Raw genomic sequence first — 55,309 nt, forward strand, 5'->3', positions numbered from 1 at the left:
TGTCGTGCGGTTGCGGTAAAATAGTAGGCAGCTGTGCAGCGTCCAGGCCGATACCGATGGCATAGGGGCGCGGCGTCAGGGCCGCCAGGGTGCGGTCGAAATAGCCGCCGCCATAGCCCAGCCGGTAGCCGCCGCGTGCCCAGCCCACCAGCGGCGCGAGGACGGTGGCGGGGGTCAGCGCCGGTGCTTCGGGCGGCGGAACCGGGATGTTCCAGTTGCCGCGCACCAGCCGGGTTTCCGGCGTCCACTGCCGGAACACCAGCGGCGCGGCCTTGGTCTCGACAATGGGCAGGGCAATCGTGGCGCCCCCGGCGTGCAGTTCGGCCATCAGCGGGCGCAGGTCGGGTTCGCCCTTGATCGGCCAGTAGAAGGAGATGACGTGCCCGTCCGCGCCGCCGGAGCGGGACCGGAGCAGCTGCCGCAGATGCCCGGACAGCGCCTCCCCCGCCGCCTGGCGTTCGGCAACTGTCAGGGCGAGCCGTTCCGCCCGCAGCCTGCTCCGTTCGGACTTGCGCCAGCGGGCAACGTCCGCGGCGTTCCGGGCGGCGGCGGCCTGGGGATCGTAAAGGCCGGATTCCTCCGCCATGCAGGGCGAGGAGGCGTAGCCCTTGGCGGCGGGCGGGGTGCTGGGATTCTTGCTCATCCGGTTGCTCCGCTTCGGGGCGCCAGGGGCCGTCCCAGGATATGCTCTGCACCGCTGATGATGTCCGCGATACGCTCGGCTGCCGGCACGATCCCGCGGATGGCGCCCGCGCCCTGACCTGCAAACAGGGCCATCGCCTCGAGGTCGCCTGTGGTAGTGCGCAGCGGGGAATCGGTGCTGTACCGCAGCCGCGGCTGGTTGCCGTCCCAGGCGATTTCCTCACGCGGGAGGGCGTCGGGATCGTGGCCCATATAGGCGCCGCCGAGCGCCTTGGTGACGCTGTTCTCCAGCACCCGCACCGCCGCGCCTGCGGGCCAGTTGAGCACGAAGACATCGGTCAGCACGGTGTCGGCGCCGGTCGCGGCGGCGACGCGGTCCTTGTGATAGGGGTGGGCAAAGGATTCATCGGTGGCCAGAAAGACGGTGCCGCACTGGATCCCGGCAGCGCCCATAGCGAGATAAACGGCCAGATCGGCGCCGGAGGAGAGGCCGCCCGAGGCCACCACCGGGACGGACACGGTGTCCAGAACCTCCTGGGTGAGGCTGCGCAACGGCTGGCGTCCGTGGACATGGCCGCCGGCCTCTAGCCCCTGGGCGATGATCACATCGGCGCCTGCTGCCTCGGCGGCGCGGGCGGCTTCGGCGGTGCCGACCTGATGCAGAACCAGCCGGCCTGCCGCCTTTACCCGGGCCACGGCCTCGGGCACGACATCCCAGAAGAAGGTGAAGGCGGGAACGCCGAGATCGAGGCAGCAGCCGATCTGGGCGTCCAGCAGGGCCGGTTCGGTTGCCGCGGGGATGACATTGACCGCAAAGGGGCGATCCGTGGCGGCCCGCAGACGGGTGACTTCCTCGGTGATCAGCGCCGGGCTTTCGCGCACCATGCCGAGCATTCCGAAACCGCCGGCATTGGCGACGGCGGCGGCCAGTTCCCAGCGGGAGACGCCGCCCATGCCCGCCAGCAGGACCGGGTAATCGCAGCCCAAGAGGCCGCATAGGGCAGTTGTGCTGCCGGAAGCCGTCATCATGCGGATCTCCTGTGCCGGGGCGAACCTTTCTGCGCCGCTCTGCCAGGCAAGGTGAAGCGTGCAGGGCTGCACGTCAAGCGGGAGGCTGCCGCCCTTGACGCCGCTGGTGCGGCGGCGGGGCGTGCCGGTTCCTCAGCCCGGCGGCGTGAAGAAGGCACCGGCAAAACCGGTGAACGCCTGGATCACCGGCCGTTTCAGCGCGCCGCCGCGGTGGGCCAGCGCAATCTGGTGCCGCGGCGGCTGGCCGGTGAGCGGCACCCGGACAACCGGCATGCCGTCATAGCACATGCCGTCCGGCAGGTCGGTGGCCAGCAGGTCGGCGCCGAACCCGTTGGCCACCATCGACCGCAGCATCTCGATCGAGCCGGTCTCATGGGCCACCCGCACCGGGAAGCGGGCATTCTGCAGCAGCGACAGGAAATAGCCGCGGCTGTGGGGCAGGTTCATCAGGATGATGGGTTCCTGCGCCAGGTCTTCGGCGCTGACGCCGGGCAACCCTGCCAGCCGGTGCCCGGCGGGCAGCAGGGCATAGGGTTCGGCGGCCATCAGCGGGGTGATGGCGAAATCCGACAGAACCCCGAAATCATAAAGCAGCGCGAGGTCGATCCGGCCTTCGCTGAGCCAGTCGAACAGTGTTTGCAGGTCGCCTTCGAGGATGCGGATCTCGGCGCCGGGGCGGGTGTCCATGAAGCGGCGCGCCAGCTGCGGCGCATAGCGGGGGCCGAGGGTGGAAAACACCCCGAGGTTCAGGAACTCCGGCGTGCCTTCGCCGCCGCTCAGCACCCAGCGCGCCTGTTTCTCCAGTTCGCGCAGCTGGGCAATCTTGTGCTGCCCGAACGGCGTCAGCTCCATCCCGCGGCCGGGGATGCGGACAAAGAGCTTCTGGCCGAACACCTCCTCGCAGCGGGCGATGGCTAGCGACACCGAGGGCTGCGACGTGTTCAGCGCGCGGCTGGCCGCCGCGGTGCTGCCGGTGTCGGCCACGGCCAGCAGGACTTCGACCTGGCGGAAGTTCAATGGTATATTCAATTTGGAATACCCTTTATACAGATCCTGTATTTCCTGATATATCCAAGAGGACGCTATCCTGCAGCAAGCAATTGATGGGGGAAGCATGTTCGACAATGACGAGACCGCAGGCCGCAGGCCGCTGGAGGGGGTCCGGGTGCTGGATTTTTCCCGCGTTCTGGCCGGTCCCTACTGCACCGCGCTGATGGCCGACCTGGGGGCGGAAGTGATCAAGGTGGAGCCGCGCGCGGGCGATGACTACCGCCACATCGGCCCGTTCAGGGAGGGCGAAAGCCTGCTGTTCCAATCGGTGAACTGCGGCAAGAAATCCATCGTTCTGGATTTGAAATCCGAGGAGGGCGCGGCAGCAGCGCGGGCGCTGGCGGCGGAGTGCGACGTGCTGATCGAAAACTTCCGTCCCGGCGTGATGGAGCGGTTCGGGCTGGGTGCGGAGAAACTGTGCGCGGCCTGTCCCCGGCTGGTCTATGTGTCTGTGTCCGGGTTCGGCCAGACAGGCCCGAACCGGATGCTGCCGGCCTATGACATCATCATCCAGGCGATGAGCGGGCTGATGGATATGACCGGCGCCGAGGACGGCCCGCCGATGATGGCCGGAGATGCCTTTGCCGACGTTGCAGGCGGCATGTTCGCAGCCTTCGGGGCGATGGTGGCGCTGTTCGACCGCACCCGCAGCGGCAGGGGGCGGCATGTTGATCTGGCGCTTTATGACTCGCTGGTGTCGATGATGCCGGTGGCGGCCTGCCGGGCGTTGATGGCGGGCGAGACGCCAAAGCGGACAGGCAGCAAACACGCGTTGTCCGCGCCTTTCGGCACCTATGCCGCGCGGGACAGCAGTTTCACCGTGGCGGTGCTGAATGACCGGCTGTTTGCCAAGTTCGCGGCAGCCATCGGCGCGCCGGAACTGGCGGACGACCCGCGGTTCGCCAGCGACAGCCTGCGGCGGCAGAACGAGCCGGCGCTGGCGCAACATATCGAAAGCTGGGCGGCGGTCCGGGACGTGCAGAGCGTCGCCGCGCTGCTGTCCGAGGAAGGCATCCCGGCAGCGCCGCTGAGTTCGGTGCCTGAGGCCTGGGCATCGCCGCAGGCGCAGGCGCGCGAACTGGCAACGCCGGTCGCCCACCCCGCGCTCGGCACGCTGAGCGTGCCGGAACAACCGGTGCATTTCAGCGGCGCGCCGCGCGGCGGCCGTCAGGCAGCCCCGGGACTGGGGGCGCATACAGAGGAAATCCTGCATCGGCTGAAGGAAGGAGAGACCAAATGAGCGGTGATCTGAACAGCGAAGAACAGGCCGTCATCGGCCAGATCGAGCGGTTTTCGAACGAGGTGCTGGCGCCTGCCGCTGCGGCGATCGATGCCGAGGGAACATTTGCAACCCTGCACCGCCCGGCGCTGGCGGAGATGGGCATCATGGGGATGAACCTGCCCGAAGCCTATGGCGGCATTGGCCTGTCCGGTCCTGCGCTCTATTGCGCGGTGGAGGCAATAGCCGGCGCCTGCGGCTCAACCGCGTCGATGCTGACGGCGCATTTTCTGGCGACGGATTCTCTGCTGCTGGGCGCGGATGAGGCGCTGAAGCAGCGGCTGCTGCCGGCCGCCGCATCGGGGGAGGCGCTGGGGGCTTTTGCCTTGACCGAGCCGATGGCCGGCTCCAACCCGGCCGACATGCGCACCACCGCCATCCGCGACGGTGACGGCTACCGGCTGAAAGGCTCGAAATGCTTCATCTCGAACGCGGGCGGCGCGGATTTCATCGTGGTCTATGCCAAGACCGACAGCAGCGCAGGCGCGCGCGGGGTCAGCGCCTTTGTGGTGGAATCGGCCAAAACCGCTGGGGTGGAGATCGGCAAACACGAGGAGACCATGGGGCTGCGCGGCGGCCATGTGTTTCCGGTCTCCCTTGACTGCCATGTGCCCGCGGAAAACCGGCTGGGCGACGAGGGCACCGGATTCCGCACCGCGATGAAGGTGCTGGACAACGGCCGGATCGAGGTCGCGGCGCAGGCGACCGGCATTGCCCGCGCGGCACTGGATGCGGCGGTGTCCTATGCCAGGGAACGCGAGGTCGGCGGCCAGCCGATCGGCAGTTTCCAGGGGCTGCAATGGATGCTGGCCGACAGCGCCACCGAACTGGCGGCGGCCCGGGCATTGGGGCTGCAGGCGGCCCGCAAGCGGGGTACCGGTGAGCGGTATTCCTCGGACTCGGCCTTTGCCAAGCTCTATGCAAGCGAGGCGGCCTGGCGCATCGCCGACCGGGCGCTGCAGATCCACGGCGGCTATGGTTACACCCGCGATTTCCCACTGGAACGCTATCTGCGCGATTTGCGGATCTTCCGGATCTACGAGGGCTCCTCAGAAATTCAGCGCACCATCATCGCCCGGGAGATGCTGAAGTAGCGTTTCATGGTTAGATTAGATTTGCTGTGTCACCCCTCATAGAATTGCTTCAACGCAGTAGAATTGAGGGTTTATCGAGAGGGCTGTTTGGGACGCGCCGGCGTTGATCAAGCTCCGCTCCCGCCTTCGATGGTCCGGATCTCTGAGGGGCGCCGGTGCTCCACTGGCGGAGAAACACTCTCACATAGATCCCCAGCGCCTGGTGCAGAACTGAGAGCTATGCATTCAGATGGTAGGTACTGACTGAAAACTAGGGCGAAATGGAGAAGGTCAGGAACACATCTAACTTCGGCCAACATCCGAGGTTCGAGTGAATAAAAAGAGCCCGCACCGTTTTGGTGCGGGCAAGTCGGGGAGGGTCAATTAAGAACTTTACAGGTCTTCGCGGCTTATTTCTTCATCATGAGTTTCTGCAGGTGCCATTCGCCGGAATTGCCCTTTGCCAAGATAAACCCAGCTGACCCCCTCGCTCGTGGCGAGAAACTCATCTGCGTAACCGCTGCTGATCTCAGCCTGCGGATTTCCTGGCAGAACGATAGTCTTCATCAGCAAGACATAGAGCACGAGGCCAATCGGGAACCCGATGATGAAAGCGTACTGCGAGAACCAGGCTGCAATGCCTCCGGCCACGATCCATGCAATCAGGCCTGCTGGGTTGAAACCGCCAGAGTAGCGGAACTGGCCATCAGTTTTGAACAGGTCCGGCACATTGAGGCGGCGCTTCCGCAGAATGTAATAGTCGGCAACCATGATGCCGCCGATGGCAGACAGGAACGCGCCGTAGTAGCCAAGGAAAACGAACAGGTTGTTCAGAATTTCCCATGGGAAGCACAGCGTGCCGACGACCCCTGCAAGCGCAACGCCTACCTTGTAGTTAATCACGCGCGGCGCAAGGTTGATGAAGGTCAGCGCTGAGGGGATGAGGTTGGCGGAGTTGTTAGTGGACCACTGTGCCAGTACCACCAGCGCAAGTAAAATGACTAGCGACAGTCCCTCACCTTCGCCTTGGATGACTTCGATCGGGTTCCAATTGCCGGTAGCAATAAACGAAACGCCTCCGATACCAGCAATGAGTGCCTGGGTGACCGGCAAGGCAACCAACTGTGCAAGAAAGATGTTTTTGTTGCGCGAGACAAAGCCTTTGGCTCCAGCATCGGTCTTCACAAACCGCGTCAGGTTGGGAATGTCGATGGCAAGCGTAGACCAGAAGCCTAGGTTGGCGATAAAAAGCACCAGCAGGGACATTTCGCCTGTCCCTTCAAAGGTCCAGATGTTCACACCTTGGGTCGATGCGACGCCTTCCAGCGTAAAATACATCCAGATCGAAATCGCGATAATGGCAGGCGCCGCCAGAGACGCGAGCCTTTCAACCGACTTGATCCCCATCGCAGTGTTCACGATCTGGATGATGCCGAACACTGCATACCAAACGATCCAGTTGTCGAAGTCCAGAAAGTATTGGCCGATCCCGTTCAGGGCCAGTGCTCCGAGGTAGGTTTGAATGCCGAACCACATTGCGGCAACCAAGCCACGGGAGATTGCCGGAAGATGCGTGCCGTAAATGCCAAACGGCGCGCGCAGGTAGACGGCAAAAGACAGGCCGTGTTCGGTCCCGATATCTGCTGTCAGCACCATGAATGCGCCAATACCGATATTGGCCAGCATGATCACCAGGATAACCGTTGCCAGCGGAACGCCGCCACCAACCCCGGCTGCACCTAAGGAATAGGTTGCGATGATGACCGCAATTCCGACCCATATCCAAGCATAGCCAATCAAACCGAGCGGACGCTGCCCTAGCAGTGTCGGCAAGATCGATTCCTCGAGCAACCCAGTGCGTTCATGTTCCGCTTCGCGGATTTTCTCGGTCATTGTCATTTTTTGATTTCCCTGTTGGTTGAATTGCCGGCACAAGGGGACGTGCCGATCCTCGAAGGCGGTGTTCCGAAACGTTCGGAAAAACACCTCGAAAACTGTGTCCGTGACGAAAAGCCTGCCGCGACTGCCACATCAAGGAGCTGCATATTTGTTTCAGCCAACAGGCTATGCGCAAAATCGAGCCGCAAGTTGCGATAGTATTTCGCCGGTGAAATGCGGAGCAGCTTCTTGAACATCCTCTCAAGCTGGCGCCGCGAACATCCGCACTCCCTGGCGATCTCATCCAAGCACAGCGGGTTTTCCAGATTGCGCTTCATGATTTCGATTGCGGTTGTCACATGCCGGTTCCGCGCATTGTTTGCGAATGCAAAGGACGTCTTTTGTGGAGTTCCAGGTGGACGCGCGACACCATGCAGGCACATATCCCCAACGGCTTGTGCGAACGCCTTGCCATAGTCTCTAGAAATCAGGGCCAGCATCATATCCGTCGCGGCATGTCCGCCGCCGCAGGTCATAAGCGGCCCATCAATCTCGAAGATCTTTTCGCTGCTCTCAGGTCAGGAAATAATTCTCGGAAACTGGTTTGGTTCTCCCAGTGGAGCGTAAAACGCCTGTCCTGAAGCAGGCCTAGCCGCGCTAGGGTGAAGGCACCAGTACACAGAGCCCCAAGTTTTCCGCCCATCCGGGAGAATTTGCGCAGGGCCTGCATAGTCTGTTCGGATGCCGCCTTGTGGGGATCCGTTCCAGAACACACAAGCAGCTGATCGGTTGTATTCAAGTCGTGCAAACAGGATTGCGCATTCAGTTCAACGCCACAGGAACTCGCGACCGCCGAGGTATCTGCCACCGTTTGCCAGCGGTAGAGTTCATGCTGGGAGAGCTGGTTTGCAACACGCAGAGGCTCGATGGCGCTGCTCAGGGCCAGCATCGTGAACCTGGGCAGCAGAAGAAAGTAGATATCGCGCGGAGGCAAGGCATCTTTGACCGCGAAATAGGCTGCGCTCTTCGGTACGAAGCTGCGATAGCTTGTCTTTCTTTCGGTGTTCATGCTTGCCTCCGCATTTGTTAACGCAAGGTGTCCATCGTCTGGCGGAGGGCCTCGGTCGCCGCCACATCGACGGTTTCGGCGTCCAGATCGAGCACCACTCCATAGATGTCCCGGGCGTGCTGCGGTGTGCAGAAACCATCCAGGACATCATCCAGAACCTTTTCCGGAGTGCGTTCCAGCGGGCTGCCATAGCCGCCGCCGCAGGGACTGTAGTACGCCATTACATCGTCCTTCCGGACGTCCTCGCCATGGAACTTGGAATGCATCTGACGCGGAGGTTCGGTACTGGAGAAGTTATAGATCTCGCACTTCCCGGCCGCACCTTCCGTTCCTCCGAAAATCCCCCATGGCACATTGGTATGCCGTTCGCTCTCATGGGTGATGATGCCGTCGGTCAGCATGCGCTGGCTCTTCACAACGCCGATCCCGCCGCGATGCTTGCCGGCACCGGGCATCACATCGTCGCGCAACTCGTACCGCTCGCAGATCATCGGGATATGCATCGCGAGGTCTTCCAGCGGATTGTTGCGGGTGTTGGCCATCAGATTGTCAATGGCGTCAGGGCCATCGGAGTCCGGGCGGCCGCCATAGGCCCCTTCGTTCACTTCCAGGAACACCCAATACTCCCCGTCGTCCCGAACACCTGCGTAAGAGGCAAAGGAAATGCTGGCAGACGACCCGGCAATGATGTCCTCGGGTAGGACCGGCGCCATTGCCTTCAGGATCAGGTCAATCATGAAGTTGCACTGGGTAAAACGGGCCTCGGCGGAAGCCGGCGCAATCGGATTAAAGATCGTGCCTTCCGGAGCGGTCACCTTGATTGGCCGGAAGGATCCCTGGTTTGACGGTACCCTGGTGTCAGAAGTAGCGGTGTCCAGCAGCAGTTTGCGGAAAGCCGCGAATGCAGCCACCTTTGTGGATCCTTCAAATGGCACGTTGTAGGCTGTTGGCGTCTGCGGCGCGGATCCGGTCAGATCAACTTCGATGGTGTCTCCGACAACCCTGACACAGACTTTCACCGGCAGCGTCTGGCCGCGGTTGCGGCCATCGTCATCCAGCCAGCCTTCGGCCCGGTATTCACCATCCGGAATGTCCGAGATCCTCTGCCGCAGCATTTTTTCGGAGTAGTCCATCAACTGGTTGCAGGCGCCGAACACCAGATCCTTGCCGTACCGTTCCATCAATTCCTTGAAGCGCTTCACACCAAGCCTGGCAGAAGCGATCTGTGCTTCGATGTCATCCACAAGCTGGCGGGCGGCACGTGAATTATTGCGGATGAAATTCCACATTGTTTCATTGCGCTCACCCTTCCGGTAGAGCTTGGTGCCGGCAAAGAGCATACCCTCTGCATAGACATCCGGCACATCGATGATCAGGCCCGGTGTGGCGGCGCCGATATCGATATGATGTGCGGTATTGCCCGCGTATCCGACCAGTTCACCTTCGTGAAAAATCGGAATGACAATCGCCAGATCAGGTGTATGCGACGACCCCAGGTAGGGATGGTTGTGGACGACAACATCACCTTCATACCATTCGCCATCGTCCAGAGAATCCGCGATGCCCTGGAGATACCCCGGAATCGATCCGATGTGCATCGGCGTGGATTCAGACTCGCAGAGTGTGTTGAAGTCCGTGTCGAACAGCCCGGCACCCAGATCTTCGGACTCGCGGATAATCGAGGAGAAGGACATGCGGAACAGAACATGTGCCATTTCCTCTGCAATGGTTTCGATGGAACCCCGGATGACCTGAAGGGTGACCGGATCGATCGGTTTATTGATGTCTTTTGGCATTGGTTTTCCTCCCTCAGGACTTGCTCAAGCGCAGGCTTCCGAAGTCCTGAACCTCGGCGGCGTAGCCGGGCGGCAGCAGCGTTGTTGAATTGTGCTGGATGATGATGGCCGGGCCTTCCACACGGGTGCCCGCGCCAAGCTTTCCGCGATCCAGGCGCGGTGTCATATGCACCGATCCATCGTCGAAGATGGTTTCGCGCTCGTACATGAAGGCTGCCTTGATATCGTCCTGGCTGCCTAATGAAAGCGGTGTCAGCTCCAGGTGCCGGACACTTGCCGACGCGATGACCCGCACGTTGTAGAGCTCGACAAGGCTGTCATCGAAGGAGTATCCGTAATCTGCCTTATGCTGCTTATGGAACGCGCTGATCACGTCCGGTACGTTTTCCAGCGCCAAGCCTTCCTTCGGCATGGGCACGCGCAGCTCGAAACCTTGGCCGTGATAGCGCACTTCGGCGATAACGTCGAAATTCTGCTGCACTTCCGGGATGCCGTCATTCTCAAGATCGGCTTTACCGACATTCTTCAATTCAGCAACGGTTGCGTTCACCCTGTCGATGGCGCCCTGGTCGGCATTGAACAGACTGGTGATGACAGAGCGGGTGTGCTCGTACTGAAGGTCAGTGCCCAGCAGGCCCATGGCAGCTGTGATCCCAGGCGCGATCGGAACAAGCACGTCCTTCGCGGAAACAAGCTCGGCCAGGGCAACACCATGGAAGGGGCCTGCGCCGCCAAACGGCATGAGCGAGAACTCACGAGGGTCATAGCCGCGCGCTACTGAGTTGGATCGGATCGTCAGCGCCATATTGTTGTTGACGATCTTGATGATCCCAAGCGCGGCCTCGGTAACCGAAACACCCAGAGGATCAGCGATCTTTTCCTTGATTGCCTTGTGGGACAGCTCCGGATCCAGCGGCAGATCACCGCCAAGAAACTTGTCCGCATCCATGCGGCCCAATACGACTTGCGCGTCGGTCACGGTCGGCTCTGTGCCGCCGCGGTTGTAACAAGCAGGCCCAGGCTCTGAACCAGCTGAGCGGGGTCCGACGTTGAAACCGCCTGCCTCATCGAGATAAGCGATTGACCCGCCGCCCGCGCCGATGGTTTCCAGGTCGATCATCGGGGCCATGACCGCATGTCCCGATACCAGGGTGTCACGCGGGTTCTTGATACGCATTTCACCAGCAGCAATGGTGGAAATGTCAGCCGACGTACCGCCAATATCCACGGTAAGGATGTTATCGGTCCCTGCCAGCCGTGCTTCAGAAAGCGCCCCCAGCACGCCGCCTGCCGGACCGCTCATCAGAATGCTCACGGGCTTTCTGGCACATCCATCGATGGTGGATATTCCGCCATTGGACTGGATGACGCGCAGCTTAGCTGGAATACCGCCATCCTTGACCTTCTGCTCAAGATTGCGAAGGTACCAGGCAGACCGCGGGCCAACAAAAGCGTTCATAGCAACCGTGGAAAACCGCTCGTATTCGCGAATAACGTTTGCCACATCAGAGGACACCGACACATAGGCATCGGGGATTTCTTCCAGCACGATGTCACGGGCGCGCTTTTCATGCGCGTCGTTCAGGAAAGAAAACATGAAACCGATGCAGACGGACTTGATGCCGCGCTTCCGGAATAGAGCGCAGGCACTGCGGATTTCGTCCTCGTTCAGCGGCGTCTCGATCTCACCGGTAGGCGGCAGGATGCGTTCCGTGATAGCGATCCGGTTGCGCCGTTTAACGAGCGGCCGGTTCTGCCAAGGCACTTCGAAATGCAGTGAGAAGTTGTGCGGCCGCTTGTGGCGGCCGATGTGCAAGATGTCGCGGAAGCCTTTCGTCGTCAGCATCCCGACTTCAGCGCCGTTATGCTCGATGGTAATGTTCGTCGCAACAGTCGTGCCGTGATTGATGACTTCGATCGCCTCCTTGTCGATCCCGGCAATTTCGCAAATCTGGTGAATACCCTCGACCACGCCGATAGATTGGTCTTTCAAGGTGCTGGGCACTTTATGGAAAAAAGTACCCTTATTACATTCCAGTACGAGGTCGGTATTTGTACCGCCTACGTCAACGCCGATGCGAGCCATGATGTCCTCCAATTCCTCCCTGTCCGAGAGGGCGCTTGAGCACCCTCCCGGAAATCTTTCCAGCGCTTAACGGTTGTTGACGGTGTTGAGATAATCGACACAGGTGTCGACGGTCTCGACGTCACCAAACTTCGCGTCGATGTCGAACAGGTTCCAGGCGACGGCACCCGGAACCCGGTCACCGATTGCCTCTTTCACTGCAATCGGGCGGAATCCGTCGGCAATACCGTCGCAGATTGTCTGGCGCACGCAGGCGCAGGCGGTCACGCCGGTCACCAGGATTGTGTCAACGCCATTGGCACGCAGAATGCCGGCCAGTTCGGTGCCGTGGAACGAGCTCGCCCGTTTCTTCAGCAGCGTATATTCACCCTCGACCGGCGCAATCCGGCTGTCGATTGCCCACAGGTCCTTGTCAGCCAAATCCACCACATCAACCGGAATTTTGTCGTGCCACAGCCCCATATCAGTGAACGGCGCCTTCCGATCGGTGATCTCATAGGCGGTTGTGACGTGGATCACCGGATGCCCGTTGGCCCGGCAGGCTTCCAACAGGCGCTGCATGCCGGGAATGATCTCGTTGTCCATCTTCTCCTGGTCGCAAGTGAAGGGGTTTCCGGGGCGGGTCCAGGCATTTGCCAGGTCGACACTGACAAGGGCGGGTTTCTTGCCAAAGCCCACACGGCGTTGGAAGCCACGCTCTTTGTACAGTGCGGATGCAGCATCGAATGCCTCGTGCAGCATCTTATCCAGTGCTGCGTGATCAACATTACTCATTTTGTTGTCCTTCGATTTGGTAAGTCGCTATGTCTGCCTCCGTCAGCCCTTGCTGCATTGGCATCTTGATCGCGGGTCAGAGTTCCCACCTACAAAATCGGACACACACAGCTGATAAACAATCGCCGTATCGGCCTCTATTGTTGTTAGTTTTGCATCAATCAAAATCCTCGTGCTATTGCTCAGTAAATGAAGGGAAATTCTGAATGCCAATGACCCACACACCTCAGACGCGCGACTTGGAAGCATTCAATGCAGTCGCGGTCGAACTCAGTTTCAGGCGTGCAGCGGAGCGCCTCTCGATAGACCAAAGCGCGCTCAGCCGACGCATCCGGCAGCTGGAAGAACAGCTTGGATATCAACTCATCCGGCGCACAACGCGCGAAGTTTCACTGACGGCCGCGGGTGAGGTCTTTTACGAACGGACCAGGCTTATCTCCTCTGAAATTTCTGCGGCCGTTCAAGCCGGGCGCATCGCAGCGGAGGGCAAGAAAGGGTTTTTACGCGTCGGATACATGTCCTTCGCAGCGCTTGATCTCATGCCTGGGGTGGTGCGGGAATTTAGCCGCCGCTACCCAGACATAGAACTGGAGCTGAAGTATATTCGCACTCAGGGGCAGAAAATTGAGCTGTCCCGAAACAACATCGATGTTGGCTTTATGCTTGGCCCATTAAAGCACCCCCAGTTCGAAACCCGAAAAGTGGCAAGCGAAAGACTCGTCGCGCTGTTGCCAGTAGACCATCGCTTGTCGACCCGCCCAACTGTCACACTCACTGAAATAGCCCAGTACCCCATGGTCTTGGGGAGCATGGCTGAATGGGATTTTTTCCGCCTGTTTATCGACGATGTGTTCTTGAGAAGCGGCAATTCCATCGATGTCAAATACGAAGCGTCAAATGCATTGGGGATCCTTGGCCTCGTCGGCAGCGGTCTTGGAGTTTCTGTCTATGCGCAGGGGATAACGAGGTTTCAGCCAAGAACGATTATGACGAAACCAATTTCGGATTGCGAAGCCGAGATATCCACTCTCCTGGTTTGGAACCGAGCCTACAAATCGCCTGCACTCATGAACTTTATCGCAGTCGCAGAGGAGTTGATCAAAGGGCAGTGATTTATAGATTTGCCCCTTCGAAGCTCAATCCGTGAGCAGCGAGGTCATTCACGCGGCTTTGCGGATTTTAGTTTGGCAGATGAAAATTGAAATTGCGAACCGTTTAATGACTGACTGCTCTAACGCGGCTTTTCATCGTTTGCGCTATCACTGCGCAAAGGGCTGCTTGCAGGCACTTTTTCAATGCAGCAGGAAAACTAATGTCATTGTGAACCCTATGACCGTCACAAACTGGCGCATCAGATTAGTCTTGATGATGCGTCGGCTCATGCTAGCGCCCAAATATCCACCAATAGCCGAACTTGCGGCCATAACGAGTGCTTGCTCCCATGCAATCAATCCCGAGGCGATGAACGTCACGGCTGACAAAAGCGAGACCACGGCGGACAGAATGCTCTTGAGACCATTCATACAATGCAGGTTGACGTAGCCAATGAGTCCGAATGCGGCCAGCAACATGATGCCAAGACCGCCGTTGAAGTATCCCCCATAAATCGACACCGCGAAAATGGACGCAGTAGATACGGCCATCCCGGCTTTGCCGGCGCCGCCGGATTGAATTTTGCGCAAAATGTTTGGCCCGAAGGCAAATAGAAAAGTCGACAGCAGCAAGAGCCAGGGCACGACCCATAGAAACGTATCGCCGGGTGTGATAGTCAAAAGCAGTGCGCCGAGAACGCTGCCGATGCCCCCTATACCGGCAATCGCTTTGAGTGACAGCGCTCCCTCGGATTGCACGTCGTGCCTAAACCCCCATGCGCTGCTTGCGTATCCCGGCAAGGCCGTCAGCGTTGCAGTTGCATTGGCGCTGACCGGAGAGACGCCGACATAAATCAGTGCAGGCAGGCTCAGAAACGTTCCGCCACCGGCCACGGCATTAAGAAAACCGGCAGCGGCCCCCGCAACTGCGAGAAGGAGAACTTCGAGTATTGTCATATTTGGGCAACCGGTTTTTTTGAGGTCAGATGTATTTGGTTGTTGCCCAGTGCCGAGGCCAATCTGGCTCAGGTTCCGGAGCGGCAACTTGCTCTATTTCTTGCAAATCAGGCCGCTGCCGTCGCATATGCCACCACGCGCGCAAGCGCTGAAGTACGGTCCGATTGTCCGGATATTGAAAGAGGATGACACTTGCGTCTTCTTTGGCGCGTAATGCTTTTTTGCGCAGCTTCAAGGTCGCGGAAAACCTGCGCTTCAATTTCTTCGTCGCTCAGAACCGGTGCAGAGGTGTCGAAGTCCTTCATGAGCATGGTCATCGGATATCCTCCTTTTGGATGACATCATCTCTGGCATGCATTAGCATTGGTCCGCAAATTGGTCTGAAAATGAGGGTTCGCATGGGGAGAAGTGTCAAAGTTGTTTTGGCTGATCTGCGCCAGGCCATTGACAAACTCGCACCCGTGAACGGGGAGCGTCTGCCGCCCGAGCGTGAGCTGAGAAGCGTTCTGGACTGCAGCCGGGAAACCCTTCGTGCATGTTATGCGATCCTCGAACGGGAGGGCGAAATCTGGCGTCACGTTGGACAGGGAACCTTTCGGGGCCGCCGTCCAATCCATATGCCCATCCGCGACACGCTCCTTGTGGAAGGCGCCACTCCACCGGACCTGATGCGCGCGCGTTTATTGCTGGAGCCGCAGGTGGCTGCTGAAGCTGCTCTGCAGGCGGATGCGTCAGATATTGTACATTTGCGCTCTAAGGTTGCTGTCGGCCGCGCAGCAGGAGACAGGGCGGCGTGCGAACAGGCCGATGATGCGTTCCACCGCGCCGTGGCGGAAACCTCTCGCAATCCGGTGCTTACCGGATTCTTGATATACTTGTCAGGTGCGCGTCGTCGAGTTGCATGGCAACGGGAATGGGATCGCACTTACCGCAGGATTGCCCCTGATGAGTTTCAAACGATCCATAGCGATCAGCATGATCGGATTGTTGATGCGATTGCCGCCGCAGACCCAGACGCCGCGGCCAGTGCGATGAAACGCCATTTGAAGGTCATCGAAGCAGCCATGCTGGGCGAGGAACGCTGATGGGTGGTTAATTGACACCCGGACTTAACACGAAATGACTTTATTTAGTGACCTTTCGTTCTTGGTCTTGGCCGGGCTGATTGGCGGCGTTGTCAACGTCATGGCCGGAGGGGCCAAACTGTTTGTCTTCCCCATGCTCTTGGCAGCCGGATTGCCGCCTCTTGTGGCGAATGCGACCGCGACCGTGGGGTTGTGGCCTGCCCAACTCCCCGGTGTATGGATCTTCCGGAAATCGCTTACTGAAGACCGGCAGGGTCATATCCTGGACGCCATCATCACCGCGATGGGCGCTGTCGTCGGTGCTATGTTGCTCTATGCACTGGGTGAGGCCGTATTCCTGCCTATGGTCCCTGCATTCCTCGTTGTCGCCGTCATCGCGATACTATTTGGAGACCAGCTGTCCAAGCTGGGCTTGCACATGGCTGGCAGGAATAGAGCCGCAGCACGCGCGATGTTTCTTCTCACTGGTGTCTATGCTGGATACTTCGGTGCAGGCTATGGATTTCTGATAGTTGCAGCAGTGTTTCTGGCTGGTGAGCATTCAGTTCACATAGCGACAGCCCGAAAAAATTTCATATCACTGGGAGCGAACACTGCGGCGGCCATTCCGCTGTCCCTGACGGGTCTTGTTGCCTGGGACGCGGCGGTTGCAGTCTTGATCGGAGGCCTGGTCGGCGGTGCGATTGGCGGCAGAGTAATGGTTTTCCTGCCGCAGAAACCCCTGAAATGGATTGTTGCAGGATTGGGAGCGGTTCTGGCTATCAGATTCTTGTTCTTTCCATAGGAAGATAATTTGCAGCAAGACTTCGGTGGGAATCCCTTGGACTAACAAAGTGCAATCTGATCACGTAGCGCTCCCCACACGAATGGCTGCTCTACTCTCTGCAGTGCAGCGGTGGACTCAGCCGCCGCGCAGCGTGGAAAGTTCTGCGAGCCCGCGCAGCATGGTTTTGGCATTTCCGGAATGGGCTCTCTGCCGACTTGCGGCGATGCGGCGGCAGGGTTGCAGCGAAACTTCACCAGGACGCTTCTGCCAGACGACGCCAGGCAGCCCGGAGCGGACATAGGCATGGCGGCGGGAGCCAAAGATGCTGTCGGTGCAAAATTCCATGGTCACTTTCCCGGAAGCGGACCCTCGGCAGGGTCAAGCTTTCTCATGTGATGCTGCGGGTTGCGCTGGGGGAAGCGGAGCGCAGAAATCGACATTTGCAAAGTCGACCGTTTGACGCAACTAGGTGAGGCTTTCTGCTGCGGCGCAGCCCGCCGTTCCTGCCGTTCGCTACGACTGCGCGGTTCTGGAACTGGTGAACTCACACAGTGCGGACATAAACGCCATTCAATTAGAGCACCCAAACAGCGGCAGTGTTTTTGAAAGCCGACCTTACTAAGGTTCTTGGAAATCCAACTCGGCACCAACCCGGCGCCAGTTTAAGATTTTAAACGGGCGGCTTGATTTGAAACAAACAACGGATTCTCCAGCGGAACTCCAACCAAGACTGCAGCGTGTAACCGTTCTAGCACCGATGCGTCAGTTTCATTTCTAGCCGTGCCTTCACGCCCTCGGCACAATACTCCTTCGCCTAAAACCTTTGGTCGGGTCCAGGTGCCCTTTGAACTTTCGGAGCTTGCCGTTTAATAGCGATGTATTCGAACTTTCCCCGTTTCAGTCCGGGTATGCGGCGCTGGACCAGATCCACATTTCCCGTTTCAAACAACTCCCTTGCTGCCGCGGCGACGGTTCTGTCCCACAAATACCAATCACGTGCGTAAACAACCCGGATGCTCGGTGCGCCCGCCGCGATCGTTTTAATCAACGCACGCGCGGGCTTATCTGACGAGGAGACATCGACCACCTCAGGCTCCGGTTTCTGCATTTTCAAATCCCGAACCGCATTCAATAAGGCGCCTCCACACCGTTCATCGAGACATAGACCGTCTTGGTTTCGCTGTAGTGATTGATGGCACTTTTGGAGTTCTCCCGCCCTATACCCGACATTTTGGCACCGCCAAACGGTGCTTCGACCGGCGCCAAATTATAGGTATTGATATAGCAGGTGCCGGCTTCAAAACCTGCGGCCATGCGGTGCGCGCGGTTTAGGTCGCTGGTGAAAACACCTGCGGCAAGGCCGAATTCAGTTGCATTTGCACGTGACAGAGCCTCCTCCTCAGTATCGAAGTCCAGAACTGACATGACCGGGCCGAAAATTTCCTCGCGGGCAATTGTCATACCATCGGTCACGTCGGCAAAGATCGTTGGTTCCAGAAAATATCCGGCACCCTCAAGCTTTTTGCCGCCGCAGATCAGCCGGGCGCCGTCAGCAATACCCATGTCGATATAGCCTTGTACGGTTTTCATTTGCGCCTCGGACACCATGGGTCCGAACGACACTTCGGGGTCCATGGGGTCCCCGATTTTGGCCATTGCCACCCGCGCGGCAAGACGTTCCAAGAACGCTTCCTTGATGCCGCGCTGCACGAACACACGGGTGCCATTGGAGCAGACCTGACCGGAGGAATAGAAGTTTCCGAGGATCGCGCCGCTTACCGCGTTGTCCAGATCGGCGTCGTCGAAGACGACCATGGGTGACTTTCCGCCGAGCTCCATCGAGACATGCTTCATGTCCGCCGCGGCAGCCGCATAAACTTTCTTACCAGTCGGAACCGAGCCCGTGAGCGAGACTTTTGCAACCCGAGGATCGGTGACAAGCGCAGCACCTGCGTCGCCATAACCTTGGACGACATTAAATAGCCCTTTGGGCGCACCGGCTTCCATGAGAATTTCAGCCACCTTCAGAGCGGAAAGCGGGGTCGTTTCTGATGGCTTGAACACCATTGAATTTCCGCAGGCCAGCGCGGGCGCGGCCTTCCAGCAGGCGATTTGAGTGGGGTAGTTCCAGGCGCCGATGCCGACGCAGACCCCCAGCGCCTCGCGGATGGTGTAGACAAAGTCGCCACCGGCCAGGGGGATATGCTCTCCCGTCAGACTGCCTGCCAGGCCGCCGAAATACTCCAGCGCATCCGCACCCGAAGTTGCATCTGCAACGGTGGTTTCCTGAATGGGCTTGCCGGTGTCGTGGGTTTCGATCACCGACAGATCATGATTTCTCTCCCGCATGATGTCCGCCGCCCGGCGAAGCACCCGGCCGCGTTCGGTGCCCGAAAGACGCGCCCATGCCTTCTGGGCCGCACGGGCCGCTTCAAGTGCTTGATCGATGACGGCGGGTGTTGCGGAATGAAGCCGCGCTATCACGTCGCCTGTCGCCGGATAAATCACGTCGATCTCGGCGCCTGCGGAATCTTCCACATAGACGCCGTTTACGAAATGGCTCGCGCGTGGCTGGAATTTCATGGTGTCTCCTGTCCGTCGGAATGGGATTGATAGCTGTTTTGGATGCCTGCCGGGATGGTCCAGTCGGCAGAGATTCCCTTCAGGATGGTTAGAACATCCCCCGGCTGCAGTTCGACCTCTGAGCCGTCGGAGAAGCTCAAACTGGCCGCGCCTCTGTTCACATGCAGGGTCACGGTTTGATCGTAGGTGTGAAAGAAAACCGGCTCATTGCATTCCCATAAGTCCCAGCCTGGAAGCTGCGTCAGAACAGCATCGGTGGCGGAGCGGCGGGTGAAATGCGGACCTGTGGCATAGCGGGGATCGGTCATAGTCAGATGGCCTTGTGATAGGGAACGGATTCAGGCTTGAGAGGCGTCTTTCCGAGAATTTTATCGGCGGCCTTTTCCGCGATCATGAAGACGCAGGCGTTGATATTGGCCGAAGGCATGGCCGGAATCACCGAGGCATCCACGATGCGCAGGCTTTCCAATCCGTGCAGGCGCAAGTCGAGGTCAACCACCGCGCGCGGGTCACCATCTGCTCCCATCCGCGCTGTGCCGCAGGGGTGATAGGCTGAGGAGGCGTCCCGGCGGATGAAGGCATCAAGCTCGGCATCGCTTTGGATGTCCGGCCCGGGCAGATCCTCTCGTTTGTGGAACGCCCGGAAGGCAGGTTGTGCCAGCACCTCGCGCCCGAGCTTCAGGCCTTCGCGCATCTCATACCGGTCCCGCTCGGTCGCCAGATAGTTCGGGTCAATCAGCGGCGCATCGTTTGGGTCGGCCGAGCGCAGGCGCAAAGTGCCGCGGCTCTCGGGCCGCATCGGACCTGCGCCAAGGCGGTATCCGTTCTTCGACGGGTTCGGGATCCAGTTCTCACCGAAGAACACAGGGAAGAAATGAAACTGGATGTTGGGGTGCGTCACATCCGGCCCGGTGCGCAGAAACGCGCCAACGTTGCACTGGTTTATCGCGGCCACGCCACCCTTCCAGCCGAACCATTGCAGCCCGGCCCAGACCATCAGATGCGGTTTAAGATACTTGTTAAGAGACACAGGCTTATCGGTCTCGACTTGAATATGGGCCTCCAGGTGATCCTGCAGGTTCTCGCCCAGCATCGGTACGTCATGGCGTACATCGATCCCATGCTCGCGCAAATGCTGGGCGGGTCCGATCCCGGACAGCATCAGGATCTGCGGTGTGCCGAAGGTTCCTGCCGACATGATGACCTCGCGCCGCGCCGCCACAGTTGCGGCTTTGCGGCCCTGGGCAATCTCTACTCCGGTTGCCCGGCCGTTCTCCACAACCACGCGCAGAACCTTGACATCAGTGACAACATCGAGGTTCTTCCTTTTCGGCTGACTATGCAGGTAAGCACGTGCCGAACTGGAGCGATACCCCTTCTCCACCGTCATCTCGAACCGGCTGACCCCTTCCTGGCAATATCCGTTCACGTCTTCGGTCAGCGCATGTCCCGCCTGCTGGCCGGCGGCGAGGAAGGCCGCGTTCAGCGGGTTCAACTGGTCCTGCGTCTTCACGCCGACCATGCCGTCCGTGCCGCGATAGGTGTTTGCCTCGCCGTCGCGCCGCTCGAACCGTTTGAAATATGGAAGACAGTCGGCGAAGCTCCAGCCTTCACACCCCTCGGCTTCGGCCCAATTATCATAGTCGCGCGGATTGCCACGCAGGAAGGTCATGCCATTGATTGAGGAGGATCCGCCAAGAGTCTTGCCGCGCGGCTGGTCTATCTCACGCCCTCCCAGATGCGCCTGAGGGACAGTTCTGTACCAGTAGTTATACTTGCTGGTGGGCTTGAAGGCGGATCGCAGCCCGGCTGGCATTTGCAGAATCCAAGTCCGGTCATCGCCGCCTTGTTCTAGCAAACACACCGAAAAACGGCCATCTGCGCTGAGCCGGTGCGCTAGGACGCATCCTGCTGTTCCTGCTCCTACAATGACAAAATCGTACTGCTTCCGCATGTGTGGCCCTTCCGCCTCAGCCCTGTCCGGGATTGCTCTCACCGGTCACCAGTCTGGTCGATTCGACGGTTCGTAAAAACTGGACAATTGCTTTGGTCAAAGCCAAACTTGAGGTTATGAATTACTTCCGGCGCACACTTCCTTCCCTTGATGCTCTCGTTTACTTTGAAGCTGCGGCGCGGCATCTCAATTTCACCCATGCGGCGAAAGAATTGCATGTTACCCAAGTGGCCGTCAGCAAGCGTGTCAGAACCCTGGAGGAGGACCTGGGGATTTGCCTGTTTGAGCGCCGCGGGCGCGGTTTGGTGCTGACTGAGGCAGGCAAGATCTTTGCCGGGCGCGTCCACGCAGGCCTTTCCTTTCTTGAAGAAGGAATCAGCGTCGCGAGAGGCCGTGCAAATGACCGGCGGGAGATCATTCAGGTTGCGGCCAACGAGAACGTCAACTTTTTCTGGCTCGACCCGCGTGTGCGCGACTTCCAGATGAGGGGCAACAATGCCGTCGTTGCCGTGCTGTCGGCCAACAATGTTGCGGATGTGATCCGCTCGGATACGGATCTGGCGATCTTCTATGGGCAGGCGGCGCCCGAAGGCTGGCGCGCCAAACCCTTGTTTGATGAGATCATCGCTCCCGTTGCAGCGCCCTCCTATTGGCAGCAGTTGGATGCGGGTCTGATCCCTAACGCGACGCTGCTCGACTATCACCGTGAGGCGCCGGACTGGGTCAACTGGCGGTCGCAGCGGCAGCAGCTAAAGGAAAGCTGGGGCTCTTCCGCCACGATCATGCAATGTTCGTCGTACATCCAATCGGTTGGTCTGGCCCGTGCAGGCAATGGGATTGCTCTGGGCGTTCTTCCCCTGCTCGAGCGGGAGATCTCCGAGGGAGCCCTTCGGGTCCGGGGCGGCACAGGCTCTGCAACAGGCCACAAATACTTTCTGGCGACACCCGAGGGACAAGCCGTGCAATCAGCGACTAGTGAACTGATTGCGTTTCTTTCTGAAAGACCGTGAAACGCAGTCTGTAGTGATCGGCAACAAAACCGGCTCGACCAAAAAACATCGCGTTTCCCGGCCCGAACTAATTGCAACTAACCGAGACATAAAACCCGGATGTACGCAAGAAGCCGTTCATTCGCCACGCGGCGGATTCACAAAGCGGGCTCTCATGGCATCTTCGCCGCGCAATGCCTGAAGGTCCGCTGCTGGAAACGGCCACTATTCTGTCGAACGGTCAAAAGGAGAACGCCCGTTTTTCTGGCCTCGTCGCGCCAGATAGCCCGAACCGTAAATCAATACCAGCTTCGCCCCGGTCGCTTGGCTATCCTGCCTTCGATCTCTCGGGACTGGCTTGAGCCTCAGCAACGTGAGTCTGACGCGAATTATGATCTCAAATAATCTGAGCCAAAATCGGCGATGATCTCGCGGCCGAGCCCGGGCAATCTCAGTCCCTTACATTTGTGCGCCCGATTTAAGATCACCGCAGACGGATTCCGCGCCGCTCAGCGATCAAAGGAAATCCAGACCTCCCCTTCGGCAACGTGCAGCGGAAAGAGCTGAAGCGGGCACTTGTTCTTCGAAATATCACCCAGGAACTCCATCCCCTCCGAGGTGCCGTCCTCTTTCAGAAGTTCGCACCAGCTGATCACCTCACCGGTGACCAGGTCGAAGCGGCTGTTGTGCCAGCGGCAGATCACCTCGGTGCTCTCAGCGCGACTTTCGTCCGGGCGGAGTTTTTCCGGTGCGTTGAGGTGCTCGTGCCGGTTGAAGAACGGCAGATGCACATGCGGGCAGGCGTTGTTGAACGCGTAGAACTGACCGTTCCGGCGCAGCACCGCCACATCGTAATCGGCAAACTCAAAGATCCGGTGGCCACCGTCCTGCAGCGCATCGTCGGCCATCAGCCGAGACCAGTCGCGCCCCGCATAGCGCTTGGTTTCGCCGCCACCTTCCCCGGTAATCCTTGCGGCGGCTTTTGGCGTAAGCCGAGCGATTTCATAAAGCGTCTGGCGCGTGGTGGTGCCCGGCAGCCGGACCCGGATGAAATCCGACATCTCCACGTCCTCCTTAACCCGTTCGAACAGGGCCTCGGTGACCAGAAAACGCGTGCCCGCCTCCTTGTTGGCCTGTTCGGCGCGGCTGGCCACATTGACCGGATCGCCGATGGCGGTCAGCCGCTCGTGCCCCGGGGCACCAAGTGTACCTATCACCGCCTCGCCCCAATGCAGGCCGATGCGCACTTCAAAATCGATGTCGTACATCGTCTTGAAGAAGGGTTTCATCCGGTCGATCACCGTCAGGCACTGCAGCCCCGCATTCACCGACCGCAGCGCAGCACTCCCGCCTTCGCTCAGGCCAAATAATGCCATCATCCCGTCGCCGATGAATTTGTCGATATAGCCGCCGTTGGCCTCGATCACCTCGCCAATCTGGGCAAAATAGCGGTTGAGCAGATACATCACATCATAGGGCATCAGCGCTTCGGAGAAGCCAGTGAAGCCCTGAATGTCGGAAAAGAAAACCGCAACCTCCTTCAACTCCCCGGCCTTGGTCGGCTGGCTGCGGTTGATCTGGCTAGTGAGTGCCATATCGGTGTCATCCAGTACCAGCCTGCGGAAGATCAGATCGCCCTCGGGGCGCATCTGGCAGGCCAACCGGATTCCGGATGCAAGGTCCAGCCTGGCCGCCATTTCCGCCTCCGCGCCGGTCCGTTCGGAGCAATTCTCCAGCCCTTCCAGCACCCACACCCGGCAGGTGGAGCATTTGGCGTGGCCGCCGCAGACATGTGTCAATGGCAGCCCGGCCCTAATCGCCGCCTCCAGCAGGGTCTCCCCCGTTTCGCAGCTGAACGAAAAATCATCGGGTTGGGATCTGAGACTAGGCATCCGCCGCCTCCCTCTACGGTCCAGCTGTCTCGGAGAAAGTAGTGCAGCGGCGGCGAAGCGCAACAATACGAGAGATGCCTTTATCTGACTGCTTTCAGATCCCGGTCCGCACCAGAACTACGGTTTCCTCCAGCCGCTGCCCGTCTTCTGTCAGGACCACATCGCGTCCGGAGCGTTTGAACAGCCTCACTGTCGCCTTGCGGCAGTACAGCACCGAGAAACCAGCACCAGCCTGCCCCAGGCCAGTTGTGATCGGCCCAAGCCAGCCCAAACTTGCCGTTCAGTTATGGCGCGTCGCTTTGAATGCTGCATGTGCGAGGTTTTCCAGCCATTCCAACGAAAGCTGACCTTCAACGGGGCAGGAGCTCTTTTTCTGAAGGATCGGGAGAAAAGTATTGAGCTGAGTGCCGCTGCCATTGCACCGCTTACGGTCATTCCTTGCCGGTGATGTGTCCTTTCACCACATGGTTAAGGCCCAGATCTTTTATTTCCACCACGGCCTTTACTTCGAAAATTTTTCCCGCAGTATCCGCCTCGCGCATCGCTTCTTCGATCGCTTGTTGAGAAGTGACACCAACCTGCTTTAGGAACTTGCGCATGGACATCTTGAAGATGTCTGACATATTCGATCCCTTTCAAGTGTTCATTTTACCCGTCTTTCACATCCACATAGAGCTAAGCCGCTTAGTGGCTATGAAGCCTTCGCCCGCCCGCATTTAGCAGTGTCCCTACGGATGGTATAATTTCCGCAGGTAGCGAAGCTAGGACCGCGCGGGTCACCGCAGGCAGCCCAAACACGAAATTCGGATCAGGCGTTGTGCCAGCTCCGCCGCGAGTGCGAAGTATATGGACCATCTTCCTGGCGGTGGTCCTCCAGCAGGCGGTGGCGCCCCTGGCTGACATTGCGTTTGCACTACTGTCAGCGATGCACAGCGAGGGCTCTAGGCCACATAGTCAAGCTCGATGCTCCGTCAAGCGCTCGAGTTCCTGCCGATAAAAGCCCGCATCGGATTGGCTGGGGTCGGGCCCCCGCCCCAAAGAGCGTGCGAGCTTGAAAAACCCTTCGCCGGGTTGGGACAGAGAGCCGCGACTGACGACGAGGGCGGCAATGAACGGCCGGTCGGCCGCGGCGTCTTCCCGCATCGTGGCCTCGAGCGCCGCTGTGACCTTGCGTATTGATCCAGGGGCGAACATCCACAAACGCCGCGCCAACTTTCCGTAGGTAATCGGCACGTCCTCAGCCGGCAGGTTCTCGAGGTAACGGCGCACCCTGTCCCGAAGCCTGCGATTGACATCCGCGGCCTGTGAAAGCGCGCCAGGCGGAGGAACCTCGAATGCCGAACCATCGGGCTGGAACTCCGCCGCCCATGCGCGGGATGCGCTGCGGACCGTGACCCGCATCTTTCCACCGTCTCCGCCGAGTCCGTGTTCGGTCCGACTGACAATTTCGCCGCTTCGAAGACCAGCACGCAGCTGCTCCGGATCGAGTCCCAGCTTAGGAGCAAGGTAGTCGGGATCGACCATCAGCTGACCAGCCTCCAAGTAAAGGGCGCTTGCCGGAACCGGGCGGACCAGCGCCGGGCTAGGTCCCGGTGAACCGGCGTAGTACGGGTTGGCACCTCCGGCATGGTCGGTCACGTCAACGATATCGCGGATTTCCGGAAACGCCGACCGGAGCAACGTCTCGATACCCCTGCGCAGCGTGGCGGATGAGGCCGCGCAGCCCTGGCATCCGCCTGACATGCGCAGATAAACAGAGCCATTTTCCACGCGCTCGGCGCTGACATGACCGCCGTGGCTGGCGATAGCGGGGTTGGCCTGGCGGTCGAGAAGTTCCGTCACCGCAGCCAATAGCGCGGTGTCGTCCCGCCCGGCAGAGGGCGCAGCAGGGGCAGCGCCCAGAGGTTCGTTGGTGCTTTCCAGAACCTGGCGGATCGCCGCCGCGATAGGGGCCTTGAGGGCCTGCCAATCGGATTCTGCCCGCCGGGTAACTGTGATGGCTTGGCCCGACACATGAATCCTTTCCACTCCATCGATGCCAAACAGTGCCCGCGCCAGTGGAGCCTTGTTATCGCCCGGCGCCTCGAACATCACGGGCCGGTCCGCCTGCAATGGTGCGTCGAGGATGAAGCGCATGGTCAGCGGGTCGTTCGCTGATGCCTGCGCGCGGATGCGGCGTTTCTTGGTGGTGTCAGACATCTTCCGCCTCCGTGCTTTCCAGTCCGCGCAACACCTCGAACGTATAGATGCCGGAGTTGTGACCGTCGCTAAACTCTACACCGATGGCGTAGTTGCCCACGCTCCAAATCCGGGTGGCCGCAACCTCCAGCGGTACTGCGGCGGGTTCAAGCAGCGGTTTTCCGGTCGCCTCGTCGCGGCAAGCGGCACAGCGGCAGGACAGGCGCAGGTCGCGCGGCGAGGCGGTCTGCGTGGTGCCGTCCGGCCAACCGATCGCGAGACCGGCGTCGTCGTAGTCAAGCGATACCGGCCGGTCGGACGGGTTTTGCGAGGTGGGGTTGGCGGCGGAAGGCTTTCCCTCGCCCCTGGCAATATGCCAGTCGAACGGCACGGCCAGGCCGCCCGGCTGGTCCGCGCCGCCGGACAAAGCGGTGGCGATCCCGGCATAGGCCTGTGCGGCGAGGCTGTCCGGAGCGGATACGACCAGAGGCGTGCCGCCGTCACCGCTATCCACGATCGCCGGGTCAAGCGGAATGCTCCCTAGGAACGGCACATCTAAGGACGCGGCGATTTTCTGGCCGCCACCCTGACGGAAGATATGCGTCACCTCCCCGCAGGAAGGACAGGTGAAGCCGCTCATGTTCTCCACGATCCCGAGGATCGGGACATTGACCTGCTCCATCATGCGAAGCCCGCGGCGCGCGATCCTAAGGCTGACATCCTGAGGCGTGCTGACGACTACAGCACCGGTGAGGGGAAAGGCTTGCGCCAGAGTCAACTGTGTGTCGCCGGTTCCAGGCGGCAGGTCGAGAAACAGCATGTCCAGCTGCCCCCAGGCGACCTCAGTGACGAACATCTGCAGGTACTTCGTCACCATGGGGCCGCGGAGGATCGCCGGTTTGTCGTCTCCGGACAGCATCCCCATCGAAATGACCTTCACGCCGTGCGCCTCTGCCGGGATCACCTTGCGATCCGGCGACATGACAGGGGGCGTATCGCCGGGGATGCCGAGCATCCCGGGTATGGAGGGGCCATAAAGGTCGGCGTCCACCAACCCGATCCGAAGGCCCTGCCGGGCCAGCGTTACGGCAAGATTGGCGGCTACGGTGGATTTGCCCACCCCGCCCTTGCCGCTGCTTACAGCGATCAGCCTTCCGAGGTGTGACAAAGGTCCGTCCGATTGCGGGCGGAACTTTGCATCTTGTTGGGTCACAGCGGTCACCTCCGTTCTTTTTGCGAACCCTCTGCCGGTGCCGTCCTACCGGAGTGTTTGAAATGGACACAGAGCTTGCCGATCTCATCGGGCGCCAGATCGACGGCGACGCAGTCGCAGTATCCGGTATCGTCGCGGCCCGCAGTATAATGCGCACAGGCGTTGCAGGTGCCGAATGCCGGAGCGCTGCGCAGATTGGCAAGGTCGGCAGTGAGCACCGCCAGCGCGTGGACCAAACCCGCGCGAGAAGAAACCTCCAGCCGCTCGATCGCCGTGATGAGATGACGCAAAGGATCGCGCTCCAGCTGGTCCCACCCCCGAACCGTGACCTCAAACCGGACACTGCGGCCGTCCGTTTCGGAACGTTGCCGCGCCAGGAATCCCTTGGCCACTAACGACTTGAGGCATTGTGAAGCCGTACCGCGTGTCGTTGCCTGAAAGCTCGCGAAGGCCGATGGTGTCCTCGAGACCCGATTGGCGCGTGCAATAAACCGTAGCGCAGCCCATTGTGCCGCTGTCAGTTCCGAGCCGGCATCTTCAGCCCGTGCGGAACGCCCTATGTGCACAAGAAGATCCGAAATCTCTTCGGTATGTCTTGGTAAGTTGGCCACATGAATTAGTAGCCTATCGAAACTAAAATGGCAAGAACCCGATGCTGAAGATGGGGGCAGCCAGCCCGAAGCGGCCGTAGACTAGGGGTGCCGCGCCTAGGATGCTGCCGGTGCGAAATTCTATGGTCAGTTTCCCAGAAGCGGACCCTCGGCAAAGCAAAGCTGCCTCACGGGATGCTGCGGGTTGCACCGGGGGCAGCGGAGCGCAGATCGCGCCATTTGCAAACTCGGCCGTTTGAAGCAACCAGGTGAGGTTTTCCGCTGCGGCGCGGCCCGCCGTTCCGGTCGCTCGCTGCGGCTGCGAGGTTTTGCAGCCGGTGAGCTCACACAGTGCGGGACAATGCCGCCTTTGCAAAAGAATGGCTTGTCCACTCCTGTTCAACTCTACACCCTGGCGCACCCCGAAACCAAACGACGTGGTGAGATAGGTAGGCTACAAAGTTTCCTTCTATCGAATTTGTGCCAGGGCATAGCCTTGACCCACCGCAGATACGGCCGAAAGGAAGAACACAGCCTCCGCTCCGATAGCGGCATAGATCACCCCACCCAAAAGCGGCAAGACAAAAGCCGGAGCAGTCAACGCATTGAAGTACCCGGAGTAGGACGGCCGGCGGTGTTCCGGGGAAATTTCCATCAGCAACCCAAGTACAGCGATGGTCAGCCCGTTTGCGAGGGCGCCGAGCAGCAGGAATACAGCCACAAGAGCTATCAGCATTTGCATATGCGCCATCTCCAAGAATAGCACGGCCAGAAGTATCAAGGGTGGTGCAAGCCGCAGGAAGGAGATCAGGCGCATGAGGGAAAGCTTGCCGCGCGTATCACCCCACCAGCCCCAGAGCAGGTTGGAAGCCAGCGCACCTGACGTTTGAGCGCCGAGAAGAAGCGCAATATTTTCAAGACCAAGCCCCATCTCTGCAGCGGCGACCACATAAAACGGGGCAGCGATCAGCGTCGCGCCGCCGCACCATTGCGCGAAGACAAACCAGCGGAAGCGGGTATCATTCCGGAACGCCATGCGCCCCTCCCGAAAATACGCCGCAAAACTCTCTGCGCCCTTCGGTATGCCCGCGCGCTCCGGCTCCCCCATCGAGACAAAGACTACTGAAGAGACCAGCATCAAAGCCGCTGCGATCCAGAGTACAGCTGCATAGGAGACGGGGAAGTCGGCTGTCCTGACGATATGGTCGGCCAGAGCCGCCACAGCCAAAGCAACGAGACCACCCCCGAAAAACCGCAGCGCCAGCAAGCGCGACCGGCGGTTAGAGGGAACCGAGCGGGCAACAATATCATTGTAGGGGACGCCAACGATCCCGCTTACAAAGGCGTATAGCGTCCAGAGCGCCAGTGCCGCGGCGCCGAGAGATACCGGCCGCCAATCTGCGGCCGAGCCATGCCAAAGCACTGCGGCCAGCAAGGCGATAGCTGCGGTCCGGCCGAACGCTCCGCCAGCGTAGAATGGCATTGAAGCGCCGCTTCGTTCCGCGAAATAGCCGACAAAGATCTGTGGCGTGAGCCAGCCAAGTCTCAGGATCGCGGGCACTGCGCCAACCGCAAGTGGACTTCCGGTGAGCTGGAGGATCAGCGCGGCCATGATGGTAGAACTGTCTATCGCCGCAGAACCGGCCTGAAATGCGGTCCCTGCCGCCGCCACATGCCAGAAACGCTGCCGGGGTGTCATCGCTCCGCCCAATCCGCACGGTCGGCCAGACGAATGCCCCTGAATTGTTGCAGCCGCAGCCACACCGGAAGGCAGGGGCGCGATGCGGAGGAACACCCGGAAATTACTACGATCAATGGAAACCTCCCTTCTGCTTGTCTCAGCCTACTGTTTCCGCCAACAGGAAGGTCAATCTGTCTTCTGCAATACAGGCCGCGCTCGCATCGGCGCCCGAAACCCCATGCCGTCTTAATACAACCCGGCATAACGCCCAGCCTGCCAGGAAAAATACACAGCAGCCGAGATCAGCAGCAGGCCGCCCAGGCGTTCTGCCCAACGGACAATGTGCCTGGAATGCCGGTGCTGCACAAAGCTGGCAGCGGAAGTTCCGGCGATCACCAAAGGAAGACTGCGCGCCAGGCCGAAGACGCCCATGAGTACAGCACCCAATAAGGGATCAGCCGTGGACGACGCCGCGATCACGACGGGCAGCACCATGGGTGTGCAGGCCGGGCAAGTGGAAAGGCCAAACGGCAGGCCCAGTATGTAAGCGCCCAGGAAGGTCCGGGCCGAGCCAGCCTCGGGGTGAAGCACTGGGAGACGTATGCGTAAGATGCGCCACAGCGCCAGGCCCGTAAGCGCCAGCACCGCGGCAAGCAAAGCATAAACATAGGCAAGGACTGCATTCAGCACACGCATGACGGCAAGGCCGGCAATTCCGAACAAGGCGCCAATGATGATGTCCACCGTGACAATGCCGAGCACAAAGCCAACCGGCAGAACAGATCCGCCTGCGCGGCTGTTGTCCGCCTCAGGCCCCGCGCCCTTTCTGGCGCCAAGCCCTGCTGCCACGGCAATCAAGGGAAACGAACTCGGGGCGATACCCACCACCAATCCGGCGAACAGCACCAGACCGGCCGTGACAAGCGACAGGCCATCAATGTCTTGCAGGAGAGCTTCAATACCGGTCATCCGATGTGCCTCCCCGTTCACCCTGCGCAGCAGGAGAGCTGACCCACATCCATATCAAAGGTCTGCGCTGCGAGCTTCAGCCCTTCGACGGTAGTGAGATAGGGAAATATCGTAGTTCCAAGCGCCTTGGCGGTAATTCCGAATTTTAAGGCCATCGCCAGAGTCTGGACGCTGTCGGATCCTTCCGGTGCCATGATAACGCCGCCCAGCAGCTGGTCTGTCTTGGCGTCGGCCACCAGTTTGATCAGCCCGCGCGTGTCCTGTGCCGCAAGCGCGCGCGGCACGTTGTCGAGCGTGAGCACGCTGATCTTCACATCATGACCCGCGGCTTGTGCCTGCGCTTCGGTCAGGCCTGCGCCCGCCACCTGCGGGTCGGTAAACACAACCCAGGGCATCGCGGCATTATCGTAGGTTTCATGACCGCCCAAAACTGCATTGCGTGCCGCCAGTTTCGCGCCATAAGCTGCCATGTAGACAAACTGATCGCGGTCTGTCACATCCCCGGCCGCATAGACGCCGGGGCGGCTGGTTTGCATATCCTCGCCGACAACAATGGCCCCTCGCGCATCCGTTTCAATTCCCAGATCCGCCAGGCCAAGCCCCTCGGTATTCGGGGTGCGCCCCGTTGTCAGGACAAGGAAATCTGCCGCCAGATCCTGCGCTGTGCCGTCCTTTTGTACGGTTAGAACGGCGCCGCTGCCGTCGCGATGGCTGCCCTCATAGACTATCCCATCCCAAATCGTAATGCCTTCGTCGCGCAGGATATTCGCCAGCGCTTCGGAGACCTCTGGCTCAGCCTGCGGCAGCAGGCGGGAGCGGCAGACAAGAGACACACTGACACCCATCCGGGACATCATCTGCGCCAATTCAACGCCGATGTAACCGCCCCCCAGAAATATCAGGCTTTCGGGCAAGTGCTCCATTTCCAGCAAAGACGTACTGTCCAGAAACGGCACAGTTTCAATTCCTGCGATACCTGGCTGTGCTGGCCTCCCGCCGGTTGCGATGATCACCTTCGGCGTCTGGATAAACCGGCCTCCCGCCTCGACACCGCCCGCAACCAGCCGTGCGGGGCCTTCCTCAATATAGGTGACACCCTCGTATCCTGGGAGCAAATCGGCATACTTCTTCCGCCTCAGCGTAGCGACCAGATCATCCTTGGCCCCGACTATCGCAGCCCAGTCTGTGACTTCTGCGCTGCCTTTCAGACCGCGAAAGCGATGCGCAGCCGTCGCGCCATGCACCGCCTCGGCGGCACGGATCATCGTTTTCGAAGGCACACAACCCACATTCACACAGGTGCCGCCGATGGTGCCGTGCCCGATCAGCGCCACGCGTTTGCCGCCTTCGGCCGCTGTAATCGCGGCCGAGAAACCCGCTGATCCGGCCCCAATGACAGCAAGGTCATATTCTCCATTCGGCGTGTAGCAATCGCTGTTCATTTTTTATCCTTTCAGGGCGCGCGCGGGCGCCGTTGTTATGTGATTGGTTCATGCTCCGGCGAACATTGCCGGGATCAGATTCACCCCAAAAGGGGCACACTCCTAATGGAGGGCAGAAACAGCCCGCAGCGCGTGATACCCGTTCAGATCCGGCGTGCCCGCCGCTGCCAGACGGCATAGGCCGTCAGGGCTGTAAAGAATGCCAGCGCTGGAAACAGCACGAAGTCCATCCAGCCCAGCACCGAAGAAAGCCCAATAGCTCCAAGAAGCACCGCCAGGACTGGCGTGAAGCAGCACAATGCGGTGATAAGGGCGCCAACGATGCCAGTGGCCAACAGCTTGCCGTCAGTTTTTTCAGTCATGGTCTGTTCTTCCGCCATCGTTGTTCCCAACCGAAGACTGGCTGGTCAGGCGGCCGCAGCGCATCGAACGCCAGACCAATGCAAGAGCCGCAGCCGCCAGCCCAATGGCAATCACGCCGTACCCGGTCAGCCACCCGCCAGCCGTTCCGACGAGCGCAGACAAAAGGACACCGCCGCCACAGCAGATTATAACCAGCGGTGCCGCCAAGATTGTCGCGGCGAGGCCTCCCATCAGACTGTCGCGCATAGGATCAGCCCTTCTCCATTGCCGGATAACCAGCATTTGCGGAGGCTTCCGAAATAGCTTCAGCGCTTTTTGCCGCGCTTTCAAAAACAACCGTGGCAGTCTTTGCTTCAAAATCCACGTCTACAGAGCGCACACCATCTACCCCCGCCATGGCGCGCTTCACAGTTACCGGGCAGAGCGCGCAGGTCATATTCTCAACTGCGAAGGTTACAGTCTCCTCCGCTGCAACGCTTTGGGCGGCAGCGGGCAGTGCAAAGGAGGCGATGGACGCCATTCCGAGAAGGCCAAAGCCGAGAACCGCGGCGAGCAGTTTTTTCATGAGATATTCCTTTCAATAGAAGAGCGGCGCCCACCAGGTGATGGTCAGAGCTGCCACAACAAGAACCAGCGCGATCCAGAGTGCGGTTTGGGTGATGCGGGCCGAAGACGGCTTGGCGCAGTAGGAACCAGGTTCGCAGGTGGTTGGCCTACGGAAATAGACTTGACGGAAGCCAGCCCCGATAAAGCCAAGCGCGATCAGAGCGAATACCGGCTTGTAGGGCTCAAGTGCGGTCAGATTGCCAATCCAGGCCCCCGAGATACCGAGCGTGAGCAATACCAGCGGTCCGACGCAACAGGCGGACGCAAAAACCGCGCCAAGCAGACCGCCCGCGGCAAGCCAGCCTTTGCTGCTTCGGTTCACACCCGTGTCCACTTCTCCGGTTTGCTTTTCAGCAATCCTCATATTTATCTCCTCACGAATAGGGCTGGCACCTTGTGTAAGGCCTGTAGTAGCTACAGGGGCAAGGAGGTTATTTTCGATGCCAGATCACAAAAACGCGACATCTCTCACTCGGGGGGAGCTGGCCAAAGCAACGGGCTGCAACCTTGAAACCATCCGATATTACGAGAAGACCGGCATGATGCCGGACCCGCCGCGCACGGCTGCGGGCCACCGCATCTACGGGCAGAGCCACATTCAGCGTCTGCGTTTCATCCTGCGAGCCCGCGAGCTCGGCTTTGCCATTGACGAAATCAAAGGGCTGCTTGGCCTGGTAGACGGCGGCACCCAGACTTGTGGAGAAGTGAAAGACCTGACGGAGCGCCATCTCAGCGATGTGCGCCGGAAAATTGCAGACCTTCGCAGGATTGAAAAAGTACTGGCCGCAACAGCTGCCCAATGTTCCGGCAAGGATGTCCCGGAATGCCCGGTCCTGGAGGCACTGGCATCTTGACCGGAACGTTTCTGATTTTTGCCCTTGCAGCCCTGGCGGAAATCGCCGGGTGCTTTGCCTTCTGGGCGTGGCTGCGTTTGGACCGGTCGCCGCTCTGGCTGGTGCCCGGCATCGCAAGCCTTGTGCTGTTCGCGTACCTTCTGACGCGTGCTGACAGCGCATTTGCCGGCCGGGCTTACGCCGCCTATGGTGGCGTCTATATCGCCAGTTCCATGTTCTGGATGTGGCTGGCCGAAGGCAACCGCCCCGACCGATGGGATATAACAGGAATGACGATTTGCCTGATCGGCAGCGCACTCATCCTGGTACCGTCTCGAGGTTGACTCCCGCCTCCGGTGGTCGTTGCAACTTCTGTTGGAACGTCAAGCGGTCGCACAGCTTTCACTCAATGTCCGCTCGCAACGATTCACGCTCATTGGTTCGAGACGCAGCATATGGCAGATTCGGGCTCAGACCGGCCCAATGCATCCGCGGCGTTTCCCAAAGAACACACAACCTGACAACGGTCATTCAAACCACCAGTAAACTGAGGCGTCAGCGCTGTGCTGATGTCTGGGTTTGGCGGGAGGATTGGAGGGCAAACTATGCCAAGAGTCCAACTTCCCGCTGTCACCCCGAAACGAAGAGCCTGGAACAAGGGCCGGATCATCGGCCAGAAACGACCACTGTTGCCGAAACAGGTCTGGGCGATCCGCGCGCGGCTCGAACTGGCGGGCAACCTGCGCGATCTTGCGCTGTTCAATGTGGCAGTTGATGGCAAGCTTCGCGGATGCGATCTGGTGAAACTGGCCGTCACCGACCTGGTGAGGGACGATCTCGTTCGCGAACGCGTATCTGTGATCCAGAGCAAAACCAAGCGGCCCGTTCAGTTTGAACTCTCTGAAAACACGCGGGATACCATTGCCGCATGGATCAAGTCACCGGAGATGCTCGGCTGCCGTTTCATGTTTCCCAGCAGGTTTCATGACCGCCTGCATATCTCAACGCGCCAATATGGCCGGCTTGTGAGGGATTGGGTGGCCGCGATTGGGCTGGAACCCAGCGGATACGGCACCCATTCTCTGCGCCGGACCAAAGCAGCGGAGATTTACCGCAAAACCGGAAATCTAAGAGCGGTTCAACTTCTGCTCGGACACACCAAGGTAGACAGCACAGTACGGTACCTTGGCGTCGAACTCGAAGATGCGCTGAGCATTGCAGAGCAAATCGACATTTGAACCACCTTGGCGGGCGGCTCTTGCCGTTCGCCAATCCTGAGCGGACCTGTGTTCGCGGCGCAGCGGTGGGTCGGATCGAGCCCACAGTACCGAATGCTTCGTGAGACATGAACGGCTAGGAACCGCACAAAGTCTTCGTTGGACAAAGTAGCGCCAGCCCAAACCGGACCCGCATTACACTCCGCGATGCTACGAAGCAGCCAGTTGAAGGAGACCTTCGCTGCAGCTTAGAAAGTATGAAGTTGCTCAATAACTGCGATGTTGGCGGGAGGAAACAAAAATATGCACGCCGCTGTTAGTGTAATGCGGCGTGCACACCTAGAACCGCCTAGGCTATTTGGACGGTAACTCTTCCTTTAGCGCCCTGTACAAGCTGATCATCATCAGAAGGATCACAATGGAGAACGGCAAAGCAGCGGCAATCGAAGCCGTTTGCAGAGCAACAAGCCCGCCTGCGACCAGCAGAACACTGGCGACTACTCCTTCGGTGACGCCCCAGAAGATCCGGACCAGATGCGGCGGGTGCTGACTGCCCATCGCAAGCATGGTGCAGATCACCAAGGTGCCGGAGTCCGACGAGGTGATGAAGTAAGAGGCAATCAGAAAGGTGACGATTGCCGCGAAGGCAGTGCCCCAGATGCCAACGTCCATGCCCTCAAGCGTTGCGTAAAGCGCCAGGGTCGGGCTTTCGTTCACGGCTTCGATGATACCGCCGGCTCCCTGCAATTCGATACTGACCGCGTTGCCACCGAACATCGCCAGCAGGAACATGGTCACTAGTGGCGGAACGATCAGCAAGGACACAACAAACTCGCGCAGGGTTCGCCCCTTGGACACACGGGCGATGAACAGGCCGACAAACGGCGACCAGGCGATCCACCAGCCCCAATAGAAGACAGTCCACCAACCCTGCCAGTCGCGCCCGGCCTCTTCATCCACCCACATCCCCATTGGCACAAAGTTCTGCACATAGTTTCCGAGAAGATTGACGTATTGGCCGAGCAGATAGACCGTCGGTCCCGCAAAAAGGAAGAAGGCAAGGATCGCGAAGGTCAGCCACATGTTCAATTCACTGATGATGCGGATGCCTTTGGACACACCCGAGACGGCCGACAGCGTGGCAATGCCGGTGACTACGGCAATCAAGATGATCTGATTGGTTGTCGAATTGGCGATTCCGGTAAGCAGGTTCAGACCCGCGTTCATTTGCTGGACACCCAGCCCCAGAGTGGTGGCAACCCCAAAAATTGTGCCGAAGATGGCCAGCAGGTCAACGGCATGCCCCCAGAACCCGTAGATCCGGTCGCCGATCAGCGGATAAAGGGTGGACCGCATCGAAAGCGGCAACCCTTTGCGGTAGGCAAAAAAGGCCAGAGACAAAGCAACAATCACGTAGACCGCCCAGCCGTGGACACCCCAGTGAAAGGCTGTAATCAACATTGCCGTGCTGGCGGCCAGCGCTGAGTTCGCCTCGGTTCCGGCCATTTCGATGAACGGATTGCCCTGCAGGTGGTACATCGGCTCAGCGATACTCCAGAACAGCACGCCATTGCCCATGCCTGCGCTGAACAGCATGGCAAACCACGAGAAGTTTCCAAATTCCGGCCGGTCGCTGTCCTTGCCGAGCCGGATGTGGCCGTAGCGGCTGAAGGCCAGCCAGATGCTGAACAGCAAGAAGATGCTGATCATCAGAATGTAATACCAGCTAAGGGTGCTGGTGATCCACAGCTTGATCCCGTCGAACACACCGGAGGCGAATTCGGCATTGGCGACCGTGAACAGCACAAATGTGATGACCATGAGTTTCGAGGCGATGCTCATACGAGCATGTACACCTTTCAACAGGCCGGTTCTGGCGACAGCGTTATAGGGGTAGTGGCCGTCAAAGCCCTGTTCGAGTGACATTGTTTCTCCCTGTCTTAGTGTTCGGGCCGGACCTGGGTGGGCCAGCCATGACCCGGCCTTCCGTGCCACCAGCAGGCAATAGGTGTTCAGCCTGAGACCTTAGTGGAGCATCGGGGAGGCAGGGAATGAGAACTGCAAATAGCTGGATTAAGGTTATTTATGGCGCGCCGCTGCGGAGCGACCAGGATTTGCGGAAACTGTGCGGTGAACGGTCGAACTTGCGCTTGAACTGCCTGGAAAAATACGAGGCATTTTCAAAACCCGAGGCCATGGCGATCTCGCGCACGCTCAGGTCGGTTTCGTTCAGCAGGGAAAAAGCCCGCTCCAGCCGCAGGCCGAAGTAGAACTGCCAGGGCGACTGCCCGACGTACTTCTGGAACAGGCGCTCCAGCTGGCGGCGGGAAACTGCCAGAGCGGCGGCAATTCCATCCATGTCCAGGGGCTCTTCCAGGTTGGCTTGCATCAGACGCACAGCGCGGATCAGATTTTGGTTGCGGCAGCCAAGCATGGATGACACCGGCGATATCTGCCTCGACATGCCTGCTCCCGGGCGTTTGTGCAGGCACATATCGGCAACGCAGGACGCAAGGTGGGTGCCGCAGTGGTCCTCAATGATTTCAAGCATCATGTCAGTTGCGGCATGGCCGCCGCCGCATGTGTAGAGCCCGCGATCAGATTCATAGAAGTTGCCGGTCGGCTCGAAACAGGGAAACAGCTCGGCAAAGCCGGGGGCATTTTCCCAATGCAAAGTAAACCGCCGCCCGGTCAGAACACCTGCCGCCGCCAGCGCAAAAGCGCCGGTGCAGATACTTCCAAGGCTTACCCCGTGCGCTTTTTGGCGGCTGATCCAGCTGACAACCCGGCTGTCATAGGATTGCGCTGGCTCCGTCCCTGCGCAGACAAAGAGCGAAGCATTGCGGTCCAGGTCGACCAGCCCGGAATCCACCTGTATCGGAATGCCATTCGAGCAGGTTACCGGAAGGCCATCCGGGCTGAGCGCATGCCATTCAAACAGCGCCTTCTGCGTTAGCTGATTGGCAATCCGCAGCGGTTCGATTGCGGCGCTGAAGGCCAGCATCGTAGTCTTGGGCAGCAGAAGAAAATGGAATTTCTTCGGTGGCGCATCACTGTCGAAACGTACGGTGGCAGCGCCTTTCGGGAGGAAGCGGTTGTCTTGCATGAGCGTTTTCCAGGACATCAGAAAGGAGGCTTCTGTCCTCATTTTGATATTCATTATTCCCAGACACCGCGCCCGCTGGCGCGGTGCGTTGTCATTTCGGAACGGGGAAGGCCAGGCGCAAATAAACCCATTTGGCGGCGCTTTCGCTGGTGCGCTGCGGATCCGGCGCCAGCGAAAGCAGGCTAATGGACCCAGCCAGGACAACCAAACAGGTCAGCCCTTGCAGCAGTATTCCGGCCTTCCCCGGCATCTTAGGCCTTGCCGCCGACGATGTTGTGCTCCGGGCCGTAGGGGAATCCGGTGATATTCTCGGCACCGTCTTCGCCGACGATCAGAATGTCATGCTCACGGTACCCGCCCGCGCCGGGCGTGCCCTCTGGCAGCATGACCATCGGCTCCATTGACACCACCATGCCAGGCTTCAGCTCGGTATCGATATCCTCGCGCAGCTCGACACCGGCCTCGCGGCCGTAATAGTGGCTCAGAACTCCGAAGCTGTGACCGTATCCGAAAGATCGGTACTTCAGCAGATCCCACTCCCGGTACATCTCGTTCAGCTCCAAGGCGATATCCTTGCACTTTGCACCGGGCTTGATCAGCTCCAGCCCCCGCTCATGCACGGCGACGTTCTTCTTCCAGATGTCCAGGCTGGCATCGTCCACATGGTCGCAGAACAGGGTCCGCTCCAGCGCAGTGTAATAGCCAAAGATCATCGGAAAGGTGTTGAGGCTTAGGATGTCGCCCGACTGCACAATGCGGTTAGTGACCGGGTTATGCGCGCCATCGGTGTTGATGCCGGACTGGAACCAGGTCCAGGTATCCATCAGCTCGACAAAGGGGAAGGAGGCGGCAATTTCGCGGATCATCGCGTTGGTGCCCGCAATTGCCACTTCATGCTCGGCCACACCTGCCTGCACCGCATTGGCCACCGCCGCGCCGCCCACATCACAGATCCGCGCCCCTTCGCGGATCAGTTTCAGCTCCTCATCGGACTTGAGCGTCCGCATCCACATGGAGGGGCCGGACACATCGACGAACTCCACATCCGGCAAGGCATCCTGCAGCGCCTGGCGGTAGTCCAGCGACACGTGGTCGAACTCAATTCCGACACGCTTGGCACCCTTGGTCAGGTCCTGTACCGCCCGGTAGAAATTGTCGCGGCGCCAGTCTGTATAGGTGATGTTGTTTCCGAAGCTGCGGCGCCAGGGCTGGCCGCCATCAATGCCTGCGGAAATCGTGGTTGCATTCTTCTGGTCGATCACCATGCCGTACTTGCGCCCGAAGTAGCAGTACAGCCAGCCGGAATAATAGTTGATGCAGTGGTAGGAGGTGAACAGCGCCGCATCGACGTTCTGCTCTGCCATCCAGCCGCGCAGCTCGTCCTGGCGGCGTTTCATTTCCTGATCAGAGAACGGCGAATAGTCCTTTTCTCCATTATGCCATTCCATGATGTGGAGCATATCTTCAGACATGTTAGATCCTTTCTTCGGAGCGTGTCCCAGTCGGTAGCACCGAAGAAAGGTTTCAAAAAATTAATAGATATGATCTACCTATAAAAATATCAAATCCAAGCCCTATCATGACGTCGGCTTCAATGTCTTTCGGAAGCCCCCAACGCCTCCGGCAATCTGTTCAATCAGTTTGAGAGCCGCTTCACTCTGGCGCACATGTTTGTAGAACAGCCCGACATGTATTCGCGCCAACTGCGGGAATCCGATATCCGGTGTCAGGATACGCATACCCGGGAGCAAGGTCTTAGTTGTAAGGGCAGAAATGCCCCAGCCGCTGGCCACCGCGTTCTGCAGCGCCGAGATGCCGGGGCTTTCAAAAGCGATCCGCCATTTGCGCCCTTCGCCGTTCAGCGCTTCGATCACCCGGTCCCGGTAAACGCAGCCCTCCGGGTGCAGAACTAGCGGTAACGGCTCATCCGGATTGAAATGGAACTCCTTTGCGCAAACCCATTTAGGACGCTCGGACCAATAGTGCGAGACATATGGCGCTGGCATTGAGTCTGTAATGGCAATTGTCATATCCAACTCGTCCGCATGCAGCTTACTCAGCAGATCGCGGCTCCAATTGCAGCGGATATCCAGCGTGACGGCCGGGTTTGCAGAGACAAAGTCCGAAATGATCTCCTGAAAAAAACCGATTGCATAGTCAATCGGCAGGCCAACACGCAGCACGCCCTGAATGCTGGAACGCGACAAGCGGGCCACGGCACTGTCGTTCAGCCGCAATATTTCACGGGCAAATCCGATCAGGGCATGGCCATCTTCTGTCAGAGTAAGTTCTTTGCCCAGATGCACGATCAGTTTGCAGCCGCTAAGCTCTTCCAGACGGCGAATCTGCAGTGAAATCGCTGGCTGGGTTCGGCCAAGGGCCTGTCCGGTCTCTGTATAATTCCCTAGATCGACTGCCGTCACAAAGGTGCGCAGCAAGTCTGTCTGCAGGTTCGTGAACTTCCTTGACATTTACATTTCTTATTCTCTCATTGCTACTATCAATTTCACACATGTTTCACCCGGAGTCAAAGTAAAGCCAGCCTTAACTTTCCCGGATTGAGCCTTCCCATGAAGAACGCTTCTGTTTTTGCCGCTGAGCTGCCCTGGCCTGAATACAAGTCCCGCGTGGCCGGCGGCTGCACCCCCATTCTAATCCCGATCGGTTCGATGGAACAGCACGGGCATCACATGCCTATGCATGTGGACGTGCTGCTGCCGACCGAGTTTGCCCGCAGGGCTGCGTCAGAGACCGGCAGCCTTGTCGCCCCGCCCTTTACCTATGGTTACAAATCACACCAGAAATCCGGAGGCGGGAACTTCTTTCCCGGCACTACCAGTCTGGATGGCAGCAGTCTGGTCAACGCACTGAAAGACGTGATCAAGGAATTCGCCCGCCACGGCAACCGCCAGATCTGCCTGGTGAACGGGCATTTTGAGAACTCCTGGTTCATCGTTGAGGGCATCGATCTGGCCCTGCGGGAACTGCGCTGGGACAGCATCACCGATATGAAAATTGTGGTGCTGTCCTACTGGGATTTTGTCGGCGATGACTCAATCGCTAAGCTCTACCCCGACGGCTTCCTGGGTTGGGACATCGAACACGGCGGTGTGTTGGAAACTTCGCTGATGCTCAAGCTTTACCCGGATTTGGTGTGGCTGCAGGACGCAATCGACCACCCGCCGGCCGAATTTCCGCCCTATGACGTCTACCCCCCGCACGAGGACTGGACACCCTCCACCGGCACCCTGTCCTCCCCCAAGGATGCCTCGGCCGAAAAGGGCGAGCTGCTTCTCAATGTCTGCACCGCAGGGATCGTCAAAGCGCTGCGGAAAGAATTCGGAGAACGCTCTCCGGCAAGCGCGGCGGCTACAGCTGCGCAATAAAACCAGCAAGGAGACTGACATGACTGCCAAACTTACCCATCCCACCCGGCGGGCGCTGCTGAAGTCGGCCGCAGGCGCGGCGCTCGCAACCCCGTTTCTGTCTATCCGGGCCGCGGCCGAAACCGTGAATCTGTCGATGCTGGCGTGGTATGGCCACGCAGAGCCCGATGTCGTTGGCGAATTTGAAGAGCTGCACAATGTGAAGTTCACCCCGAAATACTACACCGGAGGCGACAACATGCTGGGCCTGATCGCCCAGTCGCCGCCGGGCACCTATGACGTCATCCTGTCCGACGCCGAATATGTTCAGCAGTTGAACGCGGCCGGATACATTGAGGAACTGGACCCAGGCGACTATGCCTTTGATGACTTCTTCCCGGAGTTCCAGCAATTCCCGGGTCACTGGAAGGACGGCAAGCTCTACTCGGTGATCACCCGGTTTGGCTTCCTCGGCATATCCTATAACGCCGATGTGCTGAGCGAGAGCGATGCGGCCAGCTACAACGTCTTCGGCGACAGCCGCCTGACCGGCAAACTGGGCCACTTCGACTGGCACCTTCCAAACTTGGGGCAGATCAGCTTGCTGAACGGCAATCCCAATCCCTTCGACCTGAGTGACAAGGCTTGGCAGCAGGTGCAGGACAGCACAATGGCGCTGCGCGGCCAGGTGGGCGGGTTCTTTGACTATGGCGGCACCTTCTCGTCGCTGAAGAACGGCCAGATGACCGCATTTGCGGGCATTGGCGACTGGATCACCGGCGTGCTGGAGAAGAACGGTGCCAATGTGCGCACCGCGATCCCGCAAGAAGGCGGCCTGCAATGGACCGAAAGCTTCTCGATCGGCAAGGGCTCCCGCAACCAAGAAATGGCGAAGAAGTGGATCCAGTACATCACCTCGCCCAATGGCCAAGCGAAGTCAGCCGATATGGCGGCCTACCCGGCGCTGATCCCCAACAAGAAGGGCTGGGTCGTGCTGAATGAGGCGAACCCTGCCGAAGCCAAGAGGCAGAACATGGTGCTGGGCCAGCAAAACGCCATGGACCTGATCCGCGAAGACCGCATCAAGTACCGCCAGCTGCCCGTGCAGCAAAGCCTGGAGGACTGGAACGACTTCTGGTCCGACTACAAAGGCGCGTAACTCCACCAGCACCGGAGATGTCTCCTCCCCTGTCTCCGGTGCCCAACTGAAGGCCAGCTGCCGCCCGGTGCTGGAAAACCGATGAATACACGGCCATCTCTGTTTTCACTGACCTTTTCGCTGCCGCTTCTGATCTGGCAGCTGGCCTTCTTTTTGTTTCCGCTGGCCTTTCTGGTGGCACTTAGCTTCTGGACAGTGCGGAACTTTCAGATGCAGCCCAATTTTGACACCGTGAACTGGGTGAAAATCTATTCCCGCAGCGTGTTCTGGGATGCCTACTTCAGGACCCTGCTGCTCGCTTCTTTCAGTGCGGCGCTAATTAGCCTGGCGGCTTTCCCGGCGTCTTATGCGATCTCGTTCAAACTGGGTGAAAATGCGAAACGCTGGATGATCTTCGTCCTGATCATCCCTTTCTTCACCAGTTATTTGGTCCGCGTCTATTCGCTGCAGGTTTTTCTGTCCGACGCAGGCATCCTGAATGCTTTCCTGGGCTACCTTGGCCTCGGCCCCTATTCTATGCTCAACAACAGCTTCGGCACCCTCACCGGCTATGCGACTCTATGTCTTCCGCTAGTCATTCTGTTGCAGGTCTTCAGCCTCAATTTCGTGAACCGTGATCTGGTTGAAGCCGCGCACAACATGCGTTGCGGCCGCCTGCGGACAGTATTGGAAGTGATCATCCCTTCTGCCAAAGCCGGCCTGGTGATCGCAGGCCTCTTCGCTTTCATCCTCAGCTTCGGCGATTTTGTGAGCCCCCTTTACCTGGGTGGAGGCAACCCGCCGACCCTTTCGATCATGATCACCGATATCACAAAATCCGGGCAGCAATGGCCGCGCGCTGCGGTGGTGGCGCTGACGATGATCGCCACACTTTTGACAGTTGCCTTTGCCGCCATCAAATTTGCCTACAGGGAGGCAGGAAAATGACCGGTAACCGTAATCCCCTTATCAACGGCCTGCTGAAGCTGCATATCACGCTATGCCTGATCTTCATCTTCGCCCCGATTGCCGGCAGCTTTGTCTTCTCGCTGAACTCGGACCGCTTCCCTTCGCTGCCGCTAGGCTCGTTCTCAACTGAATGGTACCGGCTTATCTGGGAAGACCCACTGGTCTGGGCCGGCTTCTTCAACACTCTTCTTGTTGGCGCCTGCGTTGCAGCGATTGCCACGCTGCTGGGCTTTGGCGGCGCCTACACCGATTTTCGCTACAAGTTTTTCGGCAAGCCCGTCTATCTGGCCCTTGCCCTGCTGCCGCCCACCATCCCAGTGGTGATCATGGGGCTGGCGATGCTTGCCTTCCTCTCCCGCGTCAGCCTCTCCGGGAATGTGATTTCGGTGATCATTGCCCACGGCGTGATGTGCAGCCCATTTGCCATGGCGATCATCCGCCTGCGCCTGTCGCAGATGGACCCTGATCTGGAAGCCGCAGCCTGGAACTTGGGGGGCAATGAATGGGTAACCATGCGCCATGTGATCATCCCCTTCACCAAACCCGCAATCTATGCCGCCTTGTTCATCACCATGGCCGTGTCCTTTGACGAATTCGCGGTGGCCTGGTTCGTATCGGGCCTGAACGAGACCCTGCCGGTCAAGGTTCTGGGCTTCCTCCAGGGCCAGGTCAGCCCCCGGATCAATGCCATCGGCTCGCTCGCCTTTGTCAGCTCGATCTCCTTCATCGTGATTGCCCAGCTTTTGATGCGTAATCCGGAATCCAAGCCCTCATAACGAACAGGACAGAGCCATGCTGGACACCCCAATTGTACATTTTGACAACGTTGTTAAAAAGTTCGGCAGCTTCACCGCTGTTGAAAAGGCCGACTTCCAGATCGCCCGCGGCGAGTTCCTGGCGATCATGGGTTCTTCCGGCTGCGGCAAGACCACGACCCTGCGGATGCTGGCAGGTCTGGAAGATCCGACCGAAGGCAATATTTTGCTGGACGGGGAGAAAATCAACGGCAAGCCGACCTGGGAACGGGACACGCCGATGGTCTGGCAGAGCCTTGCACTGTTCCCTTTCCTGACGGTGCAGGAGAATGTCGAATTCAGTCTGAAGATGCGCAAAGTGCCCAAGGGCCAACGGCGTGAGCGGGCCCGCAAATGGCTGGACCGGTTGGGCATTCTGGAATTTGCAGACCGCAATATCTCGCAGCTGTCTGGCGGCCAGCGCCAGCGTGTCGCTCTCGCCCGGTCGCTGGTGACCGAACCCAAGATCCTGCTGCTGGACGAACCGCTGTCTGCTCTGGACGCCCATTTAAAAGTCCGCATGCAATCAGTTCTGTCGGGCCTGCAGAAAGATCTAGGCATCACTTTCGTCTATGTGACCCATTCGATGTCCGAGGCCTTCTCCATGGCCGACCGGGTGGTGATCATGAGCCGCGGCAAGATCGAACAGATCGGCACGCCCGAGGAAATCTACCGTGAACCGCGCAACCGCTTCGTTGCTGATTTCCTAGGCTCATCCAACGTGTTTGACGGCAGCCTAAAGTCCAGCGGAAACGAGGTGTGGCAAATTGAAACTGAGCACTCTTCATTCACTCTGAAAGCTCCTTCAGAGGTGCAAAAGACTGACGGATCTCCTGTGGCTTTCGCGGTGAGCTCCGAAAACATGTCCTTGGCCGCCATTGGAACGCCATGGGCAGGAAACAGCATAGAAGCCACGGTAGTTGGAGGCGAATTTGCAGGGGCCTCTGCAACTGTTTTCTTGGAAACAGATCAGGGGCAGGAACTGAAGGTGCAAAAGGGACATGACGAACTTAAGACGGTAGACATCAGAGCTGGACAGAAGCTCTTGGTTCACTGGCTGCCGGAACATTGTCACGTTCTGCCTGGTGAATGAAGAGTTTAATGCACTCTGCGAAGGTCTGCATTTTTTCCAAGCTATGGTCCGTTCGTATGCGCTGGAATGGCTGTTCTCCACCTTCCCGGTGGATCGCCGCAGACACAACAGGCAGTTTACCGCCATTGTGACAGCTTGCAGCGAAACGTCACTTTGTCCCGCTCACTGCTAGTCCAAGCCCGACCAGACGAACGGCCGCTGTCTCGGAGACCAGCCATTCACGCAAGGCGCGGCGAACTAGCGGCATGAGCCCTCAACCGACATGCCCAATTTGTGCTGCGCGAGCAAAATGGACGGATTCTTCTGCGCAGCCACAATATGATGATCTGCAATGCGGCGTGAATTGCGGCCATTCGCCGATCGCCCTCCGCTCAGTGTTTCCGCTGTCTATAACCGCCGTGATAAACAGGAAGGATCCGCTCAGGAAAACCGCTTGTGCAGGGCGGAGTTGACCGCCTCCGACGCAAGCACAAGCACAACAATGGCCATGGTTACCGTCGCGGCCTTGTCATATTGGAACGAGCGCACGTAGGTCTGGACATAAAGCCCGATGCCGCCCGCACCGACAATGCCGAGGATTAGGCTTTCGCGCAGGTTCAGTTCGAAACGGAACACGGTGTCCCGCAGGATGACCGGCGCCATCTGAGGCCAAATCGCCCATCGCAGCTGCTGCGTGCGGCTGGCGCCAGCACTTTCCAGTGCTACCACCGGGGCAGCGGCCACATTGTCGATCGCCTCGGCATAAAATTTCGCCAGCATCCCCGTTGCATGGAAGGTGATGGCGAGGATTCCGGGCAAGGGCCCAAGCCCCACCGCACCAACCATGAGCATCGCCACCAGGATCAGCGGAATGGAGCGGATCATCGCCAGAAGGCCGCGCACCGGGCGCCAGACGGTTGACGGCACCAGGGTCTCGGCTGCGAGAACTGCCAGTCCGGCCGACAGGATGATCGCAAAGAAAGTACCGAGGATGGCAATCCGCAGGGTTTCTGCCAGACCCCGCATGACTTCGCGCCAAACCGACAGGTCCGGCGGCATCATCCGCCCGAGGAATTCGCCCAGGCGCGGCCCTGCACCGGGAAGCTTGTCCAGCCCCATTTCTGCGCTTGTGGCGGACCAAAGGATGGCCGCCGCCAGCACGATCCAAGTCAGCGCCCGGCTCATCAGCTGACTACGCGCAGCCCGGCGCCGGGAACCGTGCCGTGGTAAAGTTCGGCGATGTCGTCGCTGGTCACCTGAGCGGAGGGTTTGTCGAATTGCACCGCGCCGGCCCGCAGCCCCACAATCCGGTCGGCAAAGCGGCGCGCCAGTTCTGGCTGGTGCGAACTGAAGATGACTCCGATGCCGCGTTTGTCAGCTGCGCCTGTGATCAGGCCGAGGATCCGTTCCGCATGGGCGGGGTCAAGGTTGCTCACCGGTTCGTCGGCAAGGATCAGCCTGGGATCCTGCGCCAGGCAACGGGCAATTGCCACCCGCTGCCGCTGACCGCCTGAAAGCTGGTCCGCCCTGCGCCGGGCCAGATCGGAGAGGCCGGTATCTTCGAGCGCGGCAGCTGTTTTGAGGTGGTCCTGCTCGCCAAACCGCCCCCAAAGGGAGGGCCAGATGCGCATCCGGGAAAGCCGCCCGTTCATCACATTCTGATAGACAGTCAGCCGGTCAACCAGTGCAAATTCCTGAAAGATGAATCCGGCACCGGTGCGCAGCTCACGCGGCGGTGCCTGCGTTGCCGAAAGCGGCACCCCCAGAACCTCGGCCTCGCCGCGCCAGCCGCGCAGGCGGCCGTCGAGCAGTGCGAGCAGGGTGGATTTCCCGGCGCCCGACGGGCCAAGCAGGGCCACCCGTTCACCCGGTGCAGCGCTGAGCGACACTTCGCACAGCGCTGCGGCGCCGCCGAAGTGGTGCGACACTGCATTCAGGGTGAAAGCTGCTGTCATTTCAGGTACCCGTAGCGCCGTGCCGTCTCGCGCACGCCTTCGTAAACGTCCCGGTCCACCGCGATGTAGCCGTCCGGCCCATAGAGATACGCCAGCAGGTGGCGGTTGCCTGGCTCATTGAGCTGCAACATGGTTTCGATGAACTTGGCCTGCACGCCCTTGTCCAGGCCGGGCCGTGCAACAACCGCATGGCTTGGGATCTGTTCGCTTTCGGCCAGGACTTTGACTTCTGCCTGCTGATCCGGCGTCAGCAGAAGATCGGCATACTGGCTGGCGCCGGCGGCATCCACAAGCCCATTCGCCATGGCCTGCATCGCCTGCTGATAGCCCCCGGCAAAGAACTTCCGGCCAAAGAAATTGTCCGCATCGGCGGCATCGGCGATGAGCCCCTCGCGCACGAACAGATCAAGCGGGTATAGATAGCCGGACTCCGATACCGGATCGGCAAAGGCAATGTCACGCCCTTTGAGGTCGGCCAGCGTCTCGATGCCGCTGTCCTTGCGGACAAACACGCGGCCCGCATAGCTCGGCTGCCCGCGGTAGACCTCGGAAAGCAGTGGCACGGCACCAATCTGATCCTCGGCCAGAACATAAGGCAGAGCGCCCATGAAAGATATGTCTGCATCGCCGTTGCGCAGCGCCTCGACGGCGGCGGCATGGTCGAAGGTCACAAACCCTGTCACCGGCATTCCCATGCGTTCGGACAGCCAGCCGGTGACCGCCTTTATGTCGCCCAGCAGCTTTTCGGGGTTTTCTTGCGGAATGAAGGCCAGTTTCAGCTCCTCACCCGCTGCCAAGGCTGGCGCGGCGAGGATTGCGGCCGATACGGCCAGAAAATTGCGGCGCGACAGCATCAGAACATCCTCTCGTCAATATCGGCTTGCATCGCTTTGGACAGGTCCCACTGGCGGCCTGCCTCCTCCCAATCGCCTTTGGCGCTTGCATCGCCGACAGCCCGCAGGATGGCCGCGAACTCATAGATCTCCGGCTTGGAGTTTTGATTAACCATGACACTCGCATCTGCCGCCAGATCAGGGGCGACCGTATCCACCAACAGGGCGATGTTTTCGGCATCGCGCATCGGCAGCAGCGTATCCAGGGTGCTTGCGAAAGTGGTCAGTTCTTCCCAGGACAAGCGGAACACGCTGTCGCGGCCTTCAAACGCCTGATAGGGTTCCTCACCATCTCCGACAGCCTCAAGATAGGCGGTCAGATCGGCACGCTGCGCCTCATCCAGCCCCAGATCTTTGCTTTCGTCGAACCAGTCCACAACGCTGGCCAGCGTTTGCAGCGACCCGTCGTGCATATAGGGCGCGGTGAAGTTGATATTGCGCAGGGTGGGGGTTTCAAAGTGGATTGGCGTGCCGCCCAGGAAGGGGGGCTCGGCAGTGCCGATGTCGTATGTGAGACCATCGCGGAAGTTACGCTCGGGCGTGTGGCACGAGGCGCAGGAGCGGTCTCCCAGTCCGGCAAAATCGGTATTGAACAGCTTCTCCCCGCGCTTGGCTGCATCCGAGGCCAAATCCGTCAGCCTGCCCGCCCTGTCGATTTTCGGGTTCGGAAGAAAGTCGAACTGCTTGACATAGGCCTCCAGCGCGTCCAGCTGGAAGGGTGTCGGCTCATCGCCTGCGAACTCGGTCACGATCACATTGCGGATGAACCGCCGCAGGCTGGGCTCGCGCCCGTCGCGCCCGTAAGGCGCAGTAAAGCGGATGCCCCGCATCGAAGGCGTGTCCAGATGGTCGTCTACCCGGTCATTGAACATCGGGTTGAAGAAGGAGCCGTCCACATCCATGCCACCCGCGTACTTTGACAGTCCGGGGATGAAGAAGTCCCGGTTCACATCCGAACGGTTGTGGCAGGTGGAACAGGCAATACCCAGTTCGCGAGCCGGGCCGCCAAAAATTTCCGGGCTGTCGAACAGCATGTCGCCATAGGCAACCAGCGGCAGGTTCGCCTCATCCTCGCCAGCTTCTTCAAATTGCAGCACCAGCCGGGGCAGTTCCCGCTGATCGGCGATATTCGACCCCGGAGGCAAGGTTGCAGGCAGCGACACCGGCGTTCCCGAGCGCACGGCGCTTTCGGGGACCGGGGTCAGCGTTTCGCGTTCCGCATAGGCGGCAGGCAAATAATTCTCTGTCAGATAGGTTTCGAGCGTTGCACGTGCTGCGGCAAAGCTCTCTGCATCGGTCTCTTGCGCTCCATGGCCAAGCACGCCAGCAGTGCCAAGCGAGGAGTTCAGGGCGAGCCATGCCCGCCCCAGATCGCGCGCGGCATTCGCATCCGCCGCCTTGATGCCGTCCTCGAACGCCCGGAACAGCGCTTCGGCATTGGCAACCTCATGTGCTGCGTTGGGCTGTCCAAACGCAGTCTCTGCCGCTGCCAAGTGACGCAGGATACCCTGGGCCACGGCTGCCGTGGCTGCCTCGAACAGTGCCTGGCGGTCATGCGATGCAAGAGCCGCGCTGATTGCGCGGGCCTCATCCGGGCTCACCCGCGACATGGCATCTTCAGACAATGCGCTGCCCGGTGCCGGTGCGGTCCAGCTGTTTTCGATTTTTTCCCAGGGGACCGGGGTCAAGTTCCCCATGAACAGTGTCAGGCGGTAAGCGGCAGAGCGCGGCGCCCATGGGGCTTGCTCAATCGCTGTGGCCCCGGCGGCCACCGGCAAAAGGCCGACTAATGCCGCTGAAATGAGGTTTTTCATGGTCGAACCTACAAAAGTTAGCTTTGGCTAAATTGTGTAGTTTCTTCTATGCCGTTGTCAACCCGCTTTGTTGCAGGCATACAGGGAGGCCAAAATGACATGCGATCCTATGAGCGACATGACCGAAACAGATGAAAACGCCCTCAACCGAAGCCCAGATGAACAGGCGAGCGGTTTTGAGGCCGTACGCACGGCTCATCAAAGCGAGATGGTCGAAGATTATGTCGAGCTGATTGCCGAGTTGATTCACATGAACGGCGCAGCGCGGCCTGTTGAAATCGCCGAGCGTCTAGGCGTGACCCAGCCCACGGTCTCCAAGAACCTGAACCGCCTGAAACGGGAAGGGCTGATCCTGCAAGAGCCCTACCGTTCGATCCGCCTGACGGAAGAAGGCCGCCAGCTGGCCGAAGCCTGCCGCAAACGGCACAGGATCGTGGTGGATTTCCTCGTGGCTCTTGGCGTGTCGCAAGAGGTGGCCGAATATGATGCCGAAGGGATAGAGCACCACGTCAGCGAAGAAACTTTATCTGTTTTCCGTGCTTTTACCAGGGAGCGGAGCAAAAGCTGAATTATTGTCGGCTCTTTTGACTGGGGTGGCTAGAGAGCCCACAAAATTTCTGATGAGATCGTGCTGCCCATGACGAGGGCGGACAATTTTGGCGGGCTTTCGGCACAATAATACAGCTGCCCGCGCGGTTGCCTGCCGGTTTTACCACTTTCAAACTAGAGCGTGTTGCGATTTTCCGGATTCGGGGTTCCCCAAGGGCCGGTGCCGTGATTCCCTGTGCTTGAGGCAGATATGGGGGTCTGAATTGGGTAAGCCACTTCCTATTGAGCTCCGGCAGCGCGTTGTTGATTTCGTCGAAGAAGGGCACAGCCACCGTTCGACCGCCGCGCATTTCCGGGTATCGGTCAAATTTGTGAATGACATGGTCAAACTGAAGCGGGAAACCGGATCCCTTGATCCCAAGCCGCAGGGGAATGGCGGAGGTCATGGCAAGCTTGGCACCGTTCGCGACTGGCTCGAACGACGGATTGCCGAAAAGCGTGACCTGACCCTTGATGATCTGGTGGCCGAGCTTGAAGACCAGCATGGGATCTCCGCGCACCGCGTGTCGGTTTGGCGCGTCCTTCGCAGCCTTGGCCTGACACACAAAAAAAGATCTGCAAGCTGTTGAGCAAAAACGCCCGGACGTCCTGCGGGCACGCCACATCTGGATCACGCGCCGCCAGCCCTTCATGCGCAACATGCTGACACGTTTGGGATTTATCGACGAAACCTCGTTAAAGACCAACATGGCCAAGACCACCGGCTGGGCTCCCAAAGGCGCGCGCCTGATCGACCATGCACCCTTTGGCCATTGGAACACCCAGACCTTCGTCGCCGCCCTGCGGCATGACAGGCTGGATGCCCCCTGGGTGATCGGCGGCGCGATGAACCGCGATTTCTTCGACCTCTATGTCGAGACCCAACTCGCGCCCACATTGCAGCGCGGCGACGTGATCATTCTCGACAACCTCGCGGCGCACAAAAGCCCGAACGCCGCAAAGGTTATGAAAGCTGTTGGGGCGTGGTTTCTGTTCCTGCCACCATACAGCCCCGATCTGAACCCAATCGAAATGGCGTTCTCAAAGCTCAAGGCTCTGATCCGCAGGGCCGCCGCACGCACTTATGATGACCTGTGGAAGGCCGTCGGCCATGTCCGCGGCCTTTTCACAGAAGAGGAGTGTTACAACTTCTTCGCCGCCGCAGGGTATGAAACCGATTAAACGCAAACGGCTCTAAAGGCTGGAAGCATCCATGACCGGGTTTATTTCCGGGAGACGAGGAGATCTATTGTCTACCGGCAAGAGGCGTTCAATATTCGTCGGCCTGATACGTTTTCCAAGGCTTCCGCTTGAAGCAGTGCGCCTGGCAGCGACTGTCATGAACCATGTCCAAACAACTCCGCGCCGGTGTGCATGTTGCCGGATGCCTCAAACTCCAAAACGGAATAGCGGATGCCATAGTGATTTGCGAGAGACGCTTTAATATCCGACTTGATCTGCTCAGCGTTGGCAAGGCATCCCTCTTCGACTACCACATGGCAATCGAGCGCGACCTCGTGTTCCTGCATTTGCCAAAGATGCACGTGATGAACATCGGCAACACCGTCCACGCTCCGGATCACTTCCACGACCCCCTTGCCGTCTATGTCCGGCGGGCTGCCCAACATCAGCGTCCGGATTGGACGGCCGATCTCAGTCACCGCGAGGTAGAGAATGTAAAGCGCGATACCAATTGTGATCGCAGGATCAACCCACTTCATGTCATAGAGAATGATCAGCGAGCCACCGATGATCACGGCGACTGAAGCCAGCGCATCAGAAAGATTGTGCAGGAAGAGTGCTCGAATGTTAACACTGCCTTTCTGCATCGAGTAAGTGAGCAATGCGGTTAACGTGTCCACCACTAGCGCAATGCCGCCGAGGATTACGACAGTCCAGCCCGCAACCTCGGGCGGGTCGATCATCCGCATGCCCCCCTCGTAGATGAGATAGACACCAACCAGTATGAGCGTTGTGTAGTTGACCAGCGCAGCGACAATCTCGATCCGGCCGTAGCCAAAAGTCATACGCTCGTCGGCGAGTCGCCTGGCGATCTTGCGCGCGGCAAACGCTATGAGGAGAGATGCCATATCTGAAAAGTTGTGCAACGCGTCCGCAACCAGAGCGAGGCTGCCCGCGAATATGCCGCCGACGACTTGGGCGATGGTCAGAAGCGCATTTGCCCAGATCGCGATGGAAATCCGGCGGTCTCCAGAATCAGGATCGATATGAGCATGGCCATGATCATGCGGCATCTTGGTTTTCCTCGTGGCGGTGGTTCACCAAATCCAGTCCGGGGATGTGCGGCACGCGCCCGGACCGTATTGCGCGGACACGAGTATTCATCCAGTGGCGGATAACCTTGCGATAGAGCCAGTCACGCAAAATTCCGAACGCCTGCCGGTGATCCCGGTAGAATTCGTCCGGGGCGTCGAATGTTCCAAAATCCCGGGCAATACCAGTTTTCTGAATATAAGTGTCTCCACCTGTCCAATCGACTGGTGGCGCTGTCAAACAATTGGTTCCGGCACCATAGCCGCATAGGGTTTCGGCACCGGAAAAGGCGGCCTGGAGCGCCCCTAAGAATGACTCGTCAAGGATGAAACCCTCGAGATTGACCCAGCCTTCCTCTGTCTCGGCCTCCACCCATGAATGCAAGATCTCGCCTGGTGCAATTGGATAGACGATCTCTGGTACCACGCCCCGCTGCAGCGCCTTGTGGATCGTGAAGCCATGCAGCCGGCACCGCACACCAACTCCACGTAGAAGCGCCATGAGCAGTGTGCCCTTGGTGTTGCACTGGCCGTAGCCGTCGGCGAGAACCCTGGAGGCCGGGATGTCATCCGCGTGGTTGTAACCAAAGGCAATCTCGTTGCGGACGAAGCCGTACACAGCGCCGATTTGCTCGTGCTGGGCCAGTTCCTTCCACCCGCGGTTCGTTATTAGCCTGGCAATTGACGGATGGTCAAAGTCCAATAGCCTCGTAGGCTTAAGAAGCGGATCTGCCGGATACACTGCATCTCTCCTCGAATCTTGCAAGAAGGGGTGTAACCGCTACAGTAACTGTAGCTTCAAGCCCTAATCCTGCAATCGCTATCCAGGATTGTCAGGATCACTTGCCTTTGAGCTGTTATGTAGTCCACTCCTTTTGCAGGCTGTGAGCCTCCAGACTTCGTGCTCGCAGCGGCTGCCTTCGAAAGAAGGCATGTCAGTGCTTAAAAGCACAACACCCCGGATAGTTGAGAGCTGCACTCATGCGCCGATTTCGTCGTGCTCCGTCAGACATTCGGCATGATCACGGAGCACCTCAAGGACCCGGCAATCAGATGTCTTGCCGCCACTGCATTCATGCACCATGCGTTCAAGCTCAGTGCGCAGCGCCTCAAGTCTGGCGATCCGCTGATACACCTGCTTCAACTGCCGCCGTGCTATAGCATCGGCTTCGTCGCAGGACCGGTCCGGATGGTCGCTCAGATCGAGTAGTTCCCGGATTGCATCCAGAGAAAAGCCGAGCTGGCGCGCGTGACGGATGAAGGACAGGCGATCAAGCTCGGCTTCACCATAGCGCCGCTGACCGCCTTCGGTCCTGCCTGGTTCGGGCATCAGGCCAATCTGTTCATAGTAGCGGATGGTCTGGACTTTGGTGCCAGTCTTCTTTCCCAAACTGCCAATCGTGAGCATACGCACCCCCAGGAAGCTACAGTTCTGGTAGGTTTAATTGGGTCTGGCACTGGCCACAACTCAATTCACAGACACGCGACAAAGTCCCTCTCCTGAAAAAAACGGTTGAACCTCTAGTAGCTGCAGGGTGTAGACGCGCAAAAAATACGTGGAATCAGAAACGGGCTGCTTGCTTTGAAGCTTAAACTCCTTCGGAAAATTCTCTGGGCGCTGGCGGCTGTTGCGCTAATTTGGCTTTTGCTTTGGGCGGATTATCGTGCGGATCAGGCCCGTAAGACGCAGTCGGCTTTCCGTGCGGCCTTCGAACTCACGGACCATCAAGGAATAACGCGGACGCAGGAAGACTTCGCCGGGCGGTGGATGCTAGTCTTTTTTGGCTTCGCGAACTGCCCCGATGTCTGCCCGACGACTCTCGCTGAGGTCGCCGCTGTGATGGAAGGTCTAGGTCCGGACGCCGGGCGGATTCAGCCGCTCTTCATCTCGATCGATCCCGAGCGCGATACACCAATGACGCTTGCAGATTTCGTACCGCGCTTTGAGGCCGGCATCATCGGTCTCACTGGGACCCCGGACCAGATCGACCGGACAGCGAAGAGCTTTCACATCTTTTACGAAAAAATTGAGGAGGCCGCGGCCCCCGAAGGCTACACGATGGGGCATTCCTCACAGCTGTTCCTCTTCGATCCTGAAGGTGGCTATGTCACGGCGTGGCCTTATGGCACGCAGGGTGAGGAAATCCTATCCGATCTGAGAGAGAGGATTTCCTTATGACACTCAGGCTCACATCCGATGCGGCGCTCGCAGCCGCGTGGATCGTCGCACTAGTTTCCTCACTTGCCGTTCTGTTCA

59 protein-coding genes (1 of these 59 cut by a window edge) are annotated in these 55,309 nt (G+C 59.2%); 19 read left to right on the plus strand and 40 right to left on the minus strand.

The annotated features are described in order from the left end of the window. The 3 genes from AQUI_RS26525 to AQUI_RS0100015 form a co-directional block, all read right to left on the minus strand. On the minus strand, positions 1-643 hold a 643-nt coding region (locus tag AQUI_RS26525; protein WP_035919373.1), incomplete at its 3' end, for a 5-formyltetrahydrofolate cyclo-ligase. Further along, positions 640-1,671 (minus strand): NAD(P)H-dependent flavin oxidoreductase, encoded by a 1,032-nt coding sequence (locus AQUI_RS0100010; RefSeq protein WP_156916720.1) that lies wholly within the window; start codon positions 1,669-1,671, stop codon positions 640-642. The genes AQUI_RS0100010 and AQUI_RS26525, both read right to left, overlap by 4 nt. A 132-nt stretch (positions 1,672-1,803) precedes the next feature. Beyond that, a complete protein-coding gene (locus AQUI_RS0100015) occupies positions 1,804-2,700 on the minus strand; it encodes a LysR family transcriptional regulator (RefSeq protein ID WP_027255718.1) in 897 nt (298 codons plus the stop codon). Between the two features lie 85 nt (positions 2,701-2,785). On the opposite strand from AQUI_RS0100015, the gene AQUI_RS0100020 reads away from it, so the two are divergent. Both AQUI_RS0100020 and AQUI_RS0100025 read left to right on the plus strand, forming a co-directional pair. Further along, positions 2,786-3,961, plus strand: coding sequence for a CaiB/BaiF CoA transferase family protein (locus AQUI_RS0100020; protein WP_027255719.1), 1,176 nt, complete (start codon positions 2,786-2,788; stop codon positions 3,959-3,961). After that, complete coding sequence (locus tag AQUI_RS0100025; protein WP_027255720.1) at positions 3,958-5,094, plus strand: acyl-CoA dehydrogenase family protein; 1,137 nt, start codon at positions 3,958-3,960, stop codon at positions 5,092-5,094. Before AQUI_RS0100020 ends, AQUI_RS0100025 begins: the two co-directional genes overlap by 4 nt. A 372-nt stretch (positions 5,095-5,466) precedes the next feature. On the opposite strand, the gene AQUI_RS0100030 is transcribed toward AQUI_RS0100025, so the two are convergent. The 6 genes from AQUI_RS0100030 to AQUI_RS0100050 form a co-directional block, all read right to left on the minus strand. Next, positions 5,467-6,972 (minus strand): NCS1 family transporter, encoded by a 1,506-nt coding sequence (locus AQUI_RS0100030; RefSeq protein ID WP_027255721.1) that lies wholly within the window; start codon positions 6,970-6,972, stop codon positions 5,467-5,469. Next, positions 6,969-7,487 carry a GlxA family transcriptional regulator gene (locus tag AQUI_RS29040; protein WP_051371695.1) on the minus strand — a complete coding sequence of 173 codons (519 nt, stop codon included), beginning with the start codon at positions 7,485-7,487 and terminating at the stop codon, positions 6,969-6,971. Before AQUI_RS29040 ends, AQUI_RS0100030 begins: the two co-directional genes overlap by 4 nt. After that, positions 7,484-8,020, minus strand: a complete 537-nt coding sequence (locus AQUI_RS29045) for an AraC family transcriptional regulator (RefSeq protein WP_051371696.1) — start codon at positions 8,018-8,020, stop codon at positions 7,484-7,486. Before AQUI_RS29045 ends, AQUI_RS29040 begins: the two co-directional genes overlap by 4 nt. 17 nt (positions 8,021-8,037) lie before the next feature. Continuing rightward, entirely contained in the window at positions 8,038-9,816 is a 1,779-nt protein-coding gene (locus AQUI_RS0100040) for a hydantoinase B/oxoprolinase family protein (RefSeq protein WP_027255722.1), read from the minus strand. A gap of 13 nt (positions 9,817-9,829) precedes the next feature. After that, entirely contained in the window at positions 9,830-11,902 is a 2,073-nt protein-coding gene (locus AQUI_RS0100045) for a hydantoinase/oxoprolinase family protein (RefSeq protein ID WP_027255723.1), read from the minus strand. Positions 11,903-11,968: 66 nt separating this feature from the next. After that, complete coding sequence (locus tag AQUI_RS0100050; RefSeq protein WP_027255724.1) at positions 11,969-12,676, minus strand: isochorismatase family protein; 708 nt, start codon at positions 12,674-12,676, stop codon at positions 11,969-11,971. A gap of 206 nt (positions 12,677-12,882) precedes the next feature. Between AQUI_RS0100050 and AQUI_RS0100055 the strand changes: the two genes are divergently transcribed. Then, positions 12,883-13,788: a LysR family transcriptional regulator gene (locus AQUI_RS0100055; RefSeq protein WP_051371697.1), complete on the plus strand. Its 906-nt coding sequence runs from the start codon at positions 12,883-12,885 to the stop codon at positions 13,786-13,788. A gap of 180 nt (positions 13,789-13,968) precedes the next feature. Here the strand turns inward: AQUI_RS0100055 and AQUI_RS0100060 are convergent, their stop codons facing one another. Then, the gene (locus AQUI_RS0100060) at positions 13,969-14,724 is read right to left on the minus strand and encodes a sulfite exporter TauE/SafE family protein (RefSeq protein ID WP_035919376.1); all 756 of its coding nucleotides are present in this window, start codon (positions 14,722-14,724) and stop codon (positions 13,969-13,971) included. 107 nt (positions 14,725-14,831) lie between these two features. Next, the gene (locus tag AQUI_RS0100065) at positions 14,832-15,041 is read right to left on the minus strand and encodes a hypothetical protein (protein WP_027255727.1); all 210 of its coding nucleotides are present in this window, start codon (positions 15,039-15,041) and stop codon (positions 14,832-14,834) included. A gap of 18 nt (positions 15,042-15,059) precedes the next feature. Here AQUI_RS0100065 and AQUI_RS0100070 point away from each other — a divergent pair, with 18 nt between their 5' ends. Together AQUI_RS0100070 and AQUI_RS0100075 are read left to right on the plus strand one after the other, a co-directional pair. Continuing rightward, positions 15,060-15,809 (plus strand): FadR/GntR family transcriptional regulator, encoded by a 750-nt coding sequence (locus tag AQUI_RS0100070; protein ID WP_245596805.1) that lies wholly within the window; start codon positions 15,060-15,062, stop codon positions 15,807-15,809. A 34-nt stretch (positions 15,810-15,843) separates the two neighbouring features. Then, positions 15,844-16,593, plus strand: coding sequence for a sulfite exporter TauE/SafE family protein (locus AQUI_RS0100075; RefSeq protein ID WP_051371698.1), 750 nt, complete (start codon positions 15,844-15,846; stop codon positions 16,591-16,593). A gap of 117 nt (positions 16,594-16,710) precedes the next feature. On the opposite strand, the gene AQUI_RS0100080 is transcribed toward AQUI_RS0100075, so the two are convergent. From AQUI_RS0100080 to AQUI_RS0100100, 5 genes are all read right to left on the minus strand, one after another. Next, positions 16,711-16,920, minus strand: coding sequence for a hypothetical protein (locus AQUI_RS0100080; protein WP_027255730.1), 210 nt, complete (start codon positions 16,918-16,920; stop codon positions 16,711-16,713). A 469-nt stretch (positions 16,921-17,389) separates the two neighbouring features. Beyond that, positions 17,390-17,683 carry a hypothetical protein gene (locus tag AQUI_RS0100085; RefSeq protein WP_027255731.1) on the minus strand — a complete coding sequence of 98 codons (294 nt, stop codon included), beginning with the start codon at positions 17,681-17,683 and terminating at the stop codon, positions 17,390-17,392. 20 nt (positions 17,684-17,703) lie between these two features. Further along, a complete protein-coding gene (betB, locus tag AQUI_RS0100090) occupies positions 17,704-19,158 on the minus strand; it encodes a betaine-aldehyde dehydrogenase (protein ID WP_027255732.1) in 1,455 nt (484 codons plus the stop codon). Beyond that, the gene (locus AQUI_RS0100095; RefSeq protein ID WP_027255733.1) at positions 19,155-19,466 is read right to left on the minus strand and encodes a cupin domain-containing protein; all 312 of its coding nucleotides are present in this window, start codon (positions 19,464-19,466) and stop codon (positions 19,155-19,157) included. The genes betB and AQUI_RS0100095 overlap by 4 nt, the downstream gene beginning before the upstream one ends. A gap of 2 nt (positions 19,467-19,468) precedes the next feature. Continuing rightward, positions 19,469-21,112, minus strand: coding sequence for a choline dehydrogenase (locus tag AQUI_RS0100100; protein ID WP_027255734.1), 1,644 nt, complete (start codon positions 21,110-21,112; stop codon positions 19,469-19,471). 32 nt (positions 21,113-21,144) lie between these two features. Between AQUI_RS0100100 and AQUI_RS26535 the strand changes: the two genes are divergently transcribed. After that, the gene (locus AQUI_RS26535) at positions 21,145-22,122 is read left to right on the plus strand and encodes a LysR family transcriptional regulator (protein ID WP_169730733.1); all 978 of its coding nucleotides are present in this window, start codon (positions 21,145-21,147) and stop codon (positions 22,120-22,122) included. A gap of 488 nt (positions 22,123-22,610) precedes the next feature. On the opposite strand, the gene AQUI_RS29050 is transcribed toward AQUI_RS26535, so the two are convergent. From AQUI_RS29050 to AQUI_RS0100170, 13 genes are all read right to left on the minus strand, one after another. After that, positions 22,611-23,993 (minus strand): adenylate/guanylate cyclase domain-containing protein, encoded by a 1,383-nt coding sequence (locus AQUI_RS29050; RefSeq protein WP_084294149.1) that lies wholly within the window; start codon positions 23,991-23,993, stop codon positions 22,611-22,613. A 94-nt stretch (positions 23,994-24,087) separates the two neighbouring features. After that, complete coding sequence (locus AQUI_RS30455; protein ID WP_156916722.1) at positions 24,088-24,264, minus strand: hypothetical protein; 177 nt, start codon at positions 24,262-24,264, stop codon at positions 24,088-24,090. Positions 24,265-24,424: 160 nt separating this feature from the next. Next, the gene (locus AQUI_RS0100120) at positions 24,425-24,616 is read right to left on the minus strand and encodes a DUF6494 family protein (protein ID WP_027255735.1); all 192 of its coding nucleotides are present in this window, start codon (positions 24,614-24,616) and stop codon (positions 24,425-24,427) included. 331 nt (positions 24,617-24,947) lie between these two features. Next, the gene (locus AQUI_RS0100125; RefSeq protein WP_027255736.1) at positions 24,948-26,192 is read right to left on the minus strand and encodes a DUF6522 family protein; all 1,245 of its coding nucleotides are present in this window, start codon (positions 26,190-26,192) and stop codon (positions 24,948-24,950) included. Beyond that, complete coding sequence (locus AQUI_RS32170; RefSeq protein WP_281171977.1) at positions 26,185-27,384, minus strand: P-loop NTPase; 1,200 nt, start codon at positions 27,382-27,384, stop codon at positions 26,185-26,187. Before AQUI_RS32170 ends, AQUI_RS0100125 begins: the two co-directional genes overlap by 8 nt. A 5-nt stretch (positions 27,385-27,389) precedes the next feature. Beyond that, the gene (locus tag AQUI_RS26545) at positions 27,390-27,995 is read right to left on the minus strand and encodes a MarR family transcriptional regulator (protein ID WP_051371701.1); all 606 of its coding nucleotides are present in this window, start codon (positions 27,993-27,995) and stop codon (positions 27,390-27,392) included. Positions 27,996-28,443: 448 nt separating this feature from the next. After that, positions 28,444-29,586: an MFS transporter gene (locus tag AQUI_RS0100140; RefSeq protein WP_211235968.1), complete on the minus strand. Its 1,143-nt coding sequence runs from the start codon at positions 29,584-29,586 to the stop codon at positions 28,444-28,446. Between the two features lie 315 nt (positions 29,587-29,901). Continuing rightward, positions 29,902-30,624 carry a cytochrome c biogenesis CcdA family protein gene (locus tag AQUI_RS0100145; protein ID WP_027255739.1) on the minus strand — a complete coding sequence of 241 codons (723 nt, stop codon included), beginning with the start codon at positions 30,622-30,624 and terminating at the stop codon, positions 29,902-29,904. A gap of 17 nt (positions 30,625-30,641) precedes the next feature. After that, the gene (gene merA / locus AQUI_RS0100150) at positions 30,642-32,066 is read right to left on the minus strand and encodes a mercury(II) reductase (RefSeq protein ID WP_027255740.1); all 1,425 of its coding nucleotides are present in this window, start codon (positions 32,064-32,066) and stop codon (positions 30,642-30,644) included. A 143-nt stretch (positions 32,067-32,209) separates the two neighbouring features. Beyond that, positions 32,210-32,428 carry a mercury resistance system transport protein MerF gene (gene merF, locus AQUI_RS0100155; protein ID WP_027255741.1) on the minus strand — a complete coding sequence of 73 codons (219 nt, stop codon included), beginning with the start codon at positions 32,426-32,428 and terminating at the stop codon, positions 32,210-32,212. After that, on the minus strand, positions 32,421-32,675 hold the full coding sequence (locus tag AQUI_RS26550; protein ID WP_051371702.1) for a hypothetical protein: 255 nt from the start codon (positions 32,673-32,675) through the stop codon (positions 32,421-32,423). The genes merF and AQUI_RS26550 overlap by 8 nt, the downstream gene beginning before the upstream one ends. A 4-nt stretch (positions 32,676-32,679) precedes the next feature. Next, entirely contained in the window at positions 32,680-32,994 is a 315-nt protein-coding gene (locus AQUI_RS0100165; RefSeq protein ID WP_027255742.1) for a heavy-metal-associated domain-containing protein, read from the minus strand. Between the two features lie 12 nt (positions 32,995-33,006). Further along, positions 33,007-33,399: a mercuric transporter MerT family protein gene (locus tag AQUI_RS0100170; RefSeq protein ID WP_051371703.1), complete on the minus strand. Its 393-nt coding sequence runs from the start codon at positions 33,397-33,399 to the stop codon at positions 33,007-33,009. A gap of 76 nt (positions 33,400-33,475) precedes the next feature. On the opposite strand from AQUI_RS0100170, the gene AQUI_RS0100175 reads away from it, so the two are divergent. The 3 genes from AQUI_RS0100175 to AQUI_RS0100185 all read left to right on the plus strand — a co-directional run bounded on the left by AQUI_RS0100175 (position 33,476) and on the right by AQUI_RS0100185 (position 35,106). After that, complete coding sequence (locus AQUI_RS0100175; protein WP_027255744.1) at positions 33,476-33,889, plus strand: MerR family transcriptional regulator; 414 nt, start codon at positions 33,476-33,478, stop codon at positions 33,887-33,889. Continuing rightward, entirely contained in the window at positions 33,886-34,212 is a 327-nt protein-coding gene (locus tag AQUI_RS0100180; protein ID WP_024092610.1) for a YnfA family protein, read from the plus strand. Before AQUI_RS0100175 ends, AQUI_RS0100180 begins: the two co-directional genes overlap by 4 nt. Positions 34,213-34,473: 261 nt before the next feature. Further along, positions 34,474-35,106, plus strand: coding sequence for a tyrosine-type recombinase/integrase (locus tag AQUI_RS0100185; protein ID WP_027255746.1), 633 nt, complete (start codon positions 34,474-34,476; stop codon positions 35,104-35,106). 333 nt (positions 35,107-35,439) lie between these two features. Here the strand turns inward: AQUI_RS0100185 and AQUI_RS26555 are convergent, their stop codons facing one another. The 4 genes from AQUI_RS26555 to AQUI_RS0100210 form a co-directional block, all read right to left on the minus strand. Next, positions 35,440-37,011, minus strand: coding sequence for a BCCT family transporter (locus AQUI_RS26555; RefSeq protein WP_051371705.1), 1,572 nt, complete (start codon positions 37,009-37,011; stop codon positions 35,440-35,442). Positions 37,012-37,168: 157 nt separating this feature from the next. Beyond that, positions 37,169-38,191 carry a GlxA family transcriptional regulator gene (locus AQUI_RS0100195; protein ID WP_027255747.1) on the minus strand — a complete coding sequence of 341 codons (1,023 nt, stop codon included), beginning with the start codon at positions 38,189-38,191 and terminating at the stop codon, positions 37,169-37,171. A gap of 251 nt (positions 38,192-38,442) precedes the next feature. Next, a complete protein-coding gene (locus AQUI_RS0100205) occupies positions 38,443-39,663 on the minus strand; it encodes a M24 family metallopeptidase (protein WP_027255748.1) in 1,221 nt (406 codons plus the stop codon). A 105-nt stretch (positions 39,664-39,768) separates the two neighbouring features. Further along, positions 39,769-40,662: a LysR substrate-binding domain-containing protein gene (locus AQUI_RS0100210; protein ID WP_027255749.1), complete on the minus strand. Its 894-nt coding sequence runs from the start codon at positions 40,660-40,662 to the stop codon at positions 39,769-39,771. 99 nt (positions 40,663-40,761) lie between these two features. Between AQUI_RS0100210 and AQUI_RS26560 the strand changes: the two genes are divergently transcribed. The 5 genes from AQUI_RS26560 (at position 40,762) to AQUI_RS0100235 (ending at position 45,550) form a co-directional block, all read left to right on the plus strand. Beyond that, the gene (locus tag AQUI_RS26560; RefSeq protein WP_035919387.1) at positions 40,762-41,577 is read left to right on the plus strand and encodes a creatininase; all 816 of its coding nucleotides are present in this window, start codon (positions 40,762-40,764) and stop codon (positions 41,575-41,577) included. Positions 41,578-41,596: 19 nt separating this feature from the next. Beyond that, positions 41,597-42,715: an ABC transporter substrate-binding protein gene (locus tag AQUI_RS0100220; protein WP_027255750.1), complete on the plus strand. Its 1,119-nt coding sequence runs from the start codon at positions 41,597-41,599 to the stop codon at positions 42,713-42,715. Positions 42,716-42,796: 81 nt separating this feature from the next. After that, positions 42,797-43,642 carry an ABC transporter permease gene (locus AQUI_RS0100225; protein ID WP_027255751.1) on the plus strand — a complete coding sequence of 282 codons (846 nt, stop codon included), beginning with the start codon at positions 42,797-42,799 and terminating at the stop codon, positions 43,640-43,642. Next, on the plus strand, positions 43,639-44,439 hold the full coding sequence (locus AQUI_RS0100230; protein ID WP_027255752.1) for an ABC transporter permease: 801 nt from the start codon (positions 43,639-43,641) through the stop codon (positions 44,437-44,439). The genes AQUI_RS0100225 and AQUI_RS0100230 overlap by 4 nt, the downstream gene beginning before the upstream one ends. Before the next feature lie 16 nt (positions 44,440-44,455). Next, complete coding sequence (locus AQUI_RS0100235; protein WP_027255753.1) at positions 44,456-45,550, plus strand: ABC transporter ATP-binding protein; 1,095 nt, start codon at positions 44,456-44,458, stop codon at positions 45,548-45,550. A 420-nt stretch (positions 45,551-45,970) separates the two neighbouring features. On the opposite strand, the gene phnE is transcribed toward AQUI_RS0100235, so the two are convergent. The 4 genes from phnE to AQUI_RS0100255 are packed head-to-tail and all read right to left on the minus strand — an operon-like array spanning position 45,971 to position 50,191. After that, positions 45,971-46,714: a phosphonate ABC transporter, permease protein PhnE gene (gene phnE, locus AQUI_RS0100240; RefSeq protein WP_035919390.1), complete on the minus strand. Its 744-nt coding sequence runs from the start codon at positions 46,712-46,714 to the stop codon at positions 45,971-45,973. After that, a complete protein-coding gene (locus AQUI_RS0100245; protein ID WP_027255755.1) occupies positions 46,714-47,484 on the minus strand; it encodes a phosphonate ABC transporter ATP-binding protein in 771 nt (256 codons plus the stop codon). The genes phnE and AQUI_RS0100245 overlap by 1 nt, the downstream gene beginning before the upstream one ends. Then, positions 47,481-48,338 carry a phosphate/phosphite/phosphonate ABC transporter substrate-binding protein gene (locus tag AQUI_RS0100250; RefSeq protein ID WP_027255756.1) on the minus strand — a complete coding sequence of 286 codons (858 nt, stop codon included), beginning with the start codon at positions 48,336-48,338 and terminating at the stop codon, positions 47,481-47,483. Before AQUI_RS0100250 ends, AQUI_RS0100245 begins: the two co-directional genes overlap by 4 nt. Beyond that, entirely contained in the window at positions 48,338-50,191 is a 1,854-nt protein-coding gene (locus AQUI_RS0100255; protein WP_027255757.1) for a cytochrome c peroxidase, read from the minus strand. The genes AQUI_RS0100250 and AQUI_RS0100255 overlap by 1 nt, the downstream gene beginning before the upstream one ends. 109 nt (positions 50,192-50,300) lie before the next feature. Between AQUI_RS0100255 and mntR the strand changes: the two genes are divergently transcribed. The 3 genes from mntR to AQUI_RS31410 all read left to right on the plus strand — a co-directional run bounded on the left by mntR (position 50,301) and on the right by AQUI_RS31410 (position 51,961). Continuing rightward, complete coding sequence (gene mntR / locus AQUI_RS0100260; protein WP_027255758.1) at positions 50,301-50,759, plus strand: manganese-binding transcriptional regulator MntR; 459 nt, start codon at positions 50,301-50,303, stop codon at positions 50,757-50,759. 244 nt (positions 50,760-51,003) lie between these two features. After that, a complete protein-coding gene (locus AQUI_RS31405; protein WP_027255759.1) occupies positions 51,004-51,369 on the plus strand; it encodes a helix-turn-helix domain-containing protein in 366 nt (121 codons plus the stop codon). Between the two features lie 70 nt (positions 51,370-51,439). Then, positions 51,440-51,961 (plus strand): IS630 family transposase, encoded by a 522-nt coding sequence (locus AQUI_RS31410; protein ID WP_211235969.1) that lies wholly within the window; start codon positions 51,440-51,442, stop codon positions 51,959-51,961. A gap of 155 nt (positions 51,962-52,116) precedes the next feature. Here the strand turns inward: AQUI_RS31410 and AQUI_RS0100275 are convergent, their stop codons facing one another. The 3 genes from AQUI_RS0100275 to AQUI_RS0100285 all read right to left on the minus strand — a co-directional run bounded on the left by AQUI_RS0100275 (position 52,117) and on the right by AQUI_RS0100285 (position 54,460). Beyond that, entirely contained in the window at positions 52,117-53,034 is a 918-nt protein-coding gene (locus AQUI_RS0100275; protein ID WP_027255761.1) for a cation diffusion facilitator family transporter, read from the minus strand. Then, positions 53,024-53,794 (minus strand): transglutaminase-like domain-containing protein, encoded by a 771-nt coding sequence (locus tag AQUI_RS0100280; RefSeq protein ID WP_027255762.1) that lies wholly within the window; start codon positions 53,792-53,794, stop codon positions 53,024-53,026. Before AQUI_RS0100280 ends, AQUI_RS0100275 begins: the two co-directional genes overlap by 11 nt. Before the next feature lie 237 nt (positions 53,795-54,031). Continuing rightward, entirely contained in the window at positions 54,032-54,460 is a 429-nt protein-coding gene (locus AQUI_RS0100285) for a MerR family transcriptional regulator (RefSeq protein WP_027245671.1), read from the minus strand. A gap of 174 nt (positions 54,461-54,634) precedes the next feature. Here AQUI_RS0100285 and AQUI_RS0100290 point away from each other — a divergent pair, with 174 nt between their 5' ends. Together AQUI_RS0100290 and AQUI_RS0100295 are read left to right on the plus strand one after the other, a co-directional pair. After that, a complete protein-coding gene (locus AQUI_RS0100290; RefSeq protein ID WP_051371706.1) occupies positions 54,635-55,231 on the plus strand; it encodes an SCO family protein in 597 nt (198 codons plus the stop codon). After that, on the plus strand, positions 55,228-55,309 hold the 5' end (the start) of the coding sequence (locus tag AQUI_RS0100295) for a disulfide bond formation protein B (protein ID WP_027255764.1). It continues 344 nt past the right edge of the window; only the first 82 of its 426 coding nucleotides appear in the window; its start codon is at positions 55,228-55,230; the stop codon falls past the right edge of the window. The genes AQUI_RS0100290 and AQUI_RS0100295 overlap by 4 nt, the downstream gene beginning before the upstream one ends.

The organism is Leisingera aquimarina DSM 24565, from assembly GCF_000473165.1.
Lineage (GTDB): Bacteria > Pseudomonadota > Alphaproteobacteria > Rhodobacterales > Rhodobacteraceae > Leisingera > Leisingera aquimarina.

What these genes read in the sequence shown, in the direction of transcription:
- AQUI_RS0100010 (WP_156916720.1), bottom strand. Translation starts at nt 1,671, where the DNA reads ATGATGACGGCTTCCGGCAGCACAACTGCCCTATGCGGCCTCTTGGGC.
- AQUI_RS0100020 (WP_027255719.1), top strand. Translation starts at nt 2,786, where the DNA reads ATGTTCGACAATGACGAGACCGCAGGCCGCAGGCCGCTGGAGGGGGTC.
- AQUI_RS0100025 (WP_027255720.1), top strand. Translation starts at nt 3,958, where the DNA reads ATGAGCGGTGATCTGAACAGCGAAGAACAGGCCGTCATCGGCCAGATC.
- AQUI_RS0100030 (WP_027255721.1), bottom strand. Translation starts at nt 6,972, where the DNA reads ATGACAATGACCGAGAAAATCCGCGAAGCGGAACATGAACGCACTGGG.
- AQUI_RS29040 (WP_051371695.1), bottom strand. Translation starts at nt 7,487, where the DNA reads ATGACCTGCGGCGGCGGACATGCCGCGACGGATATGATGCTGGCCCTG.
- AQUI_RS29045 (WP_051371696.1), bottom strand. Translation starts at nt 8,020, where the DNA reads ATGAACACCGAAAGAAAGACAAGCTATCGCAGCTTCGTACCGAAGAGC.
- AQUI_RS0100040 (WP_027255722.1), bottom strand. Translation starts at nt 9,816, where the DNA reads ATGCCAAAAGACATCAATAAACCGATCGATCCGGTCACCCTTCAGGTC.
- AQUI_RS0100045 (WP_027255723.1), bottom strand. Translation starts at nt 11,902, where the DNA reads ATGGCTCGCATCGGCGTTGACGTAGGCGGTACAAATACCGACCTCGTA.
- AQUI_RS0100050 (WP_027255724.1), bottom strand. Translation starts at nt 12,676, where the DNA reads ATGAGTAATGTTGATCACGCAGCACTGGATAAGATGCTGCACGAGGCA.
- AQUI_RS0100055 (WP_051371697.1), top strand. Translation starts at nt 12,883, where the DNA reads ATGCCAATGACCCACACACCTCAGACGCGCGACTTGGAAGCATTCAAT.
- AQUI_RS0100060 (WP_035919376.1), bottom strand. Translation starts at nt 14,724, where the DNA reads ATGACAATACTCGAAGTTCTCCTTCTCGCAGTTGCGGGGGCCGCTGCC.
- AQUI_RS0100065 (WP_027255727.1), bottom strand. Translation starts at nt 15,041, where the DNA reads ATGACCATGCTCATGAAGGACTTCGACACCTCTGCACCGGTTCTGAGC.
- AQUI_RS0100070 (WP_245596805.1), top strand. Translation starts at nt 15,060, where the DNA reads ATGACATCATCTCTGGCATGCATTAGCATTGGTCCGCAAATTGGTCTG.
- AQUI_RS0100075 (WP_051371698.1), top strand. Translation starts at nt 15,844, where the DNA reads ATGACTTTATTTAGTGACCTTTCGTTCTTGGTCTTGGCCGGGCTGATT.
- AQUI_RS0100080 (WP_027255730.1), bottom strand. Translation starts at nt 16,920, where the DNA reads ATGGAATTTTGCACCGACAGCATCTTTGGCTCCCGCCGCCATGCCTAT.
- AQUI_RS0100085 (WP_027255731.1), bottom strand. Translation starts at nt 17,683, where the DNA reads ATGCAGAAACCGGAGCCTGAGGTGGTCGATGTCTCCTCGTCAGATAAG.
- betB (WP_027255732.1), bottom strand. Translation starts at nt 19,158, where the DNA reads ATGAAATTCCAGCCACGCGCGAGCCATTTCGTAAACGGCGTCTATGTG.
- AQUI_RS0100095 (WP_027255733.1), bottom strand. Translation starts at nt 19,466, where the DNA reads ATGACCGATCCCCGCTATGCCACAGGTCCGCATTTCACCCGCCGCTCC.
- AQUI_RS0100100 (WP_027255734.1), bottom strand. Translation starts at nt 21,112, where the DNA reads ATGCGGAAGCAGTACGATTTTGTCATTGTAGGAGCAGGAACAGCAGGA.
- AQUI_RS29050 (WP_084294149.1), bottom strand. Translation starts at nt 23,993, where the DNA reads ATGCCTAGTCTCAGATCCCAACCCGATGATTTTTCGTTCAGCTGCGAA.
- AQUI_RS0100120 (WP_027255735.1), bottom strand. Translation starts at nt 24,616, where the DNA reads ATGTCAGACATCTTCAAGATGTCCATGCGCAAGTTCCTAAAGCAGGTT.
- AQUI_RS0100125 (WP_027255736.1), bottom strand. Translation starts at nt 26,192, where the DNA reads ATGTCTGACACCACCAAGAAACGCCGCATCCGCGCGCAGGCATCAGCG.
- AQUI_RS0100140 (WP_211235968.1), bottom strand. Translation starts at nt 29,586, where the DNA reads ATGGCCGCGCTGATCCTCCAGCTCACCGGAAGTCCACTTGCGGTTGGC.
- AQUI_RS0100145 (WP_027255739.1), bottom strand. Translation starts at nt 30,624, where the DNA reads ATGACCGGTATTGAAGCTCTCCTGCAAGACATTGATGGCCTGTCGCTT.
- merA (WP_027255740.1), bottom strand. Translation starts at nt 32,066, where the DNA reads ATGAACAGCGATTGCTACACGCCGAATGGAGAATATGACCTTGCTGTC.
- merF (WP_027255741.1), bottom strand. Translation starts at nt 32,428, where the DNA reads ATGACTGAAAAAACTGACGGCAAGCTGTTGGCCACTGGCATCGTTGGC.
- AQUI_RS26550 (WP_051371702.1), bottom strand. Translation starts at nt 32,675, where the DNA reads ATGCGCGACAGTCTGATGGGAGGCCTCGCCGCGACAATCTTGGCGGCA.
- AQUI_RS0100165 (WP_027255742.1), bottom strand. Translation starts at nt 32,994, where the DNA reads ATGAAAAAACTGCTCGCCGCGGTTCTCGGCTTTGGCCTTCTCGGAATG.
- AQUI_RS0100170 (WP_051371703.1), bottom strand. Translation starts at nt 33,399, where the DNA reads ATGAGGATTGCTGAAAAGCAAACCGGAGAAGTGGACACGGGTGTGAAC.
- AQUI_RS0100175 (WP_027255744.1), top strand. Translation starts at nt 33,476, where the DNA reads ATGCCAGATCACAAAAACGCGACATCTCTCACTCGGGGGGAGCTGGCC.
- AQUI_RS0100185 (WP_027255746.1), top strand. Translation starts at nt 34,474, where the DNA reads ATGCCAAGAGTCCAACTTCCCGCTGTCACCCCGAAACGAAGAGCCTGG.
- AQUI_RS26555 (WP_051371705.1), bottom strand. Translation starts at nt 37,011, where the DNA reads ATGTCACTCGAACAGGGCTTTGACGGCCACTACCCCTATAACGCTGTC.
- AQUI_RS0100195 (WP_027255747.1), bottom strand. Translation starts at nt 38,191, where the DNA reads ATGCAAGACAACCGCTTCCTCCCGAAAGGCGCTGCCACCGTACGTTTC.
- AQUI_RS0100205 (WP_027255748.1), bottom strand. Translation starts at nt 39,663, where the DNA reads ATGTCTGAAGATATGCTCCACATCATGGAATGGCATAATGGAGAAAAG.
- AQUI_RS0100210 (WP_027255749.1), bottom strand. Translation starts at nt 40,662, where the DNA reads ATGTCAAGGAAGTTCACGAACCTGCAGACAGACTTGCTGCGCACCTTT.
- AQUI_RS26560 (WP_035919387.1), top strand. Translation starts at nt 40,762, where the DNA reads ATGAAGAACGCTTCTGTTTTTGCCGCTGAGCTGCCCTGGCCTGAATAC.
- AQUI_RS0100220 (WP_027255750.1), top strand. Translation starts at nt 41,597, where the DNA reads ATGACTGCCAAACTTACCCATCCCACCCGGCGGGCGCTGCTGAAGTCG.
- AQUI_RS0100225 (WP_027255751.1), top strand. Translation starts at nt 42,797, where the DNA reads ATGAATACACGGCCATCTCTGTTTTCACTGACCTTTTCGCTGCCGCTT.
- AQUI_RS0100230 (WP_027255752.1), top strand. Translation starts at nt 43,639, where the DNA reads ATGACCGGTAACCGTAATCCCCTTATCAACGGCCTGCTGAAGCTGCAT.
- AQUI_RS0100235 (WP_027255753.1), top strand. Translation starts at nt 44,456, where the DNA reads ATGCTGGACACCCCAATTGTACATTTTGACAACGTTGTTAAAAAGTTC.
- phnE (WP_035919390.1), bottom strand. Translation starts at nt 46,714, where the DNA reads ATGAGCCGGGCGCTGACTTGGATCGTGCTGGCGGCGGCCATCCTTTGG.
- AQUI_RS0100245 (WP_027255755.1), bottom strand. Translation starts at nt 47,484, where the DNA reads ATGACAGCAGCTTTCACCCTGAATGCAGTGTCGCACCACTTCGGCGGC.
- AQUI_RS0100250 (WP_027255756.1), bottom strand. Translation starts at nt 48,338, where the DNA reads ATGCTGTCGCGCCGCAATTTTCTGGCCGTATCGGCCGCAATCCTCGCC.
- AQUI_RS0100255 (WP_027255757.1), bottom strand. Translation starts at nt 50,191, where the DNA reads ATGAAAAACCTCATTTCAGCGGCATTAGTCGGCCTTTTGCCGGTGGCC.
- mntR (WP_027255758.1), top strand. Translation starts at nt 50,301, where the DNA reads ATGAGCGACATGACCGAAACAGATGAAAACGCCCTCAACCGAAGCCCA.
- AQUI_RS31410 (WP_211235969.1), top strand. Translation starts at nt 51,440, where the DNA reads ATGCTGACACGTTTGGGATTTATCGACGAAACCTCGTTAAAGACCAAC.
- AQUI_RS0100275 (WP_027255761.1), bottom strand. Translation starts at nt 53,034, where the DNA reads ATGCCGCATGATCATGGCCATGCTCATATCGATCCTGATTCTGGAGAC.
- AQUI_RS0100285 (WP_027245671.1), bottom strand. Translation starts at nt 54,460, where the DNA reads ATGCTCACGATTGGCAGTTTGGGAAAGAAGACTGGCACCAAAGTCCAG.